The sequence below is a fragment of the Escherichia sp. WS1152 genome (assembly GCF_046487665.1).
Taxonomy (GTDB): Bacteria; Pseudomonadota; Gammaproteobacteria; order Enterobacterales; family Enterobacteriaceae; genus Escherichia; species Escherichia coli.
The window spans coordinates 1-55,188 of record NZ_JBJQJA010000021.1 but is presented as its reverse complement, the minus strand read 5'-3'; the positions used below and the strand labels follow the sequence as shown (position 1 = coordinate 55,188).

The 55,188-nt window shown below is 42.4% G+C and carries 65 protein-coding genes and 5 pseudogenes (1 of these 70 only partly in view); 20 read left to right on the top strand and 50 right to left on the bottom strand.

From position 1 onward, the window contains the following. The 19 genes from ACJHW7_RS22015 to ACJHW7_RS21925 all read right to left on the bottom strand — a co-directional run. Positions 1-562, bottom strand: the 5' end (the start) of a protein-coding gene (locus ACJHW7_RS22015; protein ID WP_063084537.1) for a PilN family type IVB pilus formation outer membrane protein. Its footprint begins 1,082 nt before the window's first position; only the first 562 of its 1,644 coding nucleotides appear in the window; its start codon is at positions 560-562; its stop codon lies off the left edge, out of view. Next, positions 555-1,091, bottom strand: a complete 537-nt coding sequence (locus ACJHW7_RS22010; protein ID WP_001220543.1) for a sigma 54-interacting transcriptional regulator — start codon at positions 1,089-1,091, stop codon at positions 555-557. The genes ACJHW7_RS22015 and ACJHW7_RS22010 overlap by 8 nt, the downstream gene beginning before the upstream one ends. Before the next feature lie 46 nt (positions 1,092-1,137). Further along, a complete protein-coding gene (locus ACJHW7_RS22005) occupies positions 1,138-3,096 on the bottom strand; it encodes a type IV secretory system conjugative DNA transfer family protein (protein ID WP_072652803.1) in 1,959 nt (652 codons plus the stop codon). A 15-nt stretch (positions 3,097-3,111) separates the two neighbouring features. Further along, positions 3,112-4,167, bottom strand: coding sequence for a P-type DNA transfer ATPase VirB11 (gene virB11 / locus ACJHW7_RS22000; RefSeq protein ID WP_001059977.1), 1,056 nt, complete (start codon positions 4,165-4,167; stop codon positions 3,112-3,114). A gap of 18 nt (positions 4,168-4,185) precedes the next feature. Then, the gene (locus ACJHW7_RS21995) at positions 4,186-5,325 is read right to left on the bottom strand and encodes a TrbI/VirB10 family protein (protein ID WP_000790640.1); all 1,140 of its coding nucleotides are present in this window, start codon (positions 5,323-5,325) and stop codon (positions 4,186-4,188) included. After that, positions 5,315-6,016: a TrbG/VirB9 family P-type conjugative transfer protein gene (locus tag ACJHW7_RS21990; protein WP_000274524.1), complete on the bottom strand. Its 702-nt coding sequence runs from the start codon at positions 6,014-6,016 to the stop codon at positions 5,315-5,317. Before ACJHW7_RS21990 ends, ACJHW7_RS21995 begins: the two co-directional genes overlap by 11 nt. Before the next feature lie 65 nt (positions 6,017-6,081). Beyond that, a complete protein-coding gene (locus ACJHW7_RS21985) occupies positions 6,082-6,816 on the bottom strand; it encodes a virB8 family protein (protein WP_000432282.1) in 735 nt (244 codons plus the stop codon). Then, positions 6,816-6,950 (bottom strand): hypothetical protein, encoded by a 135-nt coding sequence (locus ACJHW7_RS21980; protein WP_000701233.1) that lies wholly within the window; start codon positions 6,948-6,950, stop codon positions 6,816-6,818. Before ACJHW7_RS21980 ends, ACJHW7_RS21985 begins: the two co-directional genes overlap by 1 nt. 31 nt (positions 6,951-6,981) lie before the next feature. Further along, the gene (locus ACJHW7_RS21975) at positions 6,982-9,339 is read right to left on the bottom strand and encodes a VirB4 family type IV secretion system protein (RefSeq protein ID WP_000548955.1); all 2,358 of its coding nucleotides are present in this window, start codon (positions 9,337-9,339) and stop codon (positions 6,982-6,984) included. A gap of 5 nt (positions 9,340-9,344) precedes the next feature. Continuing rightward, a complete protein-coding gene (locus ACJHW7_RS21970; protein WP_000362080.1) occupies positions 9,345-9,665 on the bottom strand; it encodes a VirB3 family type IV secretion system protein in 321 nt (106 codons plus the stop codon). Positions 9,666-9,735: 70 nt separating this feature from the next. After that, entirely contained in the window at positions 9,736-10,026 is a 291-nt protein-coding gene (locus ACJHW7_RS21965) for a conjugal transfer protein (RefSeq protein WP_000865479.1), read from the bottom strand. After that, positions 10,026-10,610 carry a lytic transglycosylase domain-containing protein gene (locus ACJHW7_RS21960; RefSeq protein WP_001177113.1) on the bottom strand — a complete coding sequence of 195 codons (585 nt, stop codon included), beginning with the start codon at positions 10,608-10,610 and terminating at the stop codon, positions 10,026-10,028. Before ACJHW7_RS21960 ends, ACJHW7_RS21965 begins: the two co-directional genes overlap by 1 nt. Before the next feature lie 20 nt (positions 10,611-10,630). Continuing rightward, positions 10,631-11,029 (bottom strand): hypothetical protein, encoded by a 399-nt coding sequence (locus ACJHW7_RS21955; RefSeq protein WP_001153665.1) that lies wholly within the window; start codon positions 11,027-11,029, stop codon positions 10,631-10,633. Between the two features lie 118 nt (positions 11,030-11,147). After that, the gene (gene pilM / locus ACJHW7_RS21950; RefSeq protein WP_000539665.1) at positions 11,148-11,585 is read right to left on the bottom strand and encodes a type IV pilus biogenesis protein PilM; all 438 of its coding nucleotides are present in this window, start codon (positions 11,583-11,585) and stop codon (positions 11,148-11,150) included. Positions 11,586-11,590: 5 nt separating this feature from the next. Further along, on the bottom strand, positions 11,591-12,826 hold the full coding sequence (locus ACJHW7_RS21945; protein WP_072652802.1) for a TcpQ domain-containing protein: 1,236 nt from the start codon (positions 12,824-12,826) through the stop codon (positions 11,591-11,593). Positions 12,827-12,828: 2 nt separating this feature from the next. Further along, complete coding sequence (locus ACJHW7_RS21940; protein ID WP_000835764.1) at positions 12,829-13,128, bottom strand: TrbM/KikA/MpfK family conjugal transfer protein; 300 nt, start codon at positions 13,126-13,128, stop codon at positions 12,829-12,831. A gap of 67 nt (positions 13,129-13,195) precedes the next feature. Then, positions 13,196-13,477 (bottom strand): type II toxin-antitoxin system RelE family toxin, encoded by a 282-nt coding sequence (locus ACJHW7_RS21935; protein WP_000638823.1) that lies wholly within the window; start codon positions 13,475-13,477, stop codon positions 13,196-13,198. Next, the gene (locus ACJHW7_RS21930) at positions 13,467-13,718 is read right to left on the bottom strand and encodes a type II toxin-antitoxin system Phd/YefM family antitoxin (RefSeq protein WP_000121741.1); all 252 of its coding nucleotides are present in this window, start codon (positions 13,716-13,718) and stop codon (positions 13,467-13,469) included. The genes ACJHW7_RS21935 and ACJHW7_RS21930 overlap by 11 nt, the downstream gene beginning before the upstream one ends. Positions 13,719-13,817: 99 nt before the next feature. Next, a complete protein-coding gene (locus tag ACJHW7_RS21925; protein ID WP_015059536.1) occupies positions 13,818-14,453 on the bottom strand; it encodes a hypothetical protein in 636 nt (211 codons plus the stop codon). A gap of 47 nt (positions 14,454-14,500) precedes the next feature. Here ACJHW7_RS21925 and ACJHW7_RS21920 point away from each other — a divergent pair, with 47 nt between their 5' ends. Then, positions 14,501-15,292, top strand: a complete 792-nt coding sequence (locus ACJHW7_RS21920) for a DUF5710 domain-containing protein (protein WP_226102801.1) — start codon at positions 14,501-14,503, stop codon at positions 15,290-15,292. Positions 15,293-15,399: 107 nt separating this feature from the next. Here the strand turns inward: ACJHW7_RS21920 and ACJHW7_RS21915 are convergent, their stop codons facing one another. The 13 genes from ACJHW7_RS21915 to ACJHW7_RS21855 all read right to left on the bottom strand — a co-directional run bounded on the left by ACJHW7_RS21915 (position 15,400) and on the right by ACJHW7_RS21855 (position 21,831). After that, positions 15,400-15,645 carry an EexN family lipoprotein gene (locus ACJHW7_RS21915; RefSeq protein WP_063080371.1) on the bottom strand — a complete coding sequence of 82 codons (246 nt, stop codon included), beginning with the start codon at positions 15,643-15,645 and terminating at the stop codon, positions 15,400-15,402. Beyond that, positions 15,645-16,286: a type IV secretion system protein gene (locus ACJHW7_RS21910; RefSeq protein WP_062897948.1), complete on the bottom strand. Its 642-nt coding sequence runs from the start codon at positions 16,284-16,286 to the stop codon at positions 15,645-15,647. The genes ACJHW7_RS21915 and ACJHW7_RS21910 overlap by 1 nt, the downstream gene beginning before the upstream one ends. Before the next feature lie 5 nt (positions 16,287-16,291). Then, positions 16,292-17,290, bottom strand: a complete 999-nt coding sequence (locus ACJHW7_RS21905; RefSeq protein ID WP_063084539.1) for a type IV secretion system protein — start codon at positions 17,288-17,290, stop codon at positions 16,292-16,294. 3 nt (positions 17,291-17,293) lie between these two features. Further along, complete coding sequence (locus ACJHW7_RS21900; RefSeq protein ID WP_000739144.1) at positions 17,294-17,551, bottom strand: hypothetical protein; 258 nt, start codon at positions 17,549-17,551, stop codon at positions 17,294-17,296. Further along, positions 17,548-17,850, bottom strand: coding sequence for a hypothetical protein (locus ACJHW7_RS21895; RefSeq protein WP_001360345.1), 303 nt, complete (start codon positions 17,848-17,850; stop codon positions 17,548-17,550). Before ACJHW7_RS21895 ends, ACJHW7_RS21900 begins: the two co-directional genes overlap by 4 nt. A 15-nt stretch (positions 17,851-17,865) precedes the next feature. Then, positions 17,866-18,081, bottom strand: coding sequence for a hypothetical protein (locus ACJHW7_RS21890; RefSeq protein ID WP_021503156.1), 216 nt, complete (start codon positions 18,079-18,081; stop codon positions 17,866-17,868). 183 nt (positions 18,082-18,264) lie between these two features. Continuing rightward, positions 18,265-18,960: a yhbB protein gene (locus tag ACJHW7_RS21885; RefSeq protein ID WP_021503155.1), complete on the bottom strand. Its 696-nt coding sequence runs from the start codon at positions 18,958-18,960 to the stop codon at positions 18,265-18,267. Positions 18,961-18,970: 10 nt separating this feature from the next. Further along, complete coding sequence (locus ACJHW7_RS21880) at positions 18,971-19,141, bottom strand: hypothetical protein (protein WP_000550721.1); 171 nt, start codon at positions 19,139-19,141, stop codon at positions 18,971-18,973. 3 nt (positions 19,142-19,144) lie between these two features. Next, a complete protein-coding gene (locus tag ACJHW7_RS21875) occupies positions 19,145-19,588 on the bottom strand; it encodes an NfeD family protein (RefSeq protein WP_000964333.1) in 444 nt (147 codons plus the stop codon). A gap of 379 nt (positions 19,589-19,967) precedes the next feature. Continuing rightward, positions 19,968-20,945, bottom strand: a complete 978-nt coding sequence (locus ACJHW7_RS21870; RefSeq protein ID WP_063084540.1) for an SPFH domain-containing protein — start codon at positions 20,943-20,945, stop codon at positions 19,968-19,970. A 2-nt stretch (positions 20,946-20,947) separates the two neighbouring features. Beyond that, complete coding sequence (locus tag ACJHW7_RS21865; RefSeq protein ID WP_045146385.1) at positions 20,948-21,124, bottom strand: hypothetical protein; 177 nt, start codon at positions 21,122-21,124, stop codon at positions 20,948-20,950. Then, the gene (locus tag ACJHW7_RS21860; protein WP_001127357.1) at positions 21,117-21,332 is read right to left on the bottom strand and encodes a DUF1187 family protein; all 216 of its coding nucleotides are present in this window, start codon (positions 21,330-21,332) and stop codon (positions 21,117-21,119) included. The genes ACJHW7_RS21865 and ACJHW7_RS21860 overlap by 8 nt, the downstream gene beginning before the upstream one ends. After that, positions 21,325-21,831 carry a CaiF/GrlA family transcriptional regulator gene (locus tag ACJHW7_RS21855; protein WP_001326595.1) on the bottom strand — a complete coding sequence of 169 codons (507 nt, stop codon included), beginning with the start codon at positions 21,829-21,831 and terminating at the stop codon, positions 21,325-21,327. Before ACJHW7_RS21855 ends, ACJHW7_RS21860 begins: the two co-directional genes overlap by 8 nt. Before the next feature lie 1,077 nt (positions 21,832-22,908). Here ACJHW7_RS21855 and repA point away from each other — a divergent pair. Beyond that, positions 22,909-23,937: a plasmid replication initiator RepA gene (gene repA / locus ACJHW7_RS21850; protein WP_001175212.1), complete on the top strand. Its 1,029-nt coding sequence runs from the start codon at positions 22,909-22,911 to the stop codon at positions 23,935-23,937. A 700-nt stretch (positions 23,938-24,637) separates the two neighbouring features. Further along, a pseudogene (locus tag ACJHW7_RS21845) lies at positions 24,638-24,828 on the top strand (hypothetical protein). Positions 24,829-24,942: 114 nt separating this feature from the next. Here ACJHW7_RS21845 and tnpA read toward each other — a convergent pair. Next, positions 24,943-25,347: an IS200/IS605 family transposase gene (gene tnpA, locus ACJHW7_RS21840; protein ID WP_001175008.1), complete on the bottom strand. Its 405-nt coding sequence runs from the start codon at positions 25,345-25,347 to the stop codon at positions 24,943-24,945. A gap of 58 nt (positions 25,348-25,405) precedes the next feature. On the opposite strand from tnpA, the gene ACJHW7_RS21835 reads away from it, so the two are divergent. The 4 genes and pseudogenes from ACJHW7_RS21835 to ACJHW7_RS21820 all read left to right on the top strand — a co-directional run bounded on the left by ACJHW7_RS21835 (position 25,406) and on the right by ACJHW7_RS21820 (position 28,261). Next, positions 25,406-26,632 (top strand): RNA-guided endonuclease InsQ/TnpB family protein, encoded by a 1,227-nt coding sequence (locus ACJHW7_RS21835; RefSeq protein WP_001672025.1) that lies wholly within the window; start codon positions 25,406-25,408, stop codon positions 26,630-26,632. Between the two features lie 663 nt (positions 26,633-27,295). Continuing rightward, positions 27,296-27,448, top strand: a pseudogene (locus ACJHW7_RS21830) (DUF5431 family protein); the annotation flags it as partial. Next, positions 27,393-27,515 carry a type I toxin-antitoxin system Hok family toxin gene (locus tag ACJHW7_RS21825; RefSeq protein WP_223170659.1) on the top strand — a complete coding sequence of 41 codons (123 nt, stop codon included), beginning with the start codon at positions 27,393-27,395 and terminating at the stop codon, positions 27,513-27,515. The pseudogene ACJHW7_RS21830 and the gene ACJHW7_RS21825, both read left to right, overlap by 56 nt. Before the next feature lie 149 nt (positions 27,516-27,664). Continuing rightward, positions 27,665-28,261 carry a ProQ/FINO family protein gene (locus ACJHW7_RS21820; protein WP_000125165.1) on the top strand — a complete coding sequence of 199 codons (597 nt, stop codon included), beginning with the start codon at positions 27,665-27,667 and terminating at the stop codon, positions 28,259-28,261. Between the two features lie 17 nt (positions 28,262-28,278). Here the strand turns inward: ACJHW7_RS21820 and ACJHW7_RS21815 are convergent, their stop codons facing one another. Continuing rightward, entirely contained in the window at positions 28,279-28,563 is a 285-nt protein-coding gene (locus ACJHW7_RS21815; RefSeq protein ID WP_001162371.1) for a hypothetical protein, read from the bottom strand. A 73-nt stretch (positions 28,564-28,636) separates the two neighbouring features. Beyond that, entirely contained in the window at positions 28,637-29,302 is a 666-nt protein-coding gene (locus ACJHW7_RS21810) for a division plane positioning ATPase MipZ (protein ID WP_000532148.1), read from the bottom strand. 588 nt (positions 29,303-29,890) lie between these two features. Between ACJHW7_RS21810 and ACJHW7_RS21805 the strand changes: the two genes are divergently transcribed. From ACJHW7_RS21805 to ACJHW7_RS21770, 8 genes are all read left to right on the top strand, one after another. Beyond that, positions 29,891-30,220: a hypothetical protein gene (locus ACJHW7_RS21805; RefSeq protein WP_000855119.1), complete on the top strand. Its 330-nt coding sequence runs from the start codon at positions 29,891-29,893 to the stop codon at positions 30,218-30,220. Positions 30,221-30,623: 403 nt separating this feature from the next. Further along, positions 30,624-31,139: a J domain-containing protein gene (locus ACJHW7_RS21800; RefSeq protein ID WP_001025393.1), complete on the top strand. Its 516-nt coding sequence runs from the start codon at positions 30,624-30,626 to the stop codon at positions 31,137-31,139. Positions 31,140-31,242: 103 nt separating this feature from the next. Beyond that, on the top strand, positions 31,243-31,785 hold the full coding sequence (locus ACJHW7_RS21795) for a hypothetical protein (protein WP_001083904.1): 543 nt from the start codon (positions 31,243-31,245) through the stop codon (positions 31,783-31,785). Next, positions 31,782-32,036 (top strand): hypothetical protein, encoded by a 255-nt coding sequence (locus ACJHW7_RS21790; RefSeq protein WP_001230709.1) that lies wholly within the window; start codon positions 31,782-31,784, stop codon positions 32,034-32,036. Before ACJHW7_RS21795 ends, ACJHW7_RS21790 begins: the two co-directional genes overlap by 4 nt. Continuing rightward, positions 32,033-32,275 (top strand): hypothetical protein, encoded by a 243-nt coding sequence (locus tag ACJHW7_RS21785; protein ID WP_000151456.1) that lies wholly within the window; start codon positions 32,033-32,035, stop codon positions 32,273-32,275. The genes ACJHW7_RS21790 and ACJHW7_RS21785 overlap by 4 nt, the downstream gene beginning before the upstream one ends. 570 nt (positions 32,276-32,845) lie before the next feature. Next, positions 32,846-33,139, top strand: coding sequence for a hypothetical protein (locus tag ACJHW7_RS21780; RefSeq protein WP_000673428.1), 294 nt, complete (start codon positions 32,846-32,848; stop codon positions 33,137-33,139). 493 nt (positions 33,140-33,632) lie between these two features. Further along, positions 33,633-33,881 (top strand): type II toxin-antitoxin system HicA family toxin, encoded by a 249-nt coding sequence (locus ACJHW7_RS21775; RefSeq protein ID WP_000513532.1) that lies wholly within the window; start codon positions 33,633-33,635, stop codon positions 33,879-33,881. Then, positions 33,878-34,225 carry a type II toxin-antitoxin system HicB family antitoxin gene (locus tag ACJHW7_RS21770; protein ID WP_000681609.1) on the top strand — a complete coding sequence of 116 codons (348 nt, stop codon included), beginning with the start codon at positions 33,878-33,880 and terminating at the stop codon, positions 34,223-34,225. The genes ACJHW7_RS21775 and ACJHW7_RS21770 overlap by 4 nt, the downstream gene beginning before the upstream one ends. A gap of 87 nt (positions 34,226-34,312) precedes the next feature. On the opposite strand, the gene ACJHW7_RS21765 is transcribed toward ACJHW7_RS21770, so the two are convergent. Beyond that, positions 34,313-34,756 (bottom strand): hypothetical protein, encoded by a 444-nt coding sequence (locus ACJHW7_RS21765; protein WP_023223351.1) that lies wholly within the window; start codon positions 34,754-34,756, stop codon positions 34,313-34,315. A 240-nt stretch (positions 34,757-34,996) separates the two neighbouring features. On the opposite strand from ACJHW7_RS21765, the pseudogene ACJHW7_RS21760 reads away from it, so the two are divergent. Further along, positions 34,997-35,281: pseudogene (locus ACJHW7_RS21760) on the top strand (type II toxin-antitoxin system HicB family antitoxin); the annotation flags it as partial. Between the two features lie 274 nt (positions 35,282-35,555). On the opposite strand, the gene ACJHW7_RS21755 reads toward ACJHW7_RS21760, so the two are convergent. The 5 genes and pseudogenes from ACJHW7_RS21755 to ACJHW7_RS21735 form a co-directional block, all read right to left on the bottom strand. Then, positions 35,556-35,882 carry a hypothetical protein gene (locus ACJHW7_RS21755; protein ID WP_000206697.1) on the bottom strand — a complete coding sequence of 109 codons (327 nt, stop codon included), beginning with the start codon at positions 35,880-35,882 and terminating at the stop codon, positions 35,556-35,558. Positions 35,883-36,183: 301 nt separating this feature from the next. After that, positions 36,184-36,324, bottom strand: a pseudogene (locus ACJHW7_RS21750) (hypothetical protein); the annotation flags it as partial. 19 nt (positions 36,325-36,343) lie between these two features. After that, complete coding sequence (locus ACJHW7_RS21745; protein ID WP_063084541.1) at positions 36,344-37,051, bottom strand: hypothetical protein; 708 nt, start codon at positions 37,049-37,051, stop codon at positions 36,344-36,346. A 1-nt stretch (position 37,052) separates the two neighbouring features. Then, positions 37,053-37,805, bottom strand: a complete 753-nt coding sequence (locus tag ACJHW7_RS21740; RefSeq protein WP_000797967.1) for a conjugal transfer protein TraL — start codon at positions 37,803-37,805, stop codon at positions 37,053-37,055. Positions 37,806-37,822: 17 nt separating this feature from the next. Next, positions 37,823-38,224 carry a hypothetical protein gene (locus tag ACJHW7_RS21735; RefSeq protein ID WP_021575837.1) on the bottom strand — a complete coding sequence of 134 codons (402 nt, stop codon included), beginning with the start codon at positions 38,222-38,224 and terminating at the stop codon, positions 37,823-37,825. A 367-nt stretch (positions 38,225-38,591) separates the two neighbouring features. On the opposite strand from ACJHW7_RS21735, the gene ACJHW7_RS21730 reads away from it, so the two are divergent. The 4 genes from ACJHW7_RS21730 (at position 38,592) to ACJHW7_RS21715 (ending at position 45,934) form a co-directional block, all read left to right on the top strand. After that, positions 38,592-38,933, top strand: coding sequence for a plasmid mobilization protein (locus ACJHW7_RS21730; protein ID WP_000730722.1), 342 nt, complete (start codon positions 38,592-38,594; stop codon positions 38,931-38,933). Further along, positions 38,930-43,243, top strand: a complete 4,314-nt coding sequence (locus ACJHW7_RS21725; protein ID WP_034169409.1) for an LPD7 domain-containing protein — start codon at positions 38,930-38,932, stop codon at positions 43,241-43,243. The genes ACJHW7_RS21730 and ACJHW7_RS21725 overlap by 4 nt, the downstream gene beginning before the upstream one ends. Positions 43,244-43,463: 220 nt before the next feature. Further along, positions 43,464-45,089 (top strand): phosphoethanolamine--lipid A transferase MCR-1.1, encoded by a 1,626-nt coding sequence (locus tag ACJHW7_RS21720; RefSeq protein ID WP_049589868.1) that lies wholly within the window; start codon positions 43,464-43,466, stop codon positions 45,087-45,089. A gap of 71 nt (positions 45,090-45,160) precedes the next feature. Further along, entirely contained in the window at positions 45,161-45,934 is a 774-nt protein-coding gene (locus tag ACJHW7_RS21715) for a PAP2 family protein (protein ID WP_052234578.1), read from the top strand. On the opposite strand, the gene ACJHW7_RS21710 is transcribed toward ACJHW7_RS21715, so the two are convergent. The 9 genes and pseudogenes from ACJHW7_RS21710 to ACJHW7_RS21670 all read right to left on the bottom strand — a co-directional run. After that, complete coding sequence (locus ACJHW7_RS21710) at positions 45,893-46,333, bottom strand: hypothetical protein (protein ID WP_000666084.1); 441 nt, start codon at positions 46,331-46,333, stop codon at positions 45,893-45,895. The genes ACJHW7_RS21715 and ACJHW7_RS21710 overlap by 42 nt on opposite strands. 345 nt (positions 46,334-46,678) lie before the next feature. Continuing rightward, a complete protein-coding gene (gene hha / locus ACJHW7_RS21705) occupies positions 46,679-46,885 on the bottom strand; it encodes a hemolysin expression modulator Hha (protein ID WP_000850854.1) in 207 nt (68 codons plus the stop codon). A gap of 68 nt (positions 46,886-46,953) precedes the next feature. Continuing rightward, entirely contained in the window at positions 46,954-49,119 is a 2,166-nt protein-coding gene (locus tag ACJHW7_RS21700; RefSeq protein WP_063078686.1) for a type IA DNA topoisomerase, read from the bottom strand. A 4-nt stretch (positions 49,120-49,123) separates the two neighbouring features. Continuing rightward, positions 49,124-49,699 (bottom strand): hypothetical protein, encoded by a 576-nt coding sequence (locus ACJHW7_RS21695; RefSeq protein WP_001303470.1) that lies wholly within the window; start codon positions 49,697-49,699, stop codon positions 49,124-49,126. Positions 49,700-49,868: 169 nt separating this feature from the next. Then, complete coding sequence (locus tag ACJHW7_RS21690) at positions 49,869-51,545, bottom strand: PcfJ domain-containing protein (RefSeq protein WP_072652847.1); 1,677 nt, start codon at positions 51,543-51,545, stop codon at positions 49,869-49,871. A gap of 93 nt (positions 51,546-51,638) precedes the next feature. Then, positions 51,639-52,154: a thermonuclease family protein gene (locus tag ACJHW7_RS21685; protein WP_000698398.1), complete on the bottom strand. Its 516-nt coding sequence runs from the start codon at positions 52,152-52,154 to the stop codon at positions 51,639-51,641. A 46-nt stretch (positions 52,155-52,200) separates the two neighbouring features. Next, positions 52,201-52,854, bottom strand: coding sequence for a hypothetical protein (locus ACJHW7_RS21680; protein ID WP_000572553.1), 654 nt, complete (start codon positions 52,852-52,854; stop codon positions 52,201-52,203). Positions 52,855-52,865: 11 nt separating this feature from the next. Continuing rightward, positions 52,866-53,990, bottom strand: a complete 1,125-nt coding sequence (locus ACJHW7_RS21675; RefSeq protein WP_000486716.1) for a site-specific integrase — start codon at positions 53,988-53,990, stop codon at positions 52,866-52,868. Between the two features lie 938 nt (positions 53,991-54,928). Next, positions 54,929-55,188: pseudogene (locus ACJHW7_RS21670) on the bottom strand (hypothetical protein); the annotation flags it as partial.

The following is a 55,188-nucleotide window of genomic DNA, read 5'->3' as shown; positions in this document are numbered from 1 at the left end:
ATGTGATACGACCTTTATCGTATTTCCAGGATATTCCCAGCCGTGAAGATACGGTTTGCAGTAGGGCAGGAAGCCCGGAGATATTCAGCTCAGGGAGTGATGTACCGCCAGAAGAGACTTTTACTGGCTGACTGCCTACTGACGCCAGAGGAACCATTCCATTTGCATCAGGTGCTGGAATTGAGCCTGTCATTTGTTGTGTTGAGCCAGTGCCTGTACCGTTCAGATAGGTCCAGACATCGGCGCTGATTCGTACCGGGATATGACAGGTTTGTGTGATGCGTTGTGCGATCTGGCGTAGCTCAATATCTGAACGAGTATTAATCACAATCGGGCAGGGCGGCGCTGATTGCTTTACCTGCTTTTCAATAATTGGCGTTGTATTAATCCATTGTTTTGTTGAGTCCTGGATAACCGGGTTATTACGAATTTTTTTCGCGTATTCAGTCGCTTTTTGTGCGTCTCTTTCGGCTGCAAGTTCATTAGCATTGATTTTTTTGAAGTTTGCACAGCCTGATAATAAAAAAGAGGATATTAATAAACAAAGCAATTTTTTATTCATATTTAATTAACTCCGGTACTGGAATGATAACTGTGCATCCTATTTCATCGTGAGAGCGGGTTAACGATATAACTGTGTCGAAAAGATTTTGTATCTGTACGCCGCCATCTGAAGGAGTCGTGACAACAATAAGACGTTTGCCACGTTTCCTGGCTGTTTTAATAAATCGAACAATAAACTGAACAACTTTTGATTCCCGTAAGTTGTTACCGATGGCTACACTATTAAGAACCAACGTTTTTTCAGGTGCAGATAAAAAGTCAAAATAATCAAAATTTTCATCGCAAAGATAATGGTGTTTTAGAAGGGGAAGGTGTTCATGGCGTTTATAAATATCACAGAAATCAAAATATTTAACGTCAGTGTCATTGATTAGCAATTCTGCTAAAAGTGTTGATTTTCCAGTTCCAGTTTCGCCTATAATCAGAATATGTTTTTCAGAGTTTATCAAAACATCAATGGCTTCTTTCATCATATTCATATTCATATTCATATTCATATTTATCATATTCGAGTGTTTTATTCTCATAATAGAATCCTGTCTTTGCTAATCAATAGTATCTTTATTGCGAGGATTATTCAGATACGTCTGTTTTATCGTGATTATCAAGGTCTGGATTAGTAATCACATTGCCTCCGGCAACCATGACTTTTTTTCCTCCAGCTTTAGGGAGATAAATTTCTGCAATTTTTGCTATTTCATCCATGACTTCTTGTGTAAACAGGTTTGGAATGTCAACATGATTGTTACGGGCGATATCCACGCGGCGTTTAAACTCTGGTTCTTCAAACCAGATTATTTTGTTGGCAATAAATGGTCGGCTAAATTCACTGGTTATAATTTCACGGATTGCAATATTTCTGGCTTTATTCTTCTTATCCCGGAGAGACACAATTTCTTCAGGAAGAAGAACCGGGCGCTCTATTACATCATCATTCCGTGTACGTGAACTTCCTCCCTTACCACCACCACTGGATATTGAGCGTTTGGATATTTTCATATCACGCACCCCAATCTCTTCTGAAATCTTTTTAGCCAGAGCATTTTTTGATTTCGGCGGATAGTAAATCACAACAGCACTGTTTTCAGTGAATGTGGTCCATCCTTCCTGACCGTACATATCGCTTTTTTGCCCTTGTCCTTCATTCTGAAGAATGAACATAAAGCGAAGGTTATAACCTGCTGTAAAACCAACAGCGCGTTCAATGACCTCCGATTTACCCATTGATGTAAATTCATCCAGGAGAATAAGACACTGGTATTTCAGGTCCGGGTTGTGTTCCGGCAGTTCACGACAGTTTTCATTAACCAGTAATGAGAAGAAAAGGTTTACAATTTTCTCATGAGTGATTAAGGCATCCGGTGTCAGACCAAGATAAATTGACATGGGTTTTTTACGAATATCCCGGATATCAAAATCACTGAAATTCGTCGCTTCAGCAGTAACAGGGTTGCTGAATATATTCAGTGGTGATGAAAAGTTCGTTTTTATACTTCCCCTTGTGCGATCTGGTGCTGACATGAACTCAAAGAAGAATGATTTTGTTTTATCGCTAATCCAGCTACGATTTTCAACTTCCTGTCCCATCCATGCGGCGAGATCTTTTCCATTATCGGGAATCGACGTTTTCAGTATGGCGCTGATGGAAACAAGGACGTCCGGTGCATTATGACCTTTGGCTTTCTGGTCCAGGTGAAAACGCTCCTTGTCCAGCAGGTAAAGCCCTAACCCGACAAAAAGGTTGCGTGCAGAATCAGACCATATAGGATCATCACTTGCCGGGATAAGGATTGCGGCAATTTTTGCCAGGTCCGTTTCACGAAGTAAATCACTGCGACTGACGCAATCCAGAGGATTCCAGCGGTGAGAGCGTATCTGTCCTTTAATGGCCTGGTCGATAGTTTCCGCGTATCCGGCGGGCGCAAAGAGAAAGCATTTTTGCCCTAATTCTTTTTGCCTGAATCCGGCTGATAAAAACCAGTTTTCAAGTTTGATATCCAGTATGACCATACTTCCTGGATAGTTTACGCAGTTGGGGATAACAATCCCCACCCCTTTACCAGAACGTGTCGGGGCATAAAGAATTAAAAATTGTTGTCCGGCGAAATAAATAAATTGTTTTTTGTATCTCCCCTTGAACATTTTACCGATGAGTATTGGTGGATGTTTGTAAGGTGATTTTTTATCCGGGAAAAAACCTGATTTACTCAGGTCCATATCAGTTGCGAGCCGGGCGTCACCGTAGATGACTTTTTTAGGCATAATCCCAATCACGACAATTAACATGAATATGGCAAAGAATATTAATGGAACGCTGAATCCAAACCATGCCATAAAAACGAGTTTTTTATATTGTGGGTTGCCAGAAAATGTTGAGATTACAGAATGGAATGTATCCCACTTGAGCAAAGACATATCAACGGATGAATATCTTAATGCTGTGTATCCACCGAGATAGTTTGAGGCTATAAGCACACCCACAAGAAGCAGTAACAGGAAGAGAATTAACCCCCCCGTTTTTTTTGCATCCATAGTTATCTCCAGAATTTACATTGTGCTCAAAAAGCGATTTTTTTCTTCGGGTTCGTAATACAGTTCAGTCATTCTGGTATGGTTGAAAAAAAGAATGACATCAATTGATGTTTTTATCGTGCGCATGATGAGGTCCATATCAACAGTCATACCAACATCAGATTGTTTTACAATACTTGCCAGTCGTGAAAATGAGGCATAAGTATTATTAGCATGAATGGTACTGATTGAGCCTTCATGCCCTGTATTAAGCGCCTCCAGATAACTCCATGCTTCGTTACCCCTAAGTTCAGCAAGAAAGATGTGATCTGGCTTTAATCGCATACACGCTTCAATGATTTCCTTCGCTTCAACGGTATTTTTTTTGTAGAAAAGCCGGATGTGGTTTGGATGCAGCGGCAGAGACATTTCCGGTACATCTTCAACGGTTATATAACGCCGTTCAGGTGGAAAGATATCTGCAATTGCCTTTGCTATAGTTGTCTTACCGGAGCCAGTCCCACCTACGATTAAAAAATTAAGACGGTCTTTAACTGCCTCTCTTAAAAATTGAGCTTTAGATTGACCATCTGGACGCCGGGATAATTCATACAGGTAGCGTTGCCGTTCAGTCAGGATGGCTTCGTGTTTCGTCGCAATCCTGACATTATCAAAACGCCCTGTTCGGACATAATCATCTATAGTGAAGCGCGTTAATGATGGCTTACGGATAGATATCACAACGCTGTTATTTTCTGTTGCAGGTGGAATGATGATTTGTCCACGTTCCCCACCGGGAAGAACTACCGATGCAATGGGATTATCATGGCTAAGTGGTATTTTTATCTTTGATAAGTTCGTCAGAGTTTTGGCAAGTGTCATTAAATTATCAAAAGTCGCGTCTGGCGCATCTTTAGATTCCCAGCCATTTTTCCCTTCAAACCATATTGTTCCTGGTTTATTCACAGATATTTCTGTGACATGTTCAATATTAAGAACAGACTGGATACCCGTCATATCCAGATATCGTCTTGCGGTTTTACTGTTATCTCGTGGTTGTGATGTATTACTGGTATCTCTGATGTTATTCATATCAATTGCTTTACTGAATTACTGAAGTTCATATACGGATGAAAAGTCGATATTTCGCGGAACAATAACAGACAATACAGTCCCCTGATTAATATATGCCGTGGGGGGAATATTTATCGTATTGTCCAGCGTTGTTTTTGCCATTTCTTTTGTTGCGTCAGATGTGTTTTCGTAGGTGATATTGCTGTTTGAGCCTGTTTGTTGCGTGCTGTTTTTCAGAATATCTAAACCATCACCAAGTAATGACAGCAGCAATGCACCACCAAAACGCTGACCAAAATGATTATCGACCCATGCAGGAAGGCCGGAAGCGCCCAGACTGTCAGTGCCAAGTGCGCCAATGCGCACATTGACATTTTCATCTTTGAGCGTTGTCCAGTTAACGAACACACGGGCTACTCCCTGTGTCATGACTTTATTCTGCTCCCCGATCAGTAATGCTCCTTTACGGGCAAGAAGCACTTCGCCGTTATCCGACCAGACGTCTCGTGTTAACTGACACATTGTGATACCGGGATAAGAGGTTACGATTTTCGTTTTGAGCACACAGGATAATGCTGTTCCCGCAGATAACAGATATCGGCGGTTCAGCACAGGGGATACCTTTCCGTCTGCGTACTGACTGCCCTGTAAATCATCTCTTTCCTGGTTTTTTTCGCCTGGTTCCTGATTGTCGATCTTCACCATTGTGTCGCCCATCAGTTGTCGGACGGATTTTGGCAATGGTTGTGGTTGGTTTGGATCTCCACTGGCGGTTTGGGGACTGCCGTTGGCTATCACATTGACGGCTGTTTGATCGGCCTTTTGTGATGCTGGCGCTGACGGGGCATTGTCTGCCTGTTTCTGTTCTTGCTCCTCCTGTGCTTTCCTGCGGTTAGCGGCATCGAGTTTTTCCTTTTCTTCGATGTTTTTCATCATTGTTGTCAGTGAAACGCCATTGTTGGTATTTGTGACCAGTGTCTCGTCAGACTTCTCAAGAGGTGTTTGCTGAACGACCTGTTCTCGTGAAAGAACTTTAAACAAGATAATGATCACAAATAACGCGGCAATCAGTAATATGATGAGGATTAATATTTTTTTTGGTGCTGCTTTACCTTTTACTTCGATAATTCCGCGATTTCCCGCGTCATTATTTTTTTCATCATCTTTATTTTTCATAGCTGAACTTCTCTACTCGTGTTTTTCCGTTTGACGTACCTTTTTTATTCCACGGACGATTAACGATTGATGATGTTCTGATATCTGCAACCTGATCACCCAGGCGCAAACGGAGATTTTCAGCCACGTCATAGTAAACCATTGTGTTTTTATTTCTGTCTCCGTTAACCAGATGTTCATTTCCATCGGCATCAACACGATAAAGGACCGGAATTTCCTGTTTATTAGTCCATCTCATGCATGTAAATTCGCCATTATCCCATACCTGATAAGGGAAAATTGATTTGTCCCCCTTGAGTTGATAATGACCATTAATTATTCCACCATCAGTGCATGGAAATGGCTTTTCAGTCATTACGGTAGCTGACGGTGGTTTCGGATAATTAAAACGCAGAATATACGTGGGTTGTTTCGTGGTTGATATCAGGTAAAGAGGATATATATGCTTATTGGTCTGAACGGTAACGTTTGTATCCGGTTCTTCTGCTTTTGGACGCAGAAACAGAGTGTTGTCCCTGACCGATACTGACCAGGCTTCTGGATCACCAATTCCGACATCTTTTATTGTTTCGTCTTGTCCGAACTTAATTGTTGTTTGTGCGCCTGCTTTTACGCGCACATTAAATACATCCTGCTCGTTATAATCTACGGTCTGAATACGCCCGTCTCGTTCCGATGGTGTGCCGTACATAGCTGCTAAAGCACCAGGTACTTGTAGCATCGACAAAAGAACTATCGCAGTAGTGCGTTTAAGCATCATTTTATAACCTCTGGATCAGGTTGGTAGCTCAGAACTTGCAGTCCCAGCGGATTCACAAGGCGCTCTTTTTCTGTTTTGATATCTTTATCCCAGTCAAAAGAAATCGTCGAAATCCACTCTGTTGCTCTGTATCCGGGGGCGGGTTTACCAGATAAATCCAGTACCATTTTTTTGAAACGCACCTGCGCCATATCCTTCCTTAGAAGGATTACTGAATTAATCTGGACCTTAATTTTGTAGTTGTTTTTCAGAATGTTCAGTGGTGAGGAATCAGCACGAATCATGGTGTCATAAGCTGAAAACACCTTTTGGGAAGACATTGTTTTTACTGTATCGGCCTGTTCCTGGATAGTCTGCCAGTCGTATGCTTCATAGTTAATGAGATATTTTGACAGGAAATATTTAGTCTCAACATCCTGATAACTTTCCTTAGCATCAGATAATTGAGGGGCAATATCAGTATATCCAGTGCTGTTATCCACTCGCACAAGGAACGGTACAGCGGTTTTTAATGGAGCAAGGGAGGCTATTGCGAAACCAAGAATGCAAATTACAACAAATTCACCAATGGCGAGAATGGTAAATGTTTTTGCCTTTTTCTTTATGATTTCAATTTCACTACGCTCAAAGTCACGTATGGCCTTGAAATAATCCTTTTTTTCGTTCTTTTCTTCAAATTTCTTTTTGGAGGCTTCTTTTTTTGAATGTTCATAATAGTTTGTGTTTTCCATTAATAATCACCTGCTTTGATCTGTTCAATTGCTGTGTTTAACTCAAACCATCCCCCTTTTTTCTGCACAGGATTGGGGGTGTGAGAACATGCACTAATTAATAGCGCGGAGGCAATTATGAGGGGGATTTTCATATTGTTTTCCGTTCTGTATAAAACAGAGAAATTAACCGTTCAGGCGTTTCAGGAGTTCTGGTATCCAGATATCAGGAGCTACATCTCCTTTTTCAGCAATAATCTCATCAAAAATAGACAGGCCAGTTTCAGAGCCAGAAAGCACGGGGATAAACTCATCGAATCCAAACAAATCCATTTTGGCGAAAACAGAAGAGCCAGATTGCTTGATGAGCATGGTCCTTGACTCCTTCGTCAGTTCTTTGAGTTTTTCAAACTCTTTTTCAGTAAGCCCAATTTCTTTATATCCTTCCCATTTTGCATCGGGATTGGGCAGGAGAATTTTCGTTGCGGTTTGTTGTACCAGCGCCGCAAAAATTGCGCAGTTTATGGCGTCTTCCGGGGACTGTGATGTTAACCACATCATTTCACCTTTCATGCGCCCCGCTTTCAGTGCGCTTTTAATCATGCTTTGTGTCATGGGAAAGTTTGCTGGCATCCAGAACTCTTCAATAATGGAGAGCATCAGATTGCCGCCGCGTTGCATGATTTCTTTGTAGAAAAACAGGACCGCGAGTAAAGGTTCACAGGCAGGATGAATACCGTTTTTTGTGTCCAGGACAACGGTTGTATCAAATCCCACTTTTTTATGATGCAGTGGATTGAAGGTATTCCGGGGGGAATCCACCGCCCAGGCATATTCGCCGTTGTCGCACCATTTGGCGAGACGCGTCTGAAGTTCAGGACTGACTATATCGAGAAGAAGGGCTGTCCGGCGTTCTTCGACAGGCATTCGCATAATGCTTTCCACGGCAGCGTTTAATTCAATGCCATGTTCATCAGAACAGGGGTTGCCCTGGTTGTCTCGTGCCAGAACCTGTGTCCAGCGTTTCAGAAATGCGAGAAGTCTGTGCCAGACGGGAGATTCCGGGCCTTCTGCCAGTTGCCACGGATTGCAGCCGGTATAGATACCTTCCTGCAATGTGAAATAGCTCCCTCCGTATGCGCGGACAAAAAGTTCGGTAGAACGGTTGTAATCCACAACAAACATTAAAGGGTCAAAGCGTTGAAGAAAGCCGCTGGCTGTTGCTTCAAATGTTGTTTTCCCTGTGCCTGTTGCGCCAAGAAACATTGCGTGTCCGGCAATTTTTTGCCCGGTAACATTTTTTTCCGGTGGGCTGTAATGTGTATTGAACCAGTAAACGCTGCCTGAATCCGTTTTTAAAGGCATTATGGCGGAGCCATCACCAATAGGATTGCCTGATTTTTTCCCGGAGGAATAATTGTGAAAAGACATCAGACAGGCCAGGTTGGTAATTGTTCTTCGGGTATCCAGTGGACGCCTCTTATTCAGCGGCATATGACTGAAAAAAACAAAAGGTGATGCGAGTGAGGCGCGACTGAAGCGGAATCCCTTACCCGAAGTAATAAACTCAGCAGAGAGCTTTATACCATTGCTTCTGGCCTGATCTGGTGTATCACCGAATACCGTTAATGCGCAGTGTAGTGAACCAAACAACGTAATTCCGGCTGCGACCGCTTCTTTACCAGCTTCGAGTTCTTCCTGCTGTATTTTGGCTGCATCATTAGCTGATTGTAGTTTGTTTAACTGTGAATCGATATTCTTCAGGGTTTTTGTTGGTGACTCAAAAATAAAGGATTGAGTAAGAATAAATTCATAGGGTTGTTTGAGAAGGAAATCCCATTGTCCGGGGGTTGTTTCTATCGGGAAATCCTTCAAAATATAATTCGTTGCGAATTTTTTACTATCCGATTCGTTGTTACGCAGTTCAAGAACATCAGCACCAAAATACCATTCAGAATCACAAATACTGGATGATAAGGGGGTGGATGATAAAGGAATCATGTTATGTTCTGCATTTAGCAATAGTGATAGATAGTCTGCCACCTCACTAATATAAGTATTGTATACGGATAATAAAGAAGCGTTAAATGGTAGAAGTGCTTTTTGCGCCTGTTGTGTCATTTCATTCATGCGCTCGATTCCGGTATCAACATCATCGTAGGGAATCCCAAATGTCAGATACCATGTTGATTTATAGAATGCGCTGGATGTGAACAGAGCAAGGTATTTTTTTGAAAACCTGCTTAAAAAATCATTGTCAAAATTCCATTCTCCATTGATGGTTGCTCTTTTCTTGATAAGATGAGTCCATAAATACAGGTCGCCTTCCTTTCCTAACCCAATCAGGAAGTTTTTAACGCTGTTAAATAAATTTGTAAGAACATTATCGTTCTCCGTCTCAAATGGAATGCCTGCTACAACAAGTGAAGCCAGCATTTTTCTGTCAGAAGTAAAGATAATACTGTCTGTTACATGGAAGCGATAATCGGGATATTCACGAGCAACATCCATATTGTCACTGTTTTTTAATTTGATTTTGTGCATATATGTTACCTGACAGATGAATAACCAATAATTAAATCTCTGTGGCGGATTTTTAACAAAAGCCCCATAAGGTTTAAACGGATGACTCTTAGTGCGTTTGAGTCATTTTCACAGGCCAGTTTTACTATAAAAAGAAACAGCGCACATATGACAGGAATAATTATCCCTTTTATACCCCAAAGGAAAATAGCGGGGAAGCCTGTCAGAACAGCGAAAAAAGCCGTGAACAATAACAACATTAAGGGTATACCAGCAATTAACGCAGGACGGTTAAACCCGTTATAAGTCATGAATGACTCACTGACATGTTCATTTACTTTGTCCATAACTCACCATGAAAAAAGCCGCAATTCACACATAAGGTAAATATGCGGCACAGTTGTATATATGGATTACTTATTTGAAGAGTTCCAGCGCCCAGTTCCCGGCGTAAAGTGCACCGCCAGCGAGGGAACAATAGACAAGCGCCATTCCTACATCAGACCAGCTTTTCTTCTCCATGAATGCCATGATGACGTTATAGATCAGGTAACACAAAGCACAAACACCACCAAAGCTAAATGCCCATGTCTTAAGTTCTGTCATGGTATTTGTTGCGGTGTCGAGTCCACCTGCATAGGCAACGGAGGCGGTTAGTGACAGGAAAAACGCCAGGATAAAATACTGCAAAGTTGATTTGACTTTCATTAATTAAAATCTCCAAAAACATCCCAGTCCGGTGATGTTTTCTCTTCATCATTCGGGGGTTTTATTTCTGATTCATCAGTTTTTTCACGGATTGATGGCACGATATAGTTATTCGCGTTACGAATAACCCGTTCCAGATAAGAAGTGTTGTTAAATTTCTTTTCTTTAATAAATCCTGTTGATTCGTTACCCGAATAATACAAAGATAAAGCGCGGAGAATTTTTTGATTACTACTACCCTCCTTTTGTCTCAGATAATTGTCCGTCAGGACTGCCGCTCCTGCTTTTATATTTGTACACGGGTCAAAAACTGTTTTATTAGTCAGATTGAGTGATGGGAAATTTTTGCTGTATATCTGTGTCAGACCTGCACTAAATCTTTTATTTTCTGCTGTTAATTTTTCTGCATATTCAATAGCTCCTTTTTCATCTTTAAAATACTTACTTGTTCCGTCAGAAACATTCGCTATTACATATGGATTAGCCCCTGATTCAGTCATAATCAGGGCATTCATCGTATCGGGTGATACATCAGGGGCACACTGACTTATCAGTGCTGCCAGAACAGCCGCTGATAACTGCATAAGGGATTTATCTCCTGATATTAAATTCGTGAAGAACGTTTTTTCCTGCGGGGGCGACGAACGATACTGTCCAGCTCATTAGCGCCGGAAAGAAGTTCTTTCAGCGAGACAATTTTTTCCCTGACAGGTATAAGGGATTTTGCCCCCGGACATTGTTCAAAGTCTGATTTGTACAGGTCGTATAAAACAAGCGTATGTTTTACATCCTGTGACAGATAATTATGTTTATTCTGGATGTTACCTTGTTCGATATTTTTGATAACATCTGCTGAACGATGAATTAAATCTGTATAGATTCGGGTGTTTTTAAGGGGATTTATTTTTATATATTCAGAAGCAAGCTGAATAAGATTGCATCGTAAGATAAGGACTTCACGAGTGGCAATATCAAGCTCGCTGAGATCATCATTATCCTGCATGGGTATCTCCGGTAAAGATTTTCTGGACTGAAGTCCGCGCCGTAGCGATATATCCGGCCCACATAATGATGTGTCGGATATGCAGACTCCAGTTCAGAATCCCCTTGTCAGGGGATATTTAGTTAATGAGTACAATAGCCTCTTCTGGAATGGAGGAAGGAACGGGAACGCCCATATCATTCCCCTGATTATCGACAATCTTCTTATTTTTTACTCTTCCTAACATTGCTGAATGTTTTGTTTGCTGCTGCAAAGCAGACATCAGACCTTCTGTATCGGCAGACCAGATATAAACTCGCTTACCGTAAATAATATGATGAATATCATAAACGGGTGTTATACCGATTTGCTCAGATGTTAACGTTCCTCCTGAATTACGTTTGTCTGGATATTTATAAAGATAGTCATTGATAACATTTGCGAAATGGACAAATTCAATTGCTTCCTGTTTTGCAGGAAGCAACTTCATTCGCTGTATGGTTTGGTTATTGTTATCTGTCAGATAGTAACTGCCTATTGACAGGAATATCAGGAGCAAGCTGAAGAACCAACCCATAGCGATTACTCCTGTTGTGTGTCTTTAATTGTGATTACGCATTGTGAAATATTCCTGAATGCGTATAACGGTTTATCTGCTGAAAGATAAAGCATCAGCGTATCTTTTAATGCAGATTCAAAGTTTCCCCGGAAAATAAGAGGAGCATCTATTCTGTAGTTCACAGGAGTATCCCATACAAGATTCCAGGTTGAATTACCACACGGTGAACTTGACGCCCATTCGGTGAGGCCATCCCGCAGCGTCGAACCTTTTTTAAGATTCCAGGTGAGTTTTTCTGTCTGTTTTTGCGGAACGGTGACAGGCGTTAGCGGTTTTTGAGGTAACTTGTCAGAGGAAACTGGTGTCCTGACAGGAGATGCAGGGGTTTTGTCAGGAGATACAGGTGCTTTTTGTGATGTTTTCCCTTTCTGTTGTTGAAAATCAATCAGAAGATGTCTTTTTTCGGTGTTCTTAATTACCGTCAGACCGTAGTTGCGAAGCATTTTATCCAGGACATAAGGCCATTGATCGTTGCCCTGCCAGGATATCGTGCGACGGAAAGTTTTCGTTACCTCCGGGGATATTTCAGCCGTCCAGTCCGATGGGACAATTTCTTTTAATGCTTTTTGCAGCGAGCCTTTACCATCATGGCGAACAAAGTAAATTTGCTTTTCAGGTGTTGATGGGCCTGTAAGCGTGGTGGCCGGAACAGCGTTGTTAGCGTTTTTTTTCAGAAAACCGCTTTTTGACATTAGCGGTGGTTGTTCAGGACGCGGTTTTGTCTGCTGATCAGTCTTTTGTGCCGTTTGTGCCTGATGGTTGTTGCTACTGATTGGCTTTGCGGGAGAGAGTGCTGGTTGTTCAGAATGCTGTTTAGTTGCTCCTTTGGCTGCTGTTTTTATCTCACCAGATGAAGTTATGCTGTTTGTTGTCGGCTTCAGAAAACTATTATTGCTGCCCTGGTTTTTTGGCGCTGTCGCTGATTGCTCAGAACGTGGTTTTACGGTTTCTGCAATACGAGGCGCGGGAGTTACGTTTATGGCTTCCTTTTTGAGATAATTATCATTGCTGTATTGAACAGTGCTGTTTGGCTGTGACACGGGCTGCTGAAGGGCCACCCCGTTATGGTATGTGTCTGCTCTTACCTGCTCAATTGTGGTATTCAGTTCATACCAACCTCCTTTTGCCTGTGCGGGTTCAGGGGCATGGGAACACGCATTCAGCAATAATGTGGTGGGAATAATAATGAGCTTTTTCATGGTTAACCCCAGGAACGTCCGAACTTACTCATGATTTTTGAGATCGCCGCAGGGTCTGCGGTCGTGCATTGATTAAGAAACGCTTTTCGGGCATCAAAGGTTTTGCTCCAGCGAATAGATCCCTTTTTCTTTTTGATGATATTAAAGAAGTCCTTTTCGGCGCTTTTGCATTCGCTCCCGCCGCCGCTACCGATAGCTTTACCGTACAGACAAAGAACGGAAGCACACGGATCAGACGCATATACGGGGGCAGTGAGTGCGATAGCACTTGCGGCAACCATCGATAAAATGATGGATTTCATGGTGTTCCTCCATATTTCAGGCAAAAGAAAACCCGCACGAGGCGGGTTACTTGACAGGTTTAAAATATCAGCGGGTATCTGCCATGTGATAGACGTCGCTGCCTTCTCTTTTTCCCACAGAAATCACAAGCAAAACGACCTTCTCATCAATTACCTGATAAACGAGCCTGTAACCGGATGCGCGAAGCTTAATTTTGTAACGGTCAGTATGACCATGTAGCTTGGCTGCGGGGACGCGTGGATTTATCAGGCGTTCTGACAGTTTCTTTTTGAATTGCTCACGAACAGTGTGACCGAGTTTTTGCCATTCCTTCAGTGCTCTGTGGTCAAATGCCAGTTCATAAATCATCCAGGTTAACCCTTACAATGTCTGGATTTTTCATTCTTTCATCAGCAATTGCGTTGAGTTCAGCGTCTTCAGCGAGTTCCCGGTAGTAGGCATAAAGTTCTGGTGGGACACAGTAGAACGCTGGTTCATTTCGGTTCAGGATTGCGACGGCATCCCCTTCTCCTTCGGCTACAGTTCCCATAGGATTTTTTTTCAGGTCAGTAATACTGGCTGCTGTCGTAGTCAGAATTTGGTAGCTCATAAGTCCTCCATTTGTATCATGGAGATTGTAGCACCTTAAAAAGACTTTTAAAGGTGCTTTTGATTGTGGGGAACGACAAAAATGATCCGGGGTTGGGAATCAACGCACGTGTGGCGTAATGATGACAATCCGGTTCTCACTTTGGCTATCAGCATTAACTCCAGTAAAACCACTCACGATAAGGGGCTGGTCCGGTTTGAGTAAAATATTCTGCTTGACAGTCAGTTTCCGTATCGGGTCAGTGGTTGTGAGTAGCAGGTGGAAATTTCCACGCTCAATCTCCGGTGCTATCCGCATTGTGAAGCCAGCAGTCCGATCTTTTTCAGCCAGTGTAGTGTCACCGGATATTGCCTGACGGGGGATCAGTTCCGTGGCAGGTTCCCAGCTTCCGGCAGATGTTGTTTGTGATTCAACGCACGGGGTACTCTGCATTATTTTGCGGATTGTTTCGGAGGATATCGCCTGACCGTCATCAAAGAATGCACTACGGAAAATCACGTTCTGATTTTTGGCAAACAAGCCTGGATGCCGCTCGCTCAGACTTTCGTATATATTCATACCATTCAAACAAACAGGAGAACTGTCCGGCAGGTCTGTTCGCACGGTATCAATTTTCAACGTTATCTGGTGGTCATTTGAGGTTAACGGTGACTCAGGTACTGGTTGTGTTTTGCTATCCGCGCAGCCTGACAGTAATGCGGTGGCGGCAACCATCGATAAAATGATGGATTTCATGGTGTTCCTCCATATTTCAGGCAAAAGAAAACCCGCACGAGGCGGGTATGAATGAGCCATTAAAGGCGGAATTGCACTCTTTGTTTAGTTTTGATATCTATCCTGTTGCATCATCAGAACAGAATACTGGAGTTAAGTTGGTTATGGCGCGGTTTTATTTAAATGTACCTTTTGAAGAAAAGGAGTTAGCCAAACAAAAAGGGGCGCAATGGGATCAAGAACAACGGAAATGGTTTGTTCCACAGGGGAAAAATCCAATTTATTTTATTCAGTGGATAAAAGAATTAAACGAACATGATTACAATATTTTTTCTCAACGTTTTTATATTGCGGAAAGTTACCAGTCATGTTGGCGCTGTAAGAAAATAACTCCTGTTTTTGGTGTTTTTTTGCCTCGTTGGTTTAGTTATAGAGATGTTGTTTGTGGGGTTAAACCTGCTGAATGGGAAGGTCGCATATTAGATAAATGGTATGAAACATCTTCTCCACGAGGGATGGTATATTTTGATTCAAAGAAAAATATAATTTATCAGTGGTTAACCAATCCAAAAGCATGGGCTATTTTATCCAACGTAAGAAGGATATCATCTTCTGCGTTATCAATAATCAATAAGCATTCTAAGTTATATTATCCAGCCTATAGTAAAACAGCGAAAATGACCTACTACGCGAATCATTGTTGTCATTGTAAATCAATGCAGGGAGACTTTATGATGTTTGATGAACCAGGTGGTGTGTTTTATCCAGTCACATCTGAACAAGCGAAGAAAATAAAACTTCATGAAGTAATAAATGAAACAATTTTTGCTAATGCAAACCACAGGCAAGCCATAGAGTAATGCTTGGTAGTGGAGGTTTTATAAATCTTTACGCAAGATAAAACCCGCGCGAGGCGGGTTTTATTATTGTTTCGCTTACTCATATTAATCTAATCGTAACTTGTTCATCACCTAAATGTCTCTCTCAATTTCTTCTTATACTCTTCTTTTTTTATCTGCTCTAATGCCGTGCGAGCATTATCACAATTCTGGTCTGTAATTTCGCCTTTTCTGCACTGCTCAATGGTTTTAGCAGCTTCGGCTGGGTTGCTTGTATAGTATTCAACAGCGTAAACTTTTTCTTTACATCCTGCTAACATGAATACTGCAAATAGCATGGATGATGCAATAATTACATTTCGTGACTTGTTCATCACCTAAATGTCTCTCTCAATTGGCGAACATATACTTCTTTTTGAGCTTTGCGTTCAGCTTCAAGCTGTCTCTCTGCAATATCATATTGCTTCAATTGTAGCTCCATTGTCAATTTTTCTGTATTCAATTGGTTAGATAAGTCAGCTTTTTTTTGCGGAGTATCTGCTGACGCGAACTCCTTCTGTAACGTGGTTAATCTCTTAGCCCTTTCCTGTATTTCATTGTTGAAGTTTTCATAGAATTTGATCTTAGCCAGGATTGCATCATATTTTTGTTGCGTCTCTGCAACGTTGCTTGATAAGTCATATTGCGATCGCAAAGAGCTAAGATCTGATTTTGCACTATTTGTTATTGTTGATAGAGAATCCTTCATATAGCTGGATGCGCTATCAAAGCCATTGCTGAAATCAGTGAAGCCTTCGAGTCTTTTCTTCTGTTCTTCAGCGTATCTTATGGTCTGTTCATATTGTTGCTTGAGTTGCTCAAGCTGTCTTGCCGCTTCAGCGGCACGATTTAGCCCTTCTTCAACTGTTTTAGCTATCGCTGTAACGTCTACTACTGGAATACCAGATGCAAAGATTGATGGTGATGTTACGGTAATTATTCCAGCAAAGAGAACGGACAGGACTTTATTTTTCATGTTAATCACCCCGGTTTAATTATATTTCCAGACCTCGGGGTTCGTCCCTGCAATGATTTGGCAGCGCCCCGTCCAGCCTGGTAAAATGGCATTGACATTTGTTTGGAGAAACCTCCTGCGAAAGCGCGAAGCCCTGATGCTCGCATAAAACCGGATGCAACCTTACCTCCAAAGCCATTAGCGGCTGATGTAAGGCCATTTATACCTACCCCACCTGTTAATGTAGAACAGAGCGTGCCAACCTGTTCTACAAGGAATACAGAGATAACAATGACCATAAAGAAATAAATCACTGTTGTGAGGGTTATATTTCCGCTTGACGGGACGGTTTGCTCCACAAAACTGATAACGAAACTGAAGGATATACTGTAAAAAAGATTAAGTAGAATGTAGTTAAGACAACTCCCCACCCATGCTGTAAACATATTTCTTGTTGAAGCAAACAGGGAAAAGCAAATAAACAAAATTCCGGCGGATAAGAGAATGCCAACCATGAATGTGGATAGGCATAAGAAAATAGCTGTGTAATAGATAAGTAGTAATCCGCCCCCATAACCGATGAGCCAAACGATATGCACATTTATTAGATCTCCGAGGTCACTCCAATCTAGAGCATCTAATGCTTTAATCTTATAATCGTTTAAACTCGTTGAAAGCATATTCCACAAATTATCAACACTGGTTGCAGAGCTTGAATTACCCGTTACAGCAGCAGAAAGGTCGGAGCCTGCGTGCATGACAAACGGAATCACAAACTCACTGTAATAAGGTGCTGAATAAGTGAATGCACCAACCAGGGCGAATGCACCGATATTCTTAGTCACCTCGCTCATCAGGACGTCACGTTGGGCATACGTGATTTCATATATTAGATAAATAACGTATAAGGCTATAGCCGCAAAGAATGTAGGAGATATTGCCTGTGCGACCTTAGCGGCGTTCGTCGCCGCTGTGGATTCAACAATGGTTGTTACTTTCTCAAGAAATTCTGAAACAATGTTCATAGCTTAGTCCTTCTGGCAGATGAAGAGTTCACCAGAGGCACTAATATTTGGCTTCAGCTTAATTACCAGGTCTGTGCCGAAAAAAATTGCTTCTCCAATTTTTTGGAAATTTAATGTGGATTCTTCTTTATTGTAACTATAAACGTTGTGGGTCGCTGTCGATGTTTTGGTTTTACGTGGTGTAAACGCTTTTTTAATGATGTAATCGAGAGCGTGGCTGTTATGAGATGGTAAAGTGATTAAATCGTCGTTTTTTTTCATAATGTAGTTCTGATTTTTGAGGTTGAAGATAATTGTCGGTCAATGCTTTTGATTTTTTTTCGTATCTCAATTGGATTCGCCTCAGATAAGTTAGCAATGGATAAAGCCAGTTCGATTTGTAAAATTTTCCTTGTTTCGATGAGATTGATTTTTACTTGTGGTATATCACGGAAGACACCACAGCCGGTAATTGCTTTTGAAACGACACGTTCTGTATTCGCTATGCTTTTCTTTACTGTTCGAGGGGGGACATAACGTGCACGGCGAAGTTTTCTCAGATTAGCTTTTGCTTGAGTCATGTAATGTGTCCAGAGTTATAATTTTATTTCTTTGCATGATTCCCCTTTACGGCACACAGATACACGGTTATTTATCACATTCACCACTGTCACAGTTCCGTCGTCGCATTGAGTGACGATGAAAGGGTATTCGTTGATTTTTGTACAGTGAGATTGTTCTCCTGCTATTGCAACCACAACCGGGCTAATAAATAACGCCAGAACAGATGCCAGCTTAATAAAAGCACTCATTTTTGTATGCCCTATATAAATAAATACTTTCTTCAAATCCTGAATATACTATCTGAATACAGAAGCGGTCCTGTTCTCCTGAAGTAAGGCTTCATTATTTTATGGGCCATTGGATGGGTAGTATGTACGGGTATTGATAGAATGAATTTTGAATGTCCTGTTTTTATTGCATTCAGAAGTTCGTCAATTTCTTTTTGAGATGTCGTTGCTTTCATCAACAAGTGCCTCAATAAGTTTATTAATACACGCCCGTTCTGCCGGAACCTCCCGGCCTGTAATCGGGTCAAAAACGACATGATCGCTTTCAACGTAACGTAAACGGTGATAGACATCTATACGGAGTTTTGTTTTAGCAGCTTCACGTTCAACTCGAGTTAACTCTTCTTTTTCTCGTTTGCTGCTGAAAAACAGAAACCAGATCATTGCTATGATAATTACTAAAAAAGGGATAACGGTGCCTAAAATAATTACTAAAAAAGGGACAACGGTGCCTAAAATGCTTACCATTTCTGCCATGCCATCCAGAATAGATTGAATCTTTCCTGTGGCTGTGGTGGTTGTTACTGGTTCAGCAAAATCAGAAACAGTGTCTGATAAAAATGTAAATAAACGGGCAGATAAACCAAATAGCACGCCAAAAACTAGAACTTTTATTATCGAACCGTATACATTTAATAGACTGTATTCTTCCTCTTTAGGCGATTCAAAGTTTTTTGCCCTTTGTGTCTGCTCTTGTTTAGAACCAGAAACACCTCCGATGAATAAGCCAATACCACCAGTACCTAAACCAATACCCCCACCAGTACCATTCCATTTACCTGTTGTTGTTTCTTTAGCTACAATAGCTGCAAGAGAAATTCCTTCATTTGCGTTTCGCATAGAATTTTCCTCATACTATTCCTGTGACACTTAACACCATCAATAAAATATGTAATGCAGTAATTTTTTTTAGCGTTTTTTTATAGACTTCAATAAAATCCTTATCCAGAAGTCTGATAATAAAAATACATAGTGCATTCATCGCTGCTCCTGTAAGCGGAATTAACAACGAAAGATGCATGATTTATTCCTTGTTTTCACTCTTGTCTTCGATGGTCATTACTTTAAGAGTTATTCCTTGCATGTCTGTAACAATAACTCTTGTTCCCGCAGGGTAGTTTTCATTGTGTAACGTCTCAACAGGCCAGAATGTATCACCAATAAGTAATTGCCCCTTGCCGTTCACAATATCGTCACTGAGAGTAAATTCTTTTCCTTTAAAACGTGAATGCCCTGTGTTCACCAGGAGAGTATCTAATTTCTTATGTTTTTTGTCATAGAGGAACTTAATTATCGACGCCAGTATGCTGATTGATGCAAAGAAGCATATATTGGCTTCTTGTGATATCGGAAGAAAAAAGCCCACAATGGCGCTTGATAATGCACCAAGACTGATTAAGAGTAACCATCCTGTTCCGGTTATAATTTCAAGTGCAATACACAGAAGAAACAGTGTAAACCATAACATGGCTAATCTCCATGATAAAAGGGAGAAATTGAATAAAGAAGATGAAGGTAGTTATAAACGCCAAATGCATAAATTAGCAGAAAGAAGCCAAAGAATATGCCATTAAAACTCCATATTAACAGGGGCAGCAGAGCCATCGCTATCATCACCCCTCCGAAGTTCAGCCATAATGGAAATATTGATGCGATGTGGTTTAGTATTTTTTCTCCTTTGTTCTCATCTTTTGTAATAAAAAGAAGAAAGCTCCATGCCCCCATAGGGATTATATGTAAAATAAGAAGGATGAACCCATAAGTTTTCATTTAAATGATTTGCTCATTCGTGAATATGAATATGAGGACGGTGATTAAAACAATATTGTCACCGTCCGCTATCTGTTTTAAGACAAATATTGTTGAGCCTGTTTCATATCAACTTTGTGAGTATCCTGTGATACGTTTTTTAGCAGTTCACTGATACCTGCAACCGAACTCACCAGGCTACTTGAATCAAGCGGCATCATAACCAGTTTACTGTTTGATGCTGTGCCAATTGCCTGGAGTGCTTCAGTGTATTTTTGCGCAATAAAGTAATTAACAGACTGAACGTCACCTTCAGCGATTGCATCCGACACCAGTTTTGTTGCGCGAGCTTCCGCTTCTGCCTGACGTTCGCGTGCTTCAGACTGAAGAAACGCTGATTGCCGTTCCCCTTCCGCTTTCAGTATTTGAGACTGTTTTTCTCCTTCCGCCTTCAGAATTTGTGACTGGCGTATACCTTCCGCTTCCAGAATCTGGGCACGCTTAGTACGTTCCGCTTTCATTTGCGCGTTCATCGCCTTAGTCAGTTCTTCTGGTGGTTTAACATCCCGAATTTCAATACGTGTGACCTTAATTCCCCACGGATCAGTTGCATAATCGACAACCGTTAACAGCTTAGAATTGATGCTGTCACGTTGAGAAAGCATATCGTCGAGATTCATTCCACCAACGACAGTTCGGATATTGGTCATGACAAGATTTGAAATAGCTGATGCAAGATTATCGACTTCATAAGCTGCCTTCGCTGCATCAATGACCTGGATAAAACAAACAGCATCGATAGTTACGTTTGCATTGTCTTTCGAAATAACTTCCTGTTTAGGAATATCCAGGACGGTTTCCATCATGTTGATCCGTTGACCTATGCGGTCCATAAACGGGATCAGGAAGTGAAGACCGGGGGAAAGCGTATGGGTATATTTACCAAAGCGTTCCACTGTCCAGGCATTACCTTGCGGCACGATTTTGACGGCAGATTTAACGAATATCAGCGCGACTAAAATTAATAAGAGTAACGGAATAGATGTAACTATTGGCGTAATTATAGCGTCAATCATGATTAATCCTCTCCCCATTCATCACAATATGCTTCAACCGGAGTTTTTCCTGCTTCATAATCACCACGCCATGCTTCCGCATCGGCGGCATTTCCACCGCGTAACTCTGCGTAATCCATTAATAGCTCGTGCCATTCTTCAAATGTCACTGTTTTTTTAGTGGAACCAAAATCAGCCATATGTATTTCCTGCATTTTGTGGAGGTATCTCTTTGCAAATGAAATCTGAAATATGAACATCAACAGAAAAACACTTTCCTGCTTCTTTTTCTTTTGAGAAGTTTTTTCTGCATTCTTCAGCGGTCATAGGGAAGTCGCTGTAATGAGTCCATTTCACGGGGCCACCACCTGGTTTTTTGATGGTTGCGTTTATTTGGTACTTAGGCATTCAAAAATACCTCCACTCGATCACCTGTCTTTCTTGAACACATCCAGCGGCGCAGTTCTGTAAAACTATCCTGGATCTCACAACGGGTACTTTTCATTGTGACAGTTGGTATATTGTCGTAGCTGGCATATGCAATCTCTTTTTTTGGGGTGCGCAATATGCCTTTGTCAATATCAAGAATCCTGAACGCACTAATTCTTCTTTTGTGCTCGTTAAATAGTGTTCGTTTAGTTGCTGTTATCTGCTTCTGTGCTTCCTGGTAAATGTAGGTAAGCACATCATAAGATTGTTGCTGTGTAATAAGGAAATTACGGCTAACATCCGTTGTTGTGAGCGTTTTATTATTTCTTAATCCCCAATAAGCAACGATGATATAGAGTGGATATCCTTTCAAATCTGCCACACATTCAGGAATGACAGGATTAATTTTTAACTTACGCGCCATATTTTCTCCCGGTTGTTTGTCTGAAATAGAAACATCCCCGGAATACAGCGTCATAAGCTAATTATGAAAAGTTGCAGCCACTCACTACAGGCTCTTTATCTGATTGTTCATCATCATGCATAGCTAAACCCCCTTACCTGGAGTGGAGACTGGCAAATCTGGTGTACTTCTGCGTTGCAGCCTGTACGACTTGCTCAGGGAGAGAGTGAGTGAGATTAACTCAACGCGAGTTCACCAAATAAGGGGGTTTAAGTATGCAGAATGATATTTGCGGATAAAGAGTCGTTACCTGTGTAGATGGCGCGGCACGTCACTCTGTTACGTAGCCCGTTGCTGACAGATGCCAGCGGTGCTTGAAATGCACGAATAATAACCTCCTTATGCCAGGGCTTTAGGCAATGACCGCTGTCCGGGGTTGTTAAAGAGCATGAGATGACAAGCGTTCTAACGGGCGTCAAAGAGTGCTCATTTTCCAGGCAATGAGCACAAAAAACGCGATGAACGCGCTTTTTACAATCATCTGGATAGTATTGTGTGTGCGACATTTAAAACCTGTCAATGCCAGAATAGCGATATAATGATCTGTATAATATCTAAAAAACAGAATAATATTCTGTTTGTTAAATGGTGTACGATCTAAAAATCTAGATAATACTGTTTGCGTGGTTTATTCGATCGTGTGAGTGGGTGTATGTAGTCAAAAAAACTTTTTTGAATATACAAAATTCTGAATTTCTGATTTTGTAAGGTTTTGTATGGGGAACGTCAGTAAAGAAGGGGCTTCACTAGCTGTTCTGAAAACGATTTTGAAGCTGTCAGAGATGTGTGTTGAATCAAAAAGGAAACGAGCCAGGCTTGAACATCGTTGATCGATTGCGCCCATGCTGCTAAATTTGCAGGCAAGTTTTCCGCGATTTGTAAATGCAGAAAACGAGGTGCTGAAATTTTGTTCGAGAACGTAAATTTCAGATAAAGAAAACCCCCGTAATCTCGTCTTTTCCAGGGAGCGCAGATTAGCGGGGGCTGACATCAAGGCAGAGCCTTGAGCTTATTTATTTCAGGTATGCTTGTTACCTGAGATGGAGTTTAATTCCATGAGAAGGAAATATCAACTCTTACAGTGCAAGCTAAGTGCAGCTTGCTGTGATTAGCAAACGTCACTGGTCTGAACTATCACCGGAAGAGCAGGTCCGTTTCTGGCAGGACTACGAAGCGGGTATTGAAAGCTCATTCCTGGTCCTCCAGGAAAACAAAGGCGGAACAACAAAACGTCGCCGGGGTGAACATTCCACTAAGCCAAAGTGTGAGAATCCAGCCTGGTTCCGTCCCGACAACTATAAGGCGCTGGGCGGACAGTTGGGCCACGCTTACAATCGTCTCGTTAAAAAAGACCCGGTCACTGGTCAGAACACACTCAGAATGCACATGTCGTTGCATCCATTTTATGTACTGAAACGTCAGAGTGTCGGTCGCAAATATAAATTCCGACCGGAAAAACAGCGGCTGCTTGACGCAATATGGGTTGTACTTGTGAGTTTTTGTGATCGTGGATTGCACACTGTCGGCATGTCTGTCTCCCGCCTGGCAGAAGAAATAAGCCCAAAAGACAGTAAGGGAGACGTGATTCCTGAAACCGCAGTCACAGTATCGCGCCTTTCCCGTCTGCTGGCAGAGCAGGTTTCCTTTGGCACGTTGGGAACGTCAGAAAAGACGATATGGGACCGTGAATCCCGCCAGCGACTGCCGAAATACGTCTGGATCACCGAAACTGGCTGGAAAATGCTGGGAGTTGATCTGGTGAAACTTCAGGAACAGCAACGTAAACGCCTTGCAGAAAGTGAAATCCGTCTGCAATTGATTAAAGAAGGCGTTATCCGCGAGGGCGAAGAAATCTCTGTTCACTCGGCTCGTAAACGCTGGTATGCGCAGCGTTCTCTCGATGCCATCAAGTCCCGACGTAAGAAAGCAGCGGAGCGCAAACGTGCTAATCGCCTGGCAAAACTGCCGTATGATGAACAGCGAAACGAAATTGCGCGGTTTATTCTGAAGCGTATGCCGCCGGACGAAGCGTACTGGTGCACTAAAGAAAGATTAGAGCAACTGGTAGCCAGAGATCTACGTCAGCTTGAACTGGCTCTGACAGCTTCGCCACCCCACTAGTTTAGCTGCCTGATACAATCGGCACTCTCTTCAGCCCCTTCGGGGCTTTTCGTGTTGCCTGCATTTCATGAAATTCCTCATATTTGACGACCGTTTTTCATTTTGTCCCGCTCTGACAGTTTTTTGATGGCCGCAATAGGGTATCGGAGTAAAAACGCCTTCGGTTATCCACAAAAACCCGCAAAGGAATAGCTTCAGAAAGCAGCAAACATAGAACATCAAACCCGCAATATATTCTTAACCCCTGTTCTTTAATCCCCTGCGTTGCTTCGCCGCAGGGAAAATATTTATCTTTGAAACAACTGTGGATAATTACAAAAATGCCTTCGCTTGCAGCGGCTAACGCCGCGCCGCTCAGAATATAAAAGTACCTCCCACCGCTTCGCGGCGGGCATATGGACTTCTGCCTAATGAAAAACAAAGCCCCTCCAACCCTCTTACAAAAAAACGCTGCAAATACTCAGCCACAGCGCCCAACCCATCACTGAAAAGCGCCGCCGCCCCCGCCCGAAGGGCGGGAACAACATCGCTTTCAATAATGGATGTTGTAACTAAGAAATCACATGGCTGTCAGTCTTCTGGCTGGAAGTACCAAGTACACGCTCGTAAGCGGTCCTGGCGGCCCGCTAACGCGGAGATACGCCCCGACTGCGGGTAAACCCTTGTCGGGACCACTCCGACCGCGCACAAAAGCTATTTCATGGCTGAAAGCGGGTATGGCTTAGCAGGATGGGGATAGGTAAGGTGAAACCTATCAATCAGTACCGGCTTACGCCGGGCTTCGGCGGTTTTACTCCAGTATCATATGTAACAACGGAGTGCCGCCTTCCATGCCGCTGGCGCGGCATCAAAAAAGAAAGCCCCCCAATGACGGGGGAAATAGCGTTTTGATCAAAATAATAATGCTAGTGTGCTTCTTGCGTGCCATCTTAACTTCCAAAGGGTACTCCCGCCGACATAAGGCGGGAGGGGAATTTGGACGGGCTTGAAAAGCCCGAAAGGTGATCAGCCACGCTGATGTTGAATGTATTGCTTCACAACTTCCAGCGGCGCACCTCCGCAGGAGCCAGCAAAGTATGACCTCGACCAGAGCACGGCTTTTCCGTATGCCCCCCGCAAATCAAGAAATTCATTTCGCAGACGGCGGGATGTCACTGCTTTCAGTGAGTTAACCAGTACCGAAAGTTGCACTGTTGGTGGGTATTCGATCAGCATGTGGACATGATCGACGTCTCCGTTACTTTCTTTAAGTTCTGCCCCAAAATCACGGCAGACTTCTGCTGCATACTGATGGAATGCTGCACAGTGTAACTCTCCCAGTATCTTTCGACGGTATTTTGTTACAAAGACAAGATGAACATGCAAAAGGAAGGCAGCATGTCTTGAACGATTGATTTTATATTTTTGCATTGAGGTTGGCCGTAAAAGCAGTAATATTGTAAGCAAATCTACTACACACTGAATGATGATGCTAATCCTGAAAGCCTACAAATTCAGACTGGAACCAACGCATGAGCAGTCGCAGCGTTTGCGGCAGTTATGTGGTTGCGCCCGTTTTGTCTGGAATTTAGGTCTTGCGGAGACAAAGCGCATACTTGGCTCAGGCGAAAAGCTACCTTCGGCTTTCGAGTTGAACCGGATGATTACGGTGTGGAAAAAAATGCCGGAATACATCTTCTTACAGGATGCTTATACCGACAATCTGCAACAAAAGCTGAAAGACCTGCATACCGCATGGAAACGTTGTTTTGATAAAAAGCTCGCAGCTAAGGCTCCGGTATGGAAACGAAAAAATGAGGGCAGAGACTCAATCCGTTTTGTGAACTTTGAGAAATATTGCTGCCTTGAAAATCGCAGAGTGAAGCTACCGTCAGGTCTTGGGTGGGTAAAATTCCGGCAATCTCAACGTGTGAACGGTAAAATCAAAAATGCGACAATCAGTCAGTTAGCGGGACAGTGGTATATCTCGTTTCAGGTTGAAATTGAAACGGCAGAACCAAATCACACAAGCACAACGATAGTCGGGCTGGATGCTGGCGTGGCTAAACTTGCCACGCTGTCAGATGGCACAGTCTTTGAGCCTGTAAACAGTTTTCAGAAAAACCAGAAGAAGCTGGCGAGACTCCAGCGTCAGTTAAGCCGCAAGGTCAAATTCAGCAACAACTGGCAGAAGCAGAAACGCAAAATACAGCAACTGCATTCCCGTATTGCAAATATCCGCAGGGACTACCTTCACAAAGTCACAACGACCGTCAGCAAAAACCACGCAATGATAGTCATTGAGGATTTGAAGGTCAGCAACATGTCAAAGTCAGCAGCGGGTACGGTCAGCCAGCCGGGGCGCAATGTCCGGGCAAAATCAGGTTTAAACCGTTCGATACTGGATCAGGGCTGGTATGAAATGCGCCGCCAGCTTGAGTACAAGCAGCTCTGGCGTGGCGGTCAGGTGCTTGCTGTTCCGCCAGCGTACACTAGCCAGCGTTGCGCGTGCTGTGGTCATACTGCGAAAGAAAATCGCCTGTCACAAAGTAAATTTGTGTGTCAGGTATGTGGATATACAGCGAACGCCGATGTAAACGGCGCTCGTAACATTTTAGCGGCGGGGCACGCCGTGCTTGCCTGTGGAGGGATGGTGCAGTCAGGCCGCCCGTTGAAGCAGGAACCAGAGGCTGAGCAATCAGCCGTCACCCACTAATGGGAATCCCCCTCCTGAGTCACGAAGTGCGAAGGTGGGGGAGGATGTCAATCCAGGCACAAACTAAATTTAACGTTTCGTTAACTACAAAGAAATCCGATGAGTTAATCACTTGCGAAATAAAAATCATATAGTAAATTACTATATGATTTTGCGTTGTTTCGGAGAATTAAAAAATGCCTTTGATTGAATACATCAACAAGTTCTATCGGGGGAATCAGGCATCGTTCGCCAGGCTGACCGGAGTTCAACCTGCGCAGGTAACACAGTGGATCAACAAAGGATTCATCGTGGTGAATCACACACTGTATAGTCCACGCCGAAAGCTGGGAATTTAATTCCTGGTCAATATTTGACATCCTCCACGCCCTGAAGGACGGGGATATAAGGCGCACTGTATCCTGTTGTCTGGCAGAAAAAAGAAAGCCCCGTAGTTAATTTTTCATTAACCCACGAGGCGATCCCAATGCTTCAACAACACCAGGATAGACTTTTACCGCCCTTTACGCAATACCATGTATTTTCAAGTTTCTGGTCGATATATAATGTTGTTGGCGCTTGAGGCTTTCTGCCTCATGGCGAAAAGGTGGTTTGTATCTTGTTGTGCGGCAGAAAGAAGAAAGCCCCGTAGTTAATTTTTCATTAACCCACGAGGCGATCCCAATGCTTGAACAACATCAGGATAGCCTCTTACCGCGCGTTACGCAAGGAGAAGAAGGCCATGAAACTACCGGGAAACGCCCTTATCTGGTGCGTATTAATCGTGTGCTGCACGTTGTTAATATTCACACTCCTGACCCGGAATCGCCTGTGCGAAATCCGGCTGAAGGACGGATACAGGGAGGTTACGGCAAGCATGGCTTACGAATCCGGCGGTAAGTAGCAACCCGGAGGCGGGCGAAAGCCCGCCTTTTTGGGGATGATGTGGTTCTGGCATTAAGCGCCTTTACAAAGGGGGTATTCTGTACGGATACCCCCTTTTTCCATGTATTTTCAGGATATTAACTGGTGAATATGGTATAATTAGTCAATATGACAGCAATTATTGAGGCGAGTATGCAGCCCAAAAAAACACCCGTGATTGTGGTCAAAAAACGCCGCGTTCTGGTCATGCCAGAAAATCCTGTGGTGAATGAAAAGCCGCAGGAAGTACAAAAATCAGCAGTTAATGAAAACAAGAAAGTACAGAAGAAAGATGCTGTAGCAGAGAAAACACGTAAAAAGCAGCCTCAGCCCTGGTATTTGAAAAAACAAATCACTTTTCCCCCAAAATATCCGAAAGAATATTTTGAAAAGTGTTTCAATAAAGTTCGTGCTGTTTTTCCTGAACTATGGACAGACGAAAAAAAGAACTTGCCCCTGAAAAGCGGGATTCTCCAGGACGTTGAGAAATACCTGGCGGATAACCCGGATGTGGATCTGACGATTGAAGAGTGGAATTGTGCGGTTCAGGTGATGACGTTCCGGTGGCAATATCTTCAGAATTGTACTGTACCAGGCGCAACACGTTACGACCTTTACGGGAAACCTGCTGGTACAGTAAAAAAAGCACACGCAACTTATGCGCAACTGGTTCTCGATGCCCGTAAGAAAGCCAGCGAGAAGAAACAATTAAAACGTAAGGGATAAAGCCCCGAAGGGCTTTATCATTTCAGCCTGGCTGACTGTAGAATCCAGTGATTTTTTCCGTTTTCGTCCAGGCCGTGTTCGTAAGCTGCAAGAGCCGCTTTCATTATTGCTGTTTTTGTCTGGCCTGTTCGCAGTGCTTCCCGTTCCAGAATATCTTCGTAAACGTCCCCAAGCCGGACATTGGTCACTTTAGTTGCTCCCGATTTTTTGCGGGTAGCTTCATTGATGAATCGGGCTGTGTCTGCATTGGTTTGTTCTGTTTTTTGTCCTGGTATTACCGGAGTTTTCAAGTCAAGAGCCATTATATCACCTTTCGTGTGTTACATTAGCTTTACTGTGTAAAGTTAATGATGTAAAGCTGTCGTATTACATCCATTAGGGATTGATGCCTAACTCTTGCGCCAAAAGCTCTATTTGTGCTTTAGCTGTAGAAAGGCTGGATGCGCGACGTACATCATGAACGCCAGCGCCTTCATTACAGGCCGCTTCAAAAATATCTAAATCTGAAATACGTGTACGAAGTGGCTGTATCCACACCGGGTTCTCCCGGAGTAACTTGTCGAGATCAATCGCTGCTTTTCTGTGGCGTGGTTTTGTCGTGTTAATTCTCGTGAAAAGTACCCAGGGTTGCAGGTCTGGATTGATCTGTTGAGCTGTGCGAACTTTTTCTGTTACATGAGTCAGCGTTTCTGCTTCGAAATCTGAAGACGGCTTAACGAGAGTAAGCAGAATGTCAGCTACAGTTAAGGCACTGCGAAATTCCTTGCTGTCATGCCCTGGACAGTCAATGATCAGCACTTCACATATTTTTTTCAGGCGCTTAATGACTTCTGATACATCGCCATACTCTTCATAAACAGGAACCGGTAATAAGCCATTCTGCTTTCTTTTTTCGTTCCAGCTAAGAATATCATTGTTTTTATCGGTCTTCAGAATGATGACCGTTCGTGAATTATTTACCAGATAAGAAGCCAGGTTTGTTGCTGTGGTGCTTTTTCCTACACCGCCTTTATCTGATGCGACAAGTAATGCTCTCCCCATAGAAACCTCGGATATACAGTGTAAAGGTTTATTTGTCTTTACATTGTATTCATTATAGTTACGTTGTAAAGATGTTTGTGTCTTTACAATGTAATTGTTTTTTGCGCTTTACATTGTGTGTATGTTACAGGGTAACTTTTCAGGATGCGATTTTGCCTGGTGTGTTGTTGCGCCCGTAGCTCGCTGACGCTCACACGCGCAGTACAGCGCCCCGCCCTGCTGCAATGCACCAGGACGGCGTAAACTCGCTGGCGCTCGCGCTAACTGCGGCATTCTGCGGCGCAAATCAGCATGATCATGGCCTGTCAGTCCGTTGGGCTTTGCAGGGTGAAGGGATGGCCCTGTGCATCCTGGTATGTTCGTCAGCGGCTGCGCCGCGCTTCGGGGCGATGTGGCCCCGCTGCTCCCTGGTATTTTCTTTCGCCCCTTCTATCCGCTGACGCGGATTAAGAAATGAGCAAATCATCAAGTAAATTGCTGTTTTCAGGCAATAAATCTTGATAATACATCTAAATAGATGTATTATTATTTCATCGAAAGGGGATTGGCTCCTTTCCTTCTTAAGTCCAAACGGACAGGAGATTTAAAATGAAAACATTGACTTTTAATAACGGCACTGTTTCTGTTGGCGATGTGTTTGTATCTTCCTGGGGATATGAGCAAACGAACGTTAATTTCTACCAGGTTATTTCTGTTCATGGCAAAAAAACCGTAACTGTTCAGGAGATTCGCGCTTCAGTTCATCGGACTCATTCAATGAGCGGATATAAGACCCCATTACTTAATGATTTCTGTGGTGAGCCATTAAAACGGCGAGTGCGTGATTATTACAGTACGCCAGCAATTGAAATTGAGGAATTCGAAACAGCATATAAAGGATCACCGGAAGAAAAACACGAGTTCACATCATACTACTAAGAAAATAGTTGCAGGGGGTATCCCCTGCAACCATGTTAAAAATGTTAATAGTAGTAGTATTTACCCAGGGGGTTTTAGTATGAATGATGGGGTAAAACTCCGTCCTTCAGGGCGTGGAGAATGCCGGGCTAATGCAGCAATGTAATGTTGCGCCCGTAGCTCGCTGACGCTCACACACGCAGTACAGCGCCGCGCTTCGGGGCGATGTGGCCCCGCTGCTCCCTGGTATTTTCTTTCGCCCCTTCTATCCGCTGACGCGGATTAAGAAACGAGCAAATCATCAAGTAAATTGCTGTTTTCAGGAAATAAATCTTGATAATACATCTAAATGGATGTATTATTGTTTCATCGAAAGGGGATTGGCTCCTTTCCTTCTTAAGTCCAAACGGACAGGAGATTTAAAATGAATATCCAGGAAGCATTAAACGTTTTTGGATTATCCGGCGAATTAACTGAAAAAGATATCAAAGCAGCATACAGAAAAGCCGCTTTAAAATATCATCCAGATCGTAACCCGTTAGGGGCTGAACTGATGAAAGCGGTAAATGCAGCTTTTGATGTCTTGATGGCAAATATTGATAAAATAAATCAGTTCCAGAGCGCTGATGAACATGCACGATATAATTACGGTGATGACCTGGAAAAAGTATTAAACGTTCTTTCTGGTTTATCTGGTCTGGTATTTGAAGTGATAGGTAACTGGGTATGGATTAGTGGAGAAACTATTACACATAAGGAAACTTTAAAAGAAATCGGGTGTAAATGGGCGGCAAAGAAAAAACAATGGTTTTATCGTCCAGACGAACATAAAAGTTACTGGAATCGTGAAGAACACACGATAGAAGAAATCCGCGCAAAATACGGTACAACCGGACAGCGCAGGGCGACAGGGTGGCAACGCGTGGAAACCAGAGCGTAACCAGAACGGGGGCGAGAAGCCCCCGATATCATACCAGCCCGTCTTTTGGGGCATCGAACCCAAAAAGACGGGAACAGCAGCCACGTAGCAAAAAGGGAAACAGATGAACTCTTTTTTTGAACAATATCACCCTGTCTTTGAAGTTGTCTGCCGTATCCTGGGGAACGGCTGGCGCGTGAACAAACTTGATGATTGTCCGTCTCGTATAAAACTGACGTCACCGCAGTTTAAAAATTACTCTGTGCATATTCGGATGGAAAAAGACCGATTTTCTGTTGTGGGGAGTGTGGATAGTCGTTCCTGGAGTAGTCCGTATCATGTTTGTACGTTATCCAGGAAGCGGAATCCCGTTGATATAGCAGCCAATATCGAGCGAAAAATTTTGCTAAATGCTTCGCAGGAGGTGTTACAGGCGATTGAGTATGAGAAACGCCAGGCGGCAAAAAAGGACGAAATTCTGATCCTGAAAGGTATGTTATCGCAACTTGTCCAGCTTGAAAGCTGGTATGGGGCATTGACAGGCTTTAAAGCTGAAAATGGATTGAACGGTAAAGTCACCGAGCAGGGCGAGCGTTATGATTTGCAGATTAGGGGTTTGAGTATAGATCAACTTGTTAAAATTACAGGATATTTGAAACAGTTATGAGAAAAAACAAAGGGCGATTGACTTATTATCTTGAAGTGATTGATAAAAAATACCATTTTGTAAAAAAAATAAGCAGTTATTCAAAGGAGTTCACTGACGGAAAAACAAAAAGAACAAAGAGAACGTTAAGTGAGCTGGTTTTTAATGAAAGTGAGGTCGAGGCAATAGACTTTACAAAAAATGGTTTAAGACCTGTTGATAAGAATATTCTCTTAACTATGGTGAAAGAATATAAGGAGAGTGATGCATGACTATTGAAAATACACCGGAAAACATAAAGAAATTACGTAAAAAAATTGGCCTTACCCAGACAGAGTGCGGTGAGATTTTTGGCGTAGGCTTAAGTACATGGCAGAAAAAAGAAGCTAAAACCCACAACCAGCTTAATTTATCGAAAGGTGAATTTGAGTACCTGTTATTACTTGCAGGGGAGCACCCTGAATACGTCCTGCATAAAAAAGCTGAATCCCGCTCACCGGAGGAACCGTGAGCGAGAAGAAAAACACCACGACGCAGAAATCTAAGATATACAGTGTAAAGGTTTATTTGTCTTTACATTGTAATTGTTCTTTGTCTTTACACAGTGTGTGTTTGTAACAGGGCGACTTTACATAATTGCGATTTTGCCTGGTGTGTTGTTGCGCCCGTAGCTCGCTGACGCTCACACGCGCAGTACAGCGCCCCGCCCTGCTGCAATGCACCAGGACGGCGTGAACTCGCTGGCGCTCGCTCTAACTGCGGCATTCTGCGGCGCAAATCAGCATGATCATAGCCTGTTGGTCTGTTCTGGCTTTGCAGGGCGAAGGGATGGCCCTGTGCATCCTGGTATGTTCGTCAGCGGCTGCGCCGCGCTTCGGGGCGATGTGGCCCCGCTGCTCCCTGGTATTTTCTTTCGCCCCTTCTATCCGCTGGCGCGGATAAAAAAATGAGCAAACCATCAAATAACTTGCTGTTTTCAGGCAACAAATCTTGATAATACATCTAAATAGATGTATTATTGTTTCATCGAAAGGGGATTGGCTCCTTTCCTTCTTAAGTCCAAACGGACAGGAGATTTAAAATGAAATTCACTTCAACCACGAATCATGTTTTCACATTCGAACGAGTAACGCTTTGCACGATTGTTCTTATTCATAAGGATACGGGACAACAGTATGTTGTCATATTTACGGATAACAATAAAATTCGTGACTATAAGACCGGAATTGTTTCTCAGTTTGGTGAACTTAAGCAGAGTGATATTGATTTAATTCTTTTCTATCGGGACGAATATGAAAAATATTTTGACTCGTTAAATAATGGCGAGGAGTATTTGAGTTTTAAAGAATATATCGGATGTATAAGGGGAAAATAAATTATGAAAGGTGTGATCAGGTTGCTGGAACAACCTGATCACGTTATCGACAATCAAAACTGAATGAGGTTTTTAAATGTCAACGCGGCAGATCGTACAGCTTGCTGACTCCCTTGTCAAAGGCTGGGAAACCAGAATTCCGGCAATGACGTGCACGGAGTGGGATCAATTCCGGTGGTGGTTAAACTACCTGCAAGGGTATGAAATGTTTTAAATAACCGGGATAAATTCATATATGGGGAGAGTGTCATGCTCTCCCTTTCTTATTGTGTAAGCGAGTTGTATTACATATTTAGCTTTACGTTGTAAAGATTTTATTCGTTGTCTTTACAGTGTGGTGCGTTTTCCGGCGGTTGCGCTGCGCTTAGGGGTATGTGGCTTCGCTGCTCCCTGGTATTTTCTTTCACCCTCCTATTTGTCCGATGACTTTTGACAACAACGCTATTTGTAACTATAATTAGTTGCATGTTGGCAAGGGATGGGATTATAGCGTATGGGGAAAGCAGATAAGCTACTGGCAAAATTTTTAAACAGTAAAAAAACGTTTGAATGGGATGAACTCGTTGTTTTGTTTTCTTCTCTAGGATATGTCAAAAAGGAAATGCAGGGATCAAGAGTGCGATTTTTCAATGCTGAAATTAATCACACAATATTAATGCATCGCCCACATCCAGAAAGTTATATTAAAGGTGGAACGCTGAAAGCTATTAAACAGAACTTGAAAGAGGCTGGGGTTTTATGAAACATTTAAAATATAAAGGATATTTAGGTACGGTTGAGCCGGATTTTGAAAATAATATCCTGTATGGAAAGCTGGCATTTATTCGTGATCTGGTGACTTATGAGGCAGAAACATTGGCTGACCTGGAACGGGAATTTAAAACATCGGTTGATTTGTATTTACAGTCCTGTGTGGAGGACGGAAAGGAGCCTGACACGCCCTTTAAAGGTGTGTTTAACGTCAGGCTTGATCCAGAGCTGCATCGTCGGGTCGCTGAAATGGCGATGGAAGAAGATTTGTCGCTGAATGCCTTTGTCAATAAGGCACTGGAAAAAGAAGTCAGTCATCATCGCGCAGGGGCTTAATCGCCCCTTTTTGTTGCTCGCAGGCGTTGATGTTTCTTGGTATTACGGTGTAGTGTGTTGTATTTACAAACAATGCTTTACGGTGTATTACGATGCATACTCTTTAATTGCTTGCAATCTCTTTTCACGTTCGTTGCTTTGTTCAGCTTTTTTCAATTCACTGAATATGTACTCTTCATCTTTACCCGTGAGTTTTGAACCGGAGAGCAAGCGATTAACAACTTTACGTCGAATTGCAGGGTAATCTTTGGTTTTATCGAGTATGGACAATATGCGGTCACTACTAAGAATCTGGCCTTTCCCTGATTCCACATAATGTAGAAAAAATGCGATTGCGGACACGCCCAAAAGCACTGTAAGGACGGCTACACCATCAAGACGAAACTTTGATATAAAGGAATACGCGACCACTCCAATAATTGCTAAGCAGAGACATAAATAAATTAAGAGGTTTTTGTTGCGTTGTTTTTTTTGTGCGCGATCATGATCATCTATGATTGCCAGTATCTTTTCTGGAGTTGCTTGAGCCATTTTTTTTCCTTATCAGGGAGACGGAGTGTTCAATCATCTGGCTTTACAATGTAAAGCTGTGTTTGTCTTTACGGTGTAAATAATGAGATGTGCAGTTAAAAGTGTCAATCAGGTATCATATAGTAAAACACTATATGATTTTTCTGTAATAGGCTTAAAAAATTCTCGCTTACATTGTAAAGGTCTTTGTGTCTTTACAGTGCACCACGTTGTAAATCACTGCCTTCTGTGGAGATAATCATGTTTTTTTCTGTTGGTGTCGAAACACCGAAAGATGATCAGACTGCATACGGCATCACTGTTCCGGCTTTTGATTGTTTTGGTTTTGGATGTGTTTCTGCGGCTGATTCTCAGGCAGAAATACCCGCTATGGCGCGTGAAGCGATATTGGCAATCGTGGAAGATATGGTATTAAGCGGTGCTTATTCTGTTGATGATATTCATGATGAAGGGTGTTTGACTTATTCGGATCACTCCAATTATAAGCACTGTGATAGCTGGTTTTTGGTTGATGTCGATTTAACATTAGACATGCCGTAGTCCGGCTATCGGGTCATGAGGACGCTGAAGAATATCGCAGGCATATATTTACAGTGTAAAGGTGTTTCTGTCTTTACATTGTAAGGCTTATTGAATACTACACTGTAGTGCAATGTATGTGTTTTTATGACCTATCCCCGCGTTGTGCGGGGATTTTTTTTGATAGCTAACCGCTCGCCGCAGTCTAGCGACCGAGCATAGCGAGCGAGTGACGAGGAAGCGGAAGATCCACCGTTGCCAGGAGAAAAGCAGGTACGCACTATGCATTCTGCCCTAGTGATGCTTTCACAAACCACGCGGCCTGAACTATTACGCCATGAATCCAGCGCAAATCGGCATCACGATTTTCTTTTTTCATTTTTTCGCCACTTAAAGCCTTGCTTACGTGACTTTTTACCAGATTTTCGTGTAATTCTTTTGCTTCTTCAATTGTGAAACCACCAGGCAAATTTGGCGCTTCTGCTTCCAGTGATGCCAGAGCAATTTCATAAGCCCGGCGCTCAATATTGTCTCGCACGTCCAGGCTGCCGATTCGCTCCCTGATTTCTTTAATTAGTTTCTTGTCGTCGTCGGTAAATGTTGTCATCTCACTCTCCTTTGGCGTCAATGTTTACAGCCTGGCAAGCCTCTTTGAGCACCCAGTCAATAGCGTCTTTCCATGCCCCTGTTTCGACGGGAGGATTCGTGTGCTTTACCTGATCGTAGAAGCGTACTGCGTTTACCAGTCCTCTTGTTGGTGCTGCTATCGCAGGTGGTAAGTTGTAGAGTTCCTGAATTTCATAGTTCGGCCTGTCGTTGCAGTCTTCTTTTGTCGGCACGTATTTCCAGTCACCAACCCACGTTTTACCCTGAGAGTCCGTAACGTCTTTTTTCACGTAACGATACCTCCATGCAACAACCCCAGCTTCCAGCGATGCCAGTGCGATTTCATAAGCCCGGCGTTCAATATTGTCTCGCACGTCCAGGCTGCCGATTCGCTCTCTGATTTCTTTAATCAGTCCCTTGTCGTCGTCGGTAAAAGTTGTCATTAGTGACTCCTTTTCATATCTATGGTTTTCTTGAATCAATTTCGTCTAGTTTGAGTTTTATATTTTGCTGGTCTGATTTTGGTAATTTTCTCATGCTCTCTTCAGTTATTTTTTTCATATCAAGAAAAGCTCTTGCATAGAAGCGCAGGCTTGCCTCTTTTTCATGTTGTGCAACATACCAGGTTGCGCCAGAAAATGCCGCAGACAGGCATAATGTGCACAAGGCACAAATTGCAATGGCTGTTCTTGTACTGAAGGGTTTTACAGTCTTAGATAATGACTTCAACTTTTCTTCATATAATTTGTTGTTTTTTTCCTGGTTGCGTTTAATTCCAGATATGAGTTCAATAATATCATCTGTTAATTTTTCTTTTACCTCAATACTTGTTTCTTTTAGATCGTTTTTTCCCTCTTCTACTTTTTCTTTTATTTCATTATCCAGATCGCCGCACGTCTCAACAATATTCTTGAATCTTTGAATATAGTCATTTTCTACAGATGAAACGACCTGTCTGAAGCCCTCAGACAGGGCAGTGAAGTTAGCTTGTAACTCATTGCTGAATTTTTCCTGTATCTTTTGGTTCAGAAAAATTAATGAAATAACTGGATCGTCTTTTGATATTTTATGCCCTGTCTCCTTGAATACATCAACAATAAAATTATCAATATCTTCACTGGAAACAGCCTTTTCAGGCTGTTTTAATTCTGGCTGATTAACTGTACTCATATTATTCACCGTATTCATCGTCATAGATGCTATCTAATTGTTTGTAAATGTCATTGAAGACTCGTTTTAATCGTGATTTAGCCATTAATCCAAAATGGTCGGACTCAAGAGCTTCTTTCAGTGTTAGTGATTTTTCTGTTAGCTCTTTGATGTCAGAGGCAAAGGCATCACTTTTTCTGTCCTGAATAACCACAACGCCAGCGATTACATCCTTGTTTTTTTCAATGAATTTAGTTTCTATTAATGGGATATTTTCAAGTGCTGGAATACCCTGAAATTCATTTATCCAGACAATAAGTTTTACCTTACTTCCTTTAACCAGTTCTTTCAGTTCTTCAAATCCCTGCAAGGTATCCGCAAGAGCTTGTCCACCAACGATAACAGTATGGATATAAACGTCTTGTTCTACATCTTCAAACATGTCCATAACACAGTTATCATTGAAATACTGAATTAACGGTAAAAATGTAGATGCGCCATTGTCAATAACAAAAGTATTCTGACTATTGGTCAGCATTGATTCGAACATTGGATCGAATTTGGATTGTATTACTTTGCTGTTTTCAGTGATTTGTATCAAATCTGCATTTAATCTTTTTACTTTAACCGTAGTTGTATTAACCGGGTCTGTGTCACCGACTACGATATTATCCATGTGATTTTCATCAATAAAGTATTGTGCCAGTATTGCGGTCGCGAATGATTTTCCAACACCACCTTTACCCTGAAGGATGAAATTGATTGAGTTTTTCATTTATAATGCTCCTTTACTTAAAGATATTTATTTATGAATTTTTCATTCGTAGCACTTGGATCGTGCTCTATTTCTTTTTTGTTCTCACTAATGTTTGAAAAAAAACCTTTTACCCCCCCTCTCGGTTCATCGCCTTTAGCTTCATTCTGATCAATTACATCTATGGTTTTTGCCTGTTCTTTTGGTTCAGTGCATTTTTGTCTTTTTTTAGCCCTCTCTGTCATATTTATATAAGTCTTTTGGGCTAGTTCTGTCTTGGTGTTGTTGTTTATGTAATCAGCTATTTGCTCCCATGTATAATATTTCTTTGCTTCAAGTATATTTTGCAAATACATATTGAAGACAGCCTGCTTTGATTTCGATTTTGTTTCGTTTATAGCCTCGCATATTGGAGATAATAAACTCTCGATCTTTTTCATTTGTTACATTTCCTCTCTCTCTCTACCTCCTACATTGGCATAATACCTTATTTAAAGCAATTTGCTCGCCGTTTGTGTGGGTGATTATGTGGGTTGTTTTGTGGGTTGTCAATGGGGGTGTGGTCTTTTTTGTGGGTTAAAGTGTGGGTGATTGTGTGGGTTGTGTGTTTTTGGTTGTGGGTTATTATGTGAGTCATTGTGTGGGCTGTATGCACGGCATTTTTTGTTCTTCTAAAACACAGGCACGATACCGATTGTACACAAGACCGTTCCGGTCATGTTACAATCGTGTGCCAAAGGGGGACGCCCCTTTGAAACCCCGAACGATGCAGCCGTTCTTATGCGGTTCTACGAACCTTGAGGACATATGAAGAAAAAAACCAACAAAAACGTTCATGTAACATTCAGACTTACCGAAGAAGAATATGCTCCGTTCGATAGGGCTATAAAAGAGCTTAATATTAGTAAGTCTGAATTTTTCAGGCTGCTTACTATTGGTAAAATAAACACATATGCATCTGATAAACGTAACATACCAGAATACAAACGTTGTCTTTCTCAGTTGAGTTGGGCAGGAAACAACATAAATCAAATAGCGCACCGATTAAATTCAGATCATTTAAAAGGTATTATATCAGAATCGCTTTATAAAAAGGTTTTAAATGGACTAATCGGTATTCGTGATCGCCTTCAGGAGATAGCTAAATGATTGTCAGATACGGTGGTGGTAATGATGGTATCGTTGATTATCTGATAAATGGTCGCAAAGCAGAACGCCAGTACACGCGTGATGAACTTGATCATCGTGTTGTTCTTGATGGTGATTTACAGACTACAGATAAGATTATTGATTCTATTGAAAACAAAAGTCAGGAACGTTATTTGCACATTACTCTGTCTTTTCATGAAAGTCATGTGTCGAATGAAGTGTTAAAGGCTGTTGTTGATGATTATAAAAAATTATTGATGAATGCTTATCATCCTGATGAATACTCTTTTTATGCGGAAGCTCATTTGCCTAAAATTCGTCATATCCAGGATAATAGCACTGGTGAACTTGTTGAAAGAAAACCACATATTCATATTGTAATTCCTAAAGTAAATTTGATTACTGAAAAGTTCCTGAATCCAGTGGGAGATGTTACCAAAGGGCATACAATTGAACAGCTTGATGCTATACAGGAATTTATTAATAATAAATATAATCTTGATAGCCCTAAAGACTATCCGCGTAAAGATGCGGATTACGGAAAAATTATAAGTAGAGTTAAGGGGGATCTTTACAAAGAGCATCACTCTGAATTGAAAGGTGAGTTGCTTTCGCGTATAGAGAACGAGAAAATTGAAAATTACTCTGTATTCAAAGATATTGTTGCAGAGTATGGTGAACTTCGTATAAGAAATGCTGGTAAAACCAATGAGTATCTGGCTGTAAAATTGCCTGGAGATAAAAAATACATAAACTTAAAAAGTCCTCTTTTTCGTCAGAATTACATTGAGACAAGGACATTAACACTTGAGAAACCAACACACAAAGAGATAGAAAAGAGACTTAATACCTGGTTAAATAAAACAAGCCAAGAGATTAAGCATATTTTTAACCAGGCGGAGAAAACAAGGGAACTTTACAAGACATTAAGCCCTTCACAACAAATTGATTTCCTGCAAGAGAGGATAAAAGAATATGACTCAAGAGAAAAACTTAACGAAAGAAATTCTCAGCAAACGTCAGGACGAGCGGGAGGTTACAAGTCGTGTCCTAAAAAGTTTGCCAGAATCCGTCAATCTGAAGCAACAGTCGGATTGTCACGTATGCCCCAACGCGGTATGGTTTACGGAATCAATGGATTCACAAGACCCGACTCTGTCAGTGTATTGTCAGATATTTCGCAGCGTGATCTGGCAGAGCAATTATCGCAAAGAGAACATCCTGGTCAGGATGTGCGACGGGATTATGATAGACAATTCACAGAGTCAGGAATAAAAAGTCTTGAACGCTCTTCTTTTTTGTGTGAAACGATGTTTCAGACTCTGAATGAGGCGGCAGAGAAAAACGAAATTGCAACGATGGCAGAAATTCGCAGAAATATTGATCCTGTCAGGTTTCTGTCTTCTGCCGCCGAGCGTTTTAATATTATTCCAGCGCAGCATAAAATCAGAACAGCAAAGGACGGTTCCCCCCGGTTTTCTGTGGGGAATCGTAATATGAACGCATCTGATTTTCTGACAAAGCATATTAATCTTGCCTGGAAAGATGCGAAATCCTTTCTGCTTGAAGTTTATTCACAGCAGTTAGAAAACACGCCATATACGCGCTATCCAACCTACAGACGCCTTACGCATCATGAAGCCCGTGAGCGTCTTAACTCACTGAATTTATCGGAAAAAACATTACGAAATACTATCAGGTTTGAGCGTGGCAAGCTGTATAATGATCTGCGAGAGATGAGACGCGAGTTGAAGTTAATACCACGTGAACAGCGTGATATTGCCGTGGGTGTGATTGTTTACAAAAAACTAACCACACTTGAGCGTCTTTCTGAACTCGACACAGAGGGGCGACACATAATTCGTCAATATCATGCTGACTGGCATAAGGATAAAGATGAAATGAAAGCCCTTGAACGTCTCAAAAGCTATCTCAACTTCGATGAAATCAACGCCATTTCTGCTGACGAACCCGAACTTTCGCTTCAGAAAGCGGTGGATTCCCAGCGCCGCTTAGAAGAGGCGAAAAAGGTTAACTCCAAACTAAAAGATCTTGTGATGGATAAGCAGGATTCCAGGATTGTTTATCGCGATCAGGAATCGGAAAAGCCTGTCTTTACCGACAAAGGGAACTTTGTCGTTGCGGGTAAAAATCCTTCAAAAGAAGAGATCGGAATAATGCTTGAGTATTCCAGGGAAAAGTTTGGTGGTGTACTCAAACTTACCGGCTCTGAAGATTTCAAAAAAATGTGCGCTGAAGTTGCCGCAGAGCAGGACATGAAGATTATTTTACGCCCGGAGCAGTATCAACAGATGATGCTGGAATTAAAAGCAGAACTTCAGGGTAATAAGTTTGAGCAGGTGGAAACACAGGAAAATAGCCAGGAGTCCGAATCCAGAATAGAGAAAGGTGATGCATTGAAGGAACAGGCCACCGAACAGGAACAGGCTACAGAGCAGGCACAGGCTACAGAGCAGGCACAGGCTACAGAACAGGCACAGGCTACAGAGCAGGCACAGGCTACAGAGCAGGAACAGGCCACCGAACAGGAACAGGTCACCGAACAGGAACAGGCTACCGAACAGGAACAGGCTACCGAACAGGCACAGGCCACAGAGCAGGCACAGGCCACAGAGCAAGCACAGGTCGCAGCGCAGGCCACATCTTCATATGATCCTGGTGTTATTACCAGGGCAAACACCCTGGATTCACAGATGCTTAGTAAAGGCACAAATGGTGAATTTGGCTATTTGAAATCTCTGGATAGCGATGAAAATGAGATTTGGGAAGTGCTGGGACATGTACCTGGAGACAGCGATGATATTTTTGACGTTGCCAGTTTTGATAATGAAAACGACGCAAAAGAATTTTGCAAAATTGTGAATGAGTTAGGTATTGACAGAACACAGGCTCTGATTCAGGAGCAGCTTACTACTCAACACGATCAGGCTACTGCGCAGGTGCATAATAAACAGGAAATTTATTGTATAAACTTTAGTCGCTTCCATGATTTGAATGAAGGTATCGTCTTTCATTCTAAAGATGCGGCTATTCAGTGTTATGAGGAAAGCAAATCTTCTGCAATAGAAAAATATGAAAGCAATTATTTAAATGGTGATGGTTTTGATACTGTTGTGCTTATGTCTAAAACTGTCTCAACCGATGAATTATCCTCTTATCCAGAGGGGGCATTAGTAACGTTTGATAGGCCATTTGAAATAATTGCCAATTCATATGAAGAATACCGTACTCCAGTGTATGCGGTTTCTTTTTCGAAGGATGAGTTTAGTGAAGATATTAAGACTTTTGAGTCATTGCACGACGCATCTGAATATAAAAATAAGATGCTTCAGGAGCACGGGCTTAACCAGGATGATATCTTAATCACACCTGTAACAAGAGAAGAAATCGCCTTTAAAGGAATTAAGGACGCTGTTAATGACGCTAATATGGCAGTGATGGAACAGGCGGGGGATTCGTCCAGAGAATCACCAGAAGAGATACTCGCCAGTATTTCAGCTAACGAGCATATGATCTCCGGGCTTGAAAACTTCCTGGTTAAAGACCGTTCTCAGTTCAGTTCCTGCAATGGGGATATCGTTGTGGAGGCGGAAATTACCAGGGGGGAAGGTGGTCTTTATCACCTTGCGGTCGCTGGTAAGCATGGCTTAGAGCGTGGTGATGCAGTTGCCAGAGTGGATGTTACGGAGCAGCAATTTGCCGCGATCACTGGAAAAACACCTTCTGAAGTTTTAACGGGGGACCAAACATCGGCTCGTGTTCCGGTAATTACAGGTATCCATTTCAGTACAAGGGCTATTGAAAATGTGAATAAACTGGAACAACAGAAGGATTATGTCTATTTCTCAACACATGAAGGCCTGAATGCTGAAATAAAAGATTTCAGCTCTCTCAAGGATGCTATTGAGTGGGGCCGGGTTGAATGCGAGCTACATGATCTCAATAAGCGCGATACTGTCATTTATCGCGTCGAGTCTGAACATATTTCTCAGGGGATTGACGCTGTAATGAAAAATGCTGAACGCGTGGAGCGTCATGAAATTGAGAAAGCACAGGGACGGGATTGCACGCCGGAAGACGGCAAGATTCTTGAGGCAATTGATCGCTTTGAGGACAAGTTCAGAGGGGAAGGACTGAAGTTCGAAAGGGAGAAGGCCGAATCCGATTTGCTTAATCACGGATTCACTCGTGAAATGGCAGAAGATGCTCTTGGAAAACAATTTGTCCAGGCCAGAGAAGAACATCTGGAATTGCAGCAACAGCGTGACAATTCACAGGACATGCACTAATTAAGAAAAAAGCCCGGTTTTCGGGCTTTTTAAGATACAAATTATAAATACTCTCAAGTGTATATTCAGTATGGGATTGCGCAATGATTGCCTAATAAAATTTCTGAAATATTTCTGTATCGCATAATTTTTTATATCAGATAAATTGTACTGGATTTCTTAAAAAATTGCAGTAAAATTGCCGCAATTATCCCACCGTTTATTTTTTGAGTAGTTTCTCATGATGCAGCATACTTCTGTGTGGTACCGACGCTCGGTCAGTCCGTTTGTTCTTGTGGCGAGTGTTGCCGTTTTCTTGACCGCGACCGCCAATCTTACCTTTTTTGATAAAATCAGCCAAACCTATCCCATCGCGGACAATCTCGGCTTTGTGCTGACGATCGCTGTCGTGCTCTTTGGCGCGATGCTACTGATCACCACGCTGTTATCATCGTATCGCTATGTGCTAAAGCCTGTGTTGATTTTGCTATTAATCATGGGCGCGGTGACCAGTTATTTTACTGACACTTATGGCACGGTCTATGATACGACCATGCTCCAAAATGCCCTACAGACCGACCAAGCCGAGACCAAGGATCTATTAAACGCAGCGTTTATCATGCGTATCATTGGTTTGGGTGTGCTACCAAGTTTGCTTGTGGCTTTTGTTAAGGTGGATTATCCGACTTGGGGCAAGGGTTTGATGCGCCGATTGGGCTTGATCGTGGCAAGTCTTGCGCTGATTTTACTGCCTGTGGTGGCGTTCAGCAGTCATTATGCCAGTTTCTTTCGCGTGCATAAGCCGCTGCGTAGCTATGTCAATCCGATCATGCCAATCTACTCGGTGGGTAAGCTTGCCAGTATTGAGTATAAAAAAGCCAGTGCGCCAAAAGATACCATTTATCACGCCAAAGACGCGGTACAAGCAACCAAGCCTGATATGCGTAAGCCACGCCTAGTGGTGTTCGTCGTCGGTGAGACGGCACGCGCCGATCATGTCAGCTTCAATGGCTATGAGCGCGATACTTTCCCACAGCTTGCCAAGATCGATGGCGTGACCAATTTTAGCAATGTCACATCGTGCGGCACATCGACGGCGTATTCTGTGCCGTGTATGTTCAGCTATCTGGGCGCGGATGAGTATGATGTCGATACCGCCAAATACCAAGAAAATGTGCTGGATACGCTGGATCGCTTGGGCGTAAGTATCTTGTGGCGTGATAATAATTCGGACTCAAAAGGCGTGATGGATAAGCTGCCAAAAGCGCAATTTGCCGATTATAAATCCGCGACCAACAACGCCATCTGCAACACCAATCCTTATAACGAATGCCGCGATGTCGGTATGCTCGTTGGCTTAGATGACTTTGTCGCTGCCAATAACGGCAAAGATATGCTGATCATGCTGCACCAAATGGGCAATCACGGGCCTGCGTATTTTAAGCGATATGATGAAAAGTTTGCCAAATTCACGCCAGTGTGTGAAGGTAATGAGCTTGCCAAGTGCGAACATCAGTCCTTGATCAATGCTTATGACAATGCCTTGCTTGCCACCGATGATTTCATCGCTCAAAGTATCCAGTGGCTGCAGACGCACAGCAATGCCTATGATGTCTCAATGCTGTATGTCAGCGATCATGGCGAAAGTCTGGGTGAGAACGGTGTCTATCTACATGGTATGCCAAATGCCTTTGCACCAAAAGAACAGCGCAGTGTGCCTGCATTTTTCTGGACGGATAAGCAAACTGGCATCACGCCAATGGCAACCGATACCGTCCTGACCCATGACGCGATCACGCCGACATTATTAAAGCTGTTTGATGTCACCGCGGACAAAGTCAAAGACCGCACCGCATTCATCCGCTGATTTCTCCCTGTATTTTTTCCAAACCCACCGCACACTCCATTCGTATTATGGGCGGTGGGGTGGGGTTTGTTATGCCGTATTTATCAAATAAACGCCTACTTGCTGAGATGAGTATCGCTCTTGTCATGGCGATCGTTGCCACGCTGACCCTTGAGCACAGTCAGATTGATCTGATGGTCGCTGATTGGTTTTATCTGGGTATGGGGCATTGGATGGTTGCCAAGCAAGCTTTTTTGCCAGATTTGCTACTGTATTCTGGACTAAAAAAGCTGCTGATGGCGATGCTGATCTACTTGCTGGTTGCGACCATTTGCCGTGCTTATCATGAGAAAAAGGGCAATGCTATCACTGCCAAGTGGCTTGTCCCAGTGACAAAATTTCGCGTGCGTGAGCTTGCGTATCTGGTGCTGACTTTGATCCTAGTGCCGACAGTTGTCGCGTCATTGAAGGCATATACTCATGTGGTCTGCCCTGTGCATTTGACGATTTTTGATGGTACGCTGCCGTATTTGCCGATGCTTGATAGTATGCGTAACACCATTCCTGATAAGTGCTTTCCTGCGGCGCATGCCAGTAGCGGATTTGCGCTGTTTGCCTTTGCGTTTGCGCCAAGTTTGCGCCGCCGTCGTGGTGCGATCATCATCGTGGTGATGGCATTGGGCTGGGCGATGGGCTGCTATAAGATGATTATTGGCGATCATTTTTTGAGCCATACGGTGGTGTCGATGATGCTTGCGTGGGCGATGTCGGCAGGGCTTGCGTGGGTGTTTTTTAAGAAGGGTGAACAATTCAAGGAAAAAAAATCAACCCCAAACAGAAATAACAGCTACAAAAATGGACAGTAATAATGCAATAAAAGTAATGTTGAGCCATATGTTGGACGAGTCTTTTAAGACTAATGAGGCTGTTAATGCCATTGTAATGAAACTAATGATAATAATGGCTGCAAATAAATATTGTACAATGTTTTTTATTGTACTTGGTTGCTCCCCAATTCTTTCTCTGTAATTTGCATCAACATTAGATATCCATTGAAGTAATAGAGCAATAAAACAGCCTACTCCGCAAACGGTGAATTGCACAGACGTCGGGTTTGAATCAAACAACGAGATCGCTAAGTTATATAAGTATACCGCGCCTGAAATCACCCCGACAACTAAAATAGAGATGAGTATAATCCGAAGAACTAATGTATTGCTTTCCTTTAAGGAATATATTAAAGCCGCTTTTTCGTATTCTTTCATGATTTAATCCAGTCTATAAGTATAAGAACCAACAAAACTGTCCAGGATTCATTTTCTGTGAGCATATGAAATCCCATCCAGAGTGATGATACTGGCAGAAACACGCCCACAGCCGGAATTATTAGTCTGGCGGAGAATATCCTTATCAGGAGTATCAATAGTGATAAGAACAGAAAAAGAGTGATCATGTGGAAAAACATTCACATCACCTATAACACTATTAAGATAGCCTGCCAGATATCCATTTCAGACAGGCTATATACAGGGTTCAATTCATTCTATGAAAGGTGTATAGGGATTGCTGATGTTTGTGTCGATCAAAAATCTAATATTAATAGATGAGAACTAATATACATATTTCCAGACGGATGGGGGGATTTTATCGTAGAGTTTATTCATTGTGAGTTCTGCAAGCCTGTGATCGGCGGCGGCATTAAACGACTCAAGCTCAGAAGGAGGGAGGCTGTTTTGGTTTTTTTCAATAATCTTTTCAAGTGTGTCGAGTGTTGAGCAACGTCTTAACTGAAAGAGCCAGTCTTGTTTTGTTTTCATTGTACAATTCCTGAAGAACATCCTTGTCCTATAGTAGCTACAACGATGTTTGATTTCTACTGCTGGATTTATTTCTTACTTTTTTGTGTAAACTCAAATCCCAGTTTCCCGGTTGCTTTGTCAACCAGTTTTACTTTTGCTGAAAATTCTTTGTTTGTTTTTTGACTAATGAAACCTTTCAATTCACTTGTAACTCCTTTTGTTATTAACGTTTCAATTTGTTTATCGGTTAATGATTTGCCGCAGAAATCTTTCCATATCTTAAATTCACATCCTGTACAGGAATAGCTTTTTGGCCTGATAACAATCTGTTTACCACAGGAAGGACAAGGAGAGGACAGGCGTTGTGACTGACCAGACGGCGCGCTGGGGGAAACTTTTATTTCAGCACTGTTCGCATTACTGATCATCGGTATCAGATCATTGTACAGTTCGTCAACGAACTGTTCGATGGTCATTTCTCCGTTTTCAATGAGTGTCTGTTTTTCCGCCCATAATGCCGTCATATCTGGATTAACAGCTATATCCGGCAGAGCATCAATAAGCGCATACCCGGTATCTGTCGGAATAAGTTTTCCTTTTTCCAGGGTGATATAGTTCCGTTTTTTCAGTGTTTCCAATATGGAAGCCCGCGTAGCTGGCGTACCAATACCGCCATGTTCGTCTTTTTTATCCCGATCTTTATCCTTCAGTAACTTTTTAATCACTGGATCAGTGACAAAATCTGCGACACGAACAAGCGCGGCAAGTAAAGTGGCTTCGGTGAATAATGGCGGTGGCGTTGTTTTCTTCTCATTCACAACCACTTCTTTTGTCGTCACTGTTTCTCCTGTGCGAATTTTACAGAGCAGATCAAAAGCGGAATCATCATTTTCGGCTTCTGATTCCTCATCCCCGGTATTTTCCTCACCAAGAAACGCTTCAAATCCGCTGTCTGTTGTTTTCCTGGCACGGGCATAAAACGACTCATCACCACACTGAATGGCAACGGATACTTCCTGGTATGTTTTTTCAGGCATGAACTGAACAAGATAGTGTTGTGCGATTGCCAGGTAAACATTGCGCTCGTCACTGCTCAGCGCGTTTACATCCGGTACGTTAACGGTCGGGATTATCGCCGTATGCGCAGTCACTTTCGCACTGTTAAACGCCTTGCTTTTACGTGTCGAATCAACGTCCAGTGGCTGATCGAATACTGACTTCAGGGCATCGAGAACCTGTGGTGCTTCGCTGAATTGTTCATCAGAAAGATATGAGCAATCTGAACGGTTGTAAGTAATTGCTTTGTATTTTTCACGTAGCTGCTGTGTGATATCCAGCGTTTGTTGTGCCGTCATTTTGAACTTCTTGTTCATGTACTGCTGAAGCCGGACCAGGTTAAAGGGCAATGGCGCAGCCGTTTTTTTATCGTCTGTTGCTGCTGCTTCAACTGTCGCTGGTTTTCCTGCAAGGGAAGCCGCTGCTCCATTCGCCCACGCCTTATCAAGTAATTTACGGTCTGTCAGTGGTGCGAACTCACCAGGTTTCCAGTTCGCCCTGATAACATCAACGCCGCGTTGAAAATGCCCGGTCATGGTGTAGTAGAAACTGGATTTATGATTCTTGTTGGCACGGGTGCGATTTACTATCAGGCCAAGAATAGGCGTCTGAACACGCCCGACCGAAAGTGTCCCTTTATAGCCTTTAGCCCGTGCCGGGATCGTATAAGCACGCGTCATGGATAAACCGTATATCGCGTCGGCTACAGAACGCGCCAGAGCCTTGAGATAGAGTCCTCTGAAGTCACGGTTATTTTTGGGATTTGCCAGTGCCTTTTTCACTGCCGGAAGGGTGTTGTCGTTGATCAGAACGCGCTTAACGGGTTTTGTGTTGCCTGCATATTCCAGGACCTCATCGACAAGTAGCTGTCCTTCGTCATCTGGATCGCCAGCATGAATAATTTCGGTCACATCGGCACGCCTGATAAGCTCAATAATCGTTTTAACTTGTTTTGCGGCGCTTTCTACTGGCTGGTATTTTACGGGATAAAGACGCAAAGGGAGTGTTTCAATCTTCCACTCTTTGTATTCAGGATTATAGTTTTCGGGGGGCTGTGATTCGATAATATGACCAAAACAGTTAGTCACAATAGTATTATCACTTTCAAACCAGCCATCATGACGGGTAAAATTGCCACCAAGCGCCTTAACAATATCATTCGCTACTGCGGGTTTTTCTGCGATAAAAAGTTTCATTTTGTTATCCTTTACATTGAATTAATCTTTTGGCACAACGGATAGCACGTTCTTCTGATACTGCCTGTTGCCAGTTATCTTCACTTACTGGATGTCTGAATCTGCGTTCACAGCCATTAAAAGCAAAAATCCCCTCACGGTTAAGTATATTAGTTGCAATATCCTGGTCTTTAATTCTCAAAAAGGCTGTTACGGCAAAACCAGAATACGAAGAAATTTTTGAAATGATGCATTCATCAGCTTTTATTAACGCGGCAAAAGGAACTATCTTTTGATGACCACACGAAATCAGAGGGAGTGTGTGAATATCATAATAAGCTATTGAATGACAATCCATGCGGGTATCATCAATAGCTGCCAGCCAGAATCCTGTCTGGTCTTTTATTTTTCTGCTAATATCTGAATCTGAAACACCAGGATTTAATAAATATCCACCATAACAGACATGGAAGGGGTGAGCAGATTCATCAATATCAGGAAGTTCTTTTACCGGATTTTCTTTCCAGTCCTTCAGAACACCGAATTCAAGAGCATCCAGCAAAAACTTTCGTTCAAATCCATCAAGCAATGCATATTGCATGTTAAACCTCTCAAAGAAGCTCTGATTTGTTGACCTCATGGTGAACCAGTTCACCATTGCGTAAGACAAACAGGTAAGAAAACTTTCTTTCCTTATCTTTCAGTCAGTTTTTGTATTCAGAAAGAATAAACACCCAGTCATCGGTGCTGTAATGAGATGCGATGACTCATTATCTTTTTAGTGATGAGTTGATTATTTTTAAAATATGCCTGCCTTTAATTAGCATGTTTCTGGAAACAGCCTGATTACGAATACCTCTCATCTGGTCAAACTGATAGGTTAAATCATGTTCTTTTCGTGAAAGTCCAAGAGTGGCTCTTTCATTATCCATCAGGACTGAAATTGCAATATATTCTCCAGATGCACACCAGTCTGCATAACTGGCAACGCAATGTTCCATCTCCTGACCTTCCTGACACAGAGCATCAAATGTAATTAATTCATTTACACCGTTATCAACTTTCTGCCAGTTTATCCCAGTTCCTTTCCATTTTGGGATTACGGGAATAACGTTATTCTTCACTTGTCGCGTCCATTCATCAGATAGTCTCCAGAAAGAAGGCCACTCCTGGTTTTTATGAATTAACCGTTCTTCTGCTAACAACCAGTCAATTGCATGACACAACTGATTCGTTTCCATTTCCCAGCGTGATGTTTGCCTGGATTCAGTATTACGGTCATAAAAGCCAATGTTTTTAAATAAATCACGATGATATTCTAGCCATTTTGAGCATATACGATAAATATCATTTTCTTTTTCTGAGTAAGCTCGAATGCTAATATAATCGATAATCCAGTAAATTGCTCTCACAGGATAGTTCTTGATAAGTGGATGGCGTAATAATCTGACTGTAAATCTGAATGATGCATTATCATGTTTATCATTTAAAGCATATACTAATGACAAACTAACATGTCGTAAACTTCTGAACTCACCATAACTAAGTTTGCAGGGAAAACTGATTTTTTCATATAACTCTTTTGTCTTTCCAGATAGTATAAACTGACCATTTTTATGTTGTTGTCTTAGACGACCAACCATAGGCCACAATCCGAAAAAATCCATATCATTCACAATATGGATTCGCTTTGAAAAATCCAGATAGTCCTCAAATAATGCCTGACGAATTGAATTGTAAGCTATCGAACAATGTGAAGCTCTGGCATATTGTGCAAATATCTTTTTATCTACCATTATCCATATAGCTTTACTCAATGCTTTTGAAGCATTAAATTCATTATCCACCCCTATAATTTTTAATGCTCTCTGATAAATTTTGTTTTTTATCTCTGCGAGTAAAATATGTCTGCTGATATATCGTGTATTATAGGGGTAGTTGAACGATGCTATTTTACCAAGGCAATGAACAATGTCATGTATTCCATACTCATATGAGTAATATACATTGGATGGATATAGTGTGGAAATATAACGACTCTCACTGTTTTCCTCTTCCTCTCCAATGCGTAACAAATAGAGTTTGTCTTCAATTGAATATCCAGCCTCAATCAATGATTTGATGATGTAGCTAATCGCATATTTTAACCAGTCGTCCATGTCGTATGCAGATTTTTTAGACCAGAATAAAAAAATCTTACCAGGAAATGAATTTCTTCTGGTCCATACCCCAGTGTGCTTATCTCTTAGCTTGTATCCCCACAAAGTGATTTTGTTATTCTTTTTGCTTTTTCTAATACGAAAAACGCCACAAATGATAATGGAGATATACTTTTCATTCTCCTCTGTTTTTACAAGACGAAGCCCCCCTGTATTTTGATAGATTTTAAAAACATCATGCAACGTAAGAATATTATTGTCCCTTGTCTGTTGATTAATTACATACATGCCGCCCCCTGTTAAAAAGAAGCCTTTAATATTGCACAAAGATAAAAAGACAGAATCATGGCAAACCAAAAGAAGAATGCATTTTCTTGCCCCTTAATTTCTGATACGCCATTCCCACGGTGGAACCGGATTTGCATCGGCCCACAAACCGCGTTTTTGTTCCTGCGCTTCCCGTTGCAGAGCCGGTAATGACTCATCCACGTTGTAACGTTCATATACCCATGCAGCGCCAGACTGAACCATAAAGCGGCTGGCATCCGTGCCGTTCGTCGTGAACACATGACCGATAATGCGTCCGTAGCGGTCTTTATGTGAATAAGAGACTGTCACCTGTTTACCTGCAACCAGAGTTTTAAGCTGACTAGTTGACCAGCGTCCAAAAGGTTGTTTCTTTTCAGGGGCATCGATGTTTATCAATCGGACTCGGATCGGAACTTCATACACAACAATTTTTGCGGGTAGTGTTTTAATTTCTATGGTGTCGCCATCGAGAACGCGAATAACTTTCCCCTGAAGAATTTTCTGGTTAAATGTATAAGGTATTCCACCTGCATTTGCAGACTGAAAAGCGGTAAGCAGATAAATAAATATTGTTAATAAGATTTTCATAAAAGATTAACGTTAATTTGTCTGTGCAATGGATAGAGCGTTATTCTTATTTTCTTCCTGCCGCTTCATCGAAAAATGATGATTTTCCTACTGCTGCGGCATCATACTGAAATGAATATCCAAAATCATCGTCATGCTCAAAACCTGTATTTTCTCCATTTTTTAGTCTGGAAAGAATAATCTCAAGTTGACTGATTATATCTTCCCTTTCACTATGACGAGTGCCTTGTAAGAGAATAGTTACTTGTTGCAAAGGATATGCATGTTCAATCCATGCCTGGCTAGGTCCAGAGTGCGTTGTATATAAATTTTTTTGTGCCGAAATATTATTCAGAAAACAGTTTAAGTCATCATTGGAATAAATTTCTTTAATATTGTTGATGTTGGATGTTAGTTTTACAAGTTGGAATGGTGGAGAATTTTTGTCTTCATTGTTGTCTCCTTTATCGTATTCTGGAAACACAATTAACAAAGGTGCACCATTAGTTCTCTTCATAAAACGGGTTACTAGCCGCCCAATATATTTATTGGACATATGCTGTTCAATGTCCAGGACAGCATATTCCTCCGCTGGGAACATTTTGTTTTTTTCGATGGATTTAATTTTTCTGGTAAGATGAATGTTTCTGATAAGCAAACCTACTATCAGGAAGTAAATAAATATCCAGAATAAAAAATCACTCTGTAGTTGTTCTATCATAAGTGAATCCTCTAATTTGTTAATGGACAAATCATTACCCGTTCATCAATGTTTGTAGGAAGTTCGCCAGGAGTAGGGACGCGTTCTCCTCGCTGGGCGGCTTGTGCCAGTGTTCGTAGCAGCAACACGCTGGCATGAAATATGGCCTGTTCTTTTGTGGCTGCGCTTGTTTCCAGGTCGAAATCACTCAGAGTCACAACGACTTGCCCGTTTCTGTTCTCGACCGTTGCCGGGTAGGGAACAAAATAGGGAGCGATTTTGCTGGTTTGCTTGCGTCGGGCATCGAGTTTACTGACAAGTTGATAAGCCCGAAGGTGTGTGTATCGTTTCAACATGTTCAGGGAGCGATGGCCTGAAATAGCGGCAACCTCAATGACGTTCAATGTACCAAGTTCGAAAAATCGGCTGATAGCCTCATGACGGAGGTCATGAAAATGCAAGTTTTCTATCTTCAGTTCCTGAAGTGCTGTTCGCCAGGCACTTTTGAATCCCGAAGAGGTATAAGAAAAAATATTACCGTTAAGCTGTGTCGGCAGCATTTGCAGGTAATTACGGGCTTTCCTGGATAGCGGAACATCGCGTGGAGCACCGTTTTTGGTTGTTGGAAGATGAGCTACCCCATGTTGCAGATCGACGTGTTCCCAACGCAATGACAAGATTTCACCTTGTCGCATTGCTGTTTCCAGCGCCAGATGAAAAATGACGTAAAGAGCCTGATTTTTTTCTTTGAAATACCGCGAAAGTCGGCGTTCTTCTCCTGAAGTCAGGCGACGATCGCGCCCGCTACTGATTTTGGGTTTTCTGACCAGTTCGACAGGATTCATGCGGCATGTTCCCCATTCCACACGGGCGATATTGAATAATGATGACAACAGGGCAAGTTCAAGACGGACGGTGTTTCCGGTTATTTGACGCCCCGTTCGTGGGTTAATTTGCGCCAACCGTTGATCCCGATAATTGGCAATATCAACAGTGGTAATGTCATCCATATAGCGTTCAGCAATAGGGTGACGTTTAATCACATTTACGCGATAAAACTCCTGTAGATGGCCTTTTTTGTGGATGGATACTGTCTTCAGGTATTTGTCCAGCGCCCGGCTGATTGTCATTTTGCGAATTTTGATTTTCTGAAACATATCCCCTCCAGACAAAAAAGGGGGGAAGGTAGAGATTCTTGCTTCGAAATGCAATATCACCGTGCCAATCCGGTACGTGGAAAAAAGGAGGGGGCATAGGGAAAGTCTCCACCTATCAGCTTAATTTCCCATACTCTCAGTCAAACTTGGGTCAGCATACTTTTTGCGCATTATCCCATGTAAGAGCAACGGGTTTCCATAATTCAAAATACGATTATTCAGAATGCTCGTTATCTAAGTCCGGAGCAAACTGGCAACTAACAGCTTACCCACCTTCACTAGCTAGTTATCGTTGTGATGCAGTATGTATTGATTAATCATAGAAATAGGGTGCGTATAACGGTACGTTATATGGCAGCTACTACATCACTGTTCACTGCTTCCGCTAATTCATACCAGAATACTCACTGACACAATGCATAAGTAGTGACTGAATAATACTGATTCTGGTTGGTGTTTTGGCTGCAACCAGCTACCCATGCACTGTTACCGGAGGGGGAAGAACGCTTGAGAATGGCATTTGAAAAGCTGCACATTCCACCACCTCCTGTAACTTTCTTTCCTGAAGGGCAAGTCGCGGTGGCAATTGGCTGATTCCAGTCACTTGCTGTCGCAGTAACCATCTGTACTGTACCGCCGCCATTTTTCTGCCACGTACCGGATTGGCACTGGCCTCCGTGCCAATCCGGTATCTGGACAACGGCAAAAGTGAACTTCACTACCAGTACGTACAATATCGGGAAAAACACCCGAAATCTGAGCATTGGCGTACATGCGTACTGTTCGTGGACATACCTTAATGGTGCGCCTTTTGGTGGGTTTCAGCAGGTATACTCCGACCAAAACAAGGTTTGGTATGTGAATAATTATGCGTGGGGAAATTATGAGTCCGGCGGCACAATTACTGTTACATGCCTGAATCTTCCTGGTGCTGGGATTTAACCGAAGGGGCAACAATAAGCATCAACGTGTTCCTCATCAACGCCATCACCAATGCCATACATGCGTGTACCTGTCATGATAAATCCGGTCGGGCATTGAATGGGTTTGTAGTAGATAGATCCTCCACTTTTCCCGCCAATGAAGTGATTCATTGCTACAGATGATTGATACCACTTACAGGCGGAGTAGTTCACTTTATTGCCACCAGACCACCGACCGGATTGGCACGGAGGCCAGTGCCAATCCGGTGTGTGGA

Coding starts and splice junctions, on each gene's coding strand:
- ACJHW7_RS22010 (WP_001220543.1), bottom strand. CDS start 1,091: ATGAGAATAAAACACTCGAATATGATAAATATGAATATGAATATGAAT.
- ACJHW7_RS22005 (WP_072652803.1), bottom strand. CDS start 3,096: ATGGATGCAAAAAAAACGGGGGGGTTAATTCTCTTCCTGTTACTGCTT.
- virB11 (WP_001059977.1), bottom strand. CDS start 4,167: ATGAATAACATCAGAGATACCAGTAATACATCACAACCACGAGATAAC.
- ACJHW7_RS21995 (WP_000790640.1), bottom strand. CDS start 5,325: ATGAAAAATAAAGATGATGAAAAAAATAATGACGCGGGAAATCGCGGA.
- ACJHW7_RS21990 (WP_000274524.1), bottom strand. CDS start 6,016: ATGTACGGCACACCATCGGAACGAGACGGGCGTATTCAGACCGTAGAT.
- ACJHW7_RS21985 (WP_000432282.1), bottom strand. CDS start 6,816: ATGGAAAACACAAACTATTATGAACATTCAAAAAAAGAAGCCTCCAAA.
- ACJHW7_RS21980 (WP_000701233.1), bottom strand. CDS start 6,950: ATGAAAATCCCCCTCATAATTGCCTCCGCGCTATTAATTAGTGCATGT.
- ACJHW7_RS21975 (WP_000548955.1), bottom strand. CDS start 9,339: ATGCACAAAATCAAATTAAAAAACAGTGACAATATGGATGTTGCTCGT.
- ACJHW7_RS21970 (WP_000362080.1), bottom strand. CDS start 9,665: ATGGACAAAGTAAATGAACATGTCAGTGAGTCATTCATGACTTATAAC.
- ACJHW7_RS21965 (WP_000865479.1), bottom strand. CDS start 10,026: ATGAAAGTCAAATCAACTTTGCAGTATTTTATCCTGGCGTTTTTCCTG.
- ACJHW7_RS21960 (WP_001177113.1), bottom strand. CDS start 10,610: ATGCAGTTATCAGCGGCTGTTCTGGCAGCACTGATAAGTCAGTGTGCC.
- ACJHW7_RS21955 (WP_001153665.1), bottom strand. CDS start 11,029: ATGCAGGATAATGATGATCTCAGCGAGCTTGATATTGCCACTCGTGAA.
- pilM (WP_000539665.1), bottom strand. CDS start 11,585: ATGGGTTGGTTCTTCAGCTTGCTCCTGATATTCCTGTCAATAGGCAGT.
- ACJHW7_RS21945 (WP_072652802.1), bottom strand. CDS start 12,826: ATGAAAAAGCTCATTATTATTCCCACCACATTATTGCTGAATGCGTGT.
- ACJHW7_RS21940 (WP_000835764.1), bottom strand. CDS start 13,128: ATGAAATCCATCATTTTATCGATGGTTGCCGCAAGTGCTATCGCACTC.
- ACJHW7_RS21935 (WP_000638823.1), bottom strand. CDS start 13,477: ATGATTTATGAACTGGCATTTGACCACAGAGCACTGAAGGAATGGCAA.
- ACJHW7_RS21930 (WP_000121741.1), bottom strand. CDS start 13,718: ATGAGCTACCAAATTCTGACTACGACAGCAGCCAGTATTACTGACCTG.
- ACJHW7_RS21925 (WP_015059536.1), bottom strand. CDS start 14,453: ATGAAATCCATCATTTTATCGATGGTTGCCGCCACCGCATTACTGTCA.
- ACJHW7_RS21920 (WP_226102801.1), top strand. CDS start 14,501: ATGAATGAGCCATTAAAGGCGGAATTGCACTCTTTGTTTAGTTTTGAT.
- ACJHW7_RS21915 (WP_063080371.1), bottom strand. CDS start 15,645: ATGAACAAGTCACGAAATGTAATTATTGCATCATCCATGCTATTTGCA.
- ACJHW7_RS21910 (WP_062897948.1), bottom strand. CDS start 16,286: ATGAAAAATAAAGTCCTGTCCGTTCTCTTTGCTGGAATAATTACCGTA.
- ACJHW7_RS21905 (WP_063084539.1), bottom strand. CDS start 17,290: ATGAACATTGTTTCAGAATTTCTTGAGAAAGTAACAACCATTGTTGAA.
- ACJHW7_RS21900 (WP_000739144.1), bottom strand. CDS start 17,551: ATGAAAAAAAACGACGATTTAATCACTTTACCATCTCATAACAGCCAC.
- ACJHW7_RS21895 (WP_001360345.1), bottom strand. CDS start 17,850: ATGACTCAAGCAAAAGCTAATCTGAGAAAACTTCGCCGTGCACGTTAT.
- ACJHW7_RS21890 (WP_021503156.1), bottom strand. CDS start 18,081: ATGAGTGCTTTTATTAAGCTGGCATCTGTTCTGGCGTTATTTATTAGC.
- ACJHW7_RS21885 (WP_021503155.1), bottom strand. CDS start 18,960: ATGCGAAACGCAAATGAAGGAATTTCTCTTGCAGCTATTGTAGCTAAA.
- ACJHW7_RS21880 (WP_000550721.1), bottom strand. CDS start 19,141: ATGCATCTTTCGTTGTTAATTCCGCTTACAGGAGCAGCGATGAATGCA.
- ACJHW7_RS21875 (WP_000964333.1), bottom strand. CDS start 19,588: ATGTTATGGTTTACACTGTTTCTTCTGTGTATTGCACTTGAAATTATA.
- ACJHW7_RS21870 (WP_063084540.1), bottom strand. CDS start 20,945: ATGATTGACGCTATAATTACGCCAATAGTTACATCTATTCCGTTACTC.
- ACJHW7_RS21865 (WP_045146385.1), bottom strand. CDS start 21,124: ATGGCTGATTTTGGTTCCACTAAAAAAACAGTGACATTTGAAGAATGG.
- ACJHW7_RS21860 (WP_001127357.1), bottom strand. CDS start 21,332: ATGCCTAAGTACCAAATAAACGCAACCATCAAAAAACCAGGTGGTGGC.
- ACJHW7_RS21855 (WP_001326595.1), bottom strand. CDS start 21,831: ATGACGCTGTATTCCGGGGATGTTTCTATTTCAGACAAACAACCGGGA.
- tnpA (WP_001175008.1), bottom strand. CDS start 25,347: ATGCAAAAATATAAAATCAATCGTTCAAGACATGCTGCCTTCCTTTTG.
- ACJHW7_RS21835 (WP_001672025.1), top strand. CDS start 25,406: ATGCTAATCCTGAAAGCCTACAAATTCAGACTGGAACCAACGCATGAG.
- ACJHW7_RS21820 (WP_000125165.1), top strand. CDS start 27,665: ATGACAGCAATTATTGAGGCGAGTATGCAGCCCAAAAAAACACCCGTG.
- ACJHW7_RS21815 (WP_001162371.1), bottom strand. CDS start 28,563: ATGGCTCTTGACTTGAAAACTCCGGTAATACCAGGACAAAAAACAGAA.
- ACJHW7_RS21810 (WP_000532148.1), bottom strand. CDS start 29,302: ATGGGGAGAGCATTACTTGTCGCATCAGATAAAGGCGGTGTAGGAAAA.
- ACJHW7_RS21805 (WP_000855119.1), top strand. CDS start 29,891: ATGAAAACATTGACTTTTAATAACGGCACTGTTTCTGTTGGCGATGTG.
- ACJHW7_RS21800 (WP_001025393.1), top strand. CDS start 30,624: ATGAATATCCAGGAAGCATTAAACGTTTTTGGATTATCCGGCGAATTA.
- ACJHW7_RS21795 (WP_001083904.1), top strand. CDS start 31,243: ATGAACTCTTTTTTTGAACAATATCACCCTGTCTTTGAAGTTGTCTGC.
- ACJHW7_RS21790 (WP_001230709.1), top strand. CDS start 31,782: ATGAGAAAAAACAAAGGGCGATTGACTTATTATCTTGAAGTGATTGAT.
- ACJHW7_RS21785 (WP_000151456.1), top strand. CDS start 32,033: ATGACTATTGAAAATACACCGGAAAACATAAAGAAATTACGTAAAAAA.
- ACJHW7_RS21780 (WP_000673428.1), top strand. CDS start 32,846: ATGAAATTCACTTCAACCACGAATCATGTTTTCACATTCGAACGAGTA.
- ACJHW7_RS21775 (WP_000513532.1), top strand. CDS start 33,633: ATGGGGAAAGCAGATAAGCTACTGGCAAAATTTTTAAACAGTAAAAAA.
- ACJHW7_RS21770 (WP_000681609.1), top strand. CDS start 33,878: ATGAAACATTTAAAATATAAAGGATATTTAGGTACGGTTGAGCCGGAT.
- ACJHW7_RS21765 (WP_023223351.1), bottom strand. CDS start 34,756: ATGGCTCAAGCAACTCCAGAAAAGATACTGGCAATCATAGATGATCAT.
- ACJHW7_RS21755 (WP_000206697.1), bottom strand. CDS start 35,882: ATGACAACATTTACCGACGACGACAAGAAACTAATTAAAGAAATCAGG.
- ACJHW7_RS21745 (WP_063084541.1), bottom strand. CDS start 37,051: ATGAGTACAGTTAATCAGCCAGAATTAAAACAGCCTGAAAAGGCTGTT.
- ACJHW7_RS21740 (WP_000797967.1), bottom strand. CDS start 37,805: ATGAAAAACTCAATCAATTTCATCCTTCAGGGTAAAGGTGGTGTTGGA.
- ACJHW7_RS21735 (WP_021575837.1), bottom strand. CDS start 38,224: ATGAAAAAGATCGAGAGTTTATTATCTCCAATATGCGAGGCTATAAAC.
- ACJHW7_RS21730 (WP_000730722.1), top strand. CDS start 38,592: ATGAAGAAAAAAACCAACAAAAACGTTCATGTAACATTCAGACTTACC.
- ACJHW7_RS21725 (WP_034169409.1), top strand. CDS start 38,930: ATGATTGTCAGATACGGTGGTGGTAATGATGGTATCGTTGATTATCTG.
- ACJHW7_RS21720 (WP_049589868.1), top strand. CDS start 43,464: ATGATGCAGCATACTTCTGTGTGGTACCGACGCTCGGTCAGTCCGTTT.
- ACJHW7_RS21715 (WP_052234578.1), top strand. CDS start 45,161: ATGCCGTATTTATCAAATAAACGCCTACTTGCTGAGATGAGTATCGCT.
- ACJHW7_RS21710 (WP_000666084.1), bottom strand. CDS start 46,333: ATGAAAGAATACGAAAAAGCGGCTTTAATATATTCCTTAAAGGAAAGC.
- hha (WP_000850854.1), bottom strand. CDS start 46,885: ATGAAAACAAAACAAGACTGGCTCTTTCAGTTAAGACGTTGCTCAACA.
- ACJHW7_RS21700 (WP_063078686.1), bottom strand. CDS start 49,119: ATGAAACTTTTTATCGCAGAAAAACCCGCAGTAGCGAATGATATTGTT.
- ACJHW7_RS21695 (WP_001303470.1), bottom strand. CDS start 49,699: ATGCAATATGCATTGCTTGATGGATTTGAACGAAAGTTTTTGCTGGAT.
- ACJHW7_RS21690 (WP_072652847.1), bottom strand. CDS start 51,545: ATGTATGTAATTAATCAACAGACAAGGGACAATAATATTCTTACGTTG.
- ACJHW7_RS21685 (WP_000698398.1), bottom strand. CDS start 52,154: ATGAAAATCTTATTAACAATATTTATTTATCTGCTTACCGCTTTTCAG.
- ACJHW7_RS21680 (WP_000572553.1), bottom strand. CDS start 52,854: ATGATAGAACAACTACAGAGTGATTTTTTATTCTGGATATTTATTTAC.
- ACJHW7_RS21675 (WP_000486716.1), bottom strand. CDS start 53,990: ATGTTTCAGAAAATCAAAATTCGCAAAATGACAATCAGCCGGGCGCTG.